Raw genomic sequence first — 52977 nt, 5'->3', positions numbered from 1 at the left:
AGCTGACTGGCGCAAGCGGTTCTCCGCCGAACCAACAGGCGTTCAATCCTCGTCGTGAGCCGATGCGATCGGCTTGCCGCTAAGGTTCAGGCGGATTTTCTCGAGAGTTTCGAACAACTGGGCCTGTTCGGCATCCGAAACACCGGCGAGGGCCAGGTCGGAAATTTCAACCGAAAGCGGTTCAAGCTGCCCGACAAGTCCCTGCCCGCGTTCCGTCAGGAACAGGCGCCAGGCCCGGCGATCGGTGGGATCGGCGCGGCGCTCAACCAGCCCTGCATCCTGCATGCGGTCAATCATGCGACCGGCAGTAATCGGCTCAACTTCGAGGATCTCGGCCAGTTCGCCCTGCTTGATGCCTTCATGGCGTCGCAAGACGTAGATGACCTGCCACTGGGGGCGCGTGATGCCGATTTCCCGCGCGCGCTGGTCGAATCTGCGACGCATCAGCCGCGCGACCTGCCCCAGAAGTGTGCCGAGCCTTCGTTCCATGGCCGAAAACTTAGTAGGCTTGCTTATTATTGACCAGTGCAAATATTGCGTCGGTCAGTGCACGATGCAAATGCCTTGCGGGGATCCAGCTGCAATGCCGGATCACCGCAAGCACCTGAATCAAAGGAAGGCTTTCACTTCGCGCAGGACCATCTCGGCATGTTCCTTACGGCAGATCAGCAGGTCGGGCATGTAGACGTCCTGCTGGTTATAGACGAGCGGGTTGCCGTCGATGCGCGACACATGCAGGCCCCAGCCAAGCGCGACCGCAGCAGGCGCGCAGCTGTCCCACTCGTACTGACCGCCCGAGTGCAGATAGATATCCGCTTCGCCGCGCAGGATCGCCATGGCCTTGGCACCGGCAGAGCCCATGGGCACGAGTTCGCCGCCAATTGCCTCGCACACGCCGGTGGCCTCCTTGGCCGGACGGGTGCGGCTTACCACCATGCGCAGCTTTTCCGGTGCAGCGGGAAGTTCACCCGGCTGATCCGACCGCAGGACCTCGCCAAGCCCGGGCAGCGCAACCGCGCCCAAGACCGGCACGCCATTTACCGCCAAGCCGACGTGGACGGCCCAGTCGGCACGCTCCTCGCCATATTCGCGGGTACCGTCGACCGGATCGACGATCCAGACGCGCTCCTTCGAGAGGCGTTCGGCGTTGTCCTTTTCCTCCTCCGAAAGCAGTCCGTCATCCACGCGCTGCTGGCGCAGCGCGTGGACGAGGAACTGGTTCGCCGTCTGGTCCCCCGCCTTGCCGAGCGACTTGCCCTCGAACATGCCGGATTCGCGCACCTCGATGAGGATCTTGCCGGCGACCCCGGCAAGATGTGCGGCAAGATCGCCGTCGGTCATCATCATCATGCGTCTCCCAGGAGCGTGTCGACGATCAGGTTCGCCGCCTCTTCAGGCGACATCTTCGTCGTGTCGATCCGGATTTCCGGGCTGCGCGGGGCTTCGTAGGGGCTGTCGATGCCGGTGAAGTTCTTCAGCTCACCGGAACGCGCCTTCTTGTAGAGGCCCTTGACGTCGCGGGCTTCGGCTACCTTGAGCGGCGTGTCGATGAAGACCTCGAAGAATTCGCCGTCGGGCAGCATCGAACGCACCATTTCGCGATCCGCCTGGAAGGGCGAGATGAACGCGGTGATGACGATCAGGCCGGCGTCCGCCATCAGCTTCGAGACTTCGCCGACACGGCGGATGTTCTCGATGCGGTCGCTTTCGGTAAAGCCAAGGTCCTTGTTCAAGCCGTGGCGCACGTTGTCGCCATCGAGCAGGAAGGTGTGCCGGTTCATCCGGTGCAGCTTCTTCTCGACCATGTTGGCGATGGTCGACTTGCCCGAACCGGAAAGACCGGTAAACCAGAGCACTGCCGGCGTCTGGTTCTTGAGCGCGGCATGCTGCTTGCGACCGATGTCGAGCGCCTGCCAGTGCACGTTCTGCGAACGGCGCAACGAGAAGTTGATCATGCCCGCCGCAACCGTGGCGTTGGTCATCTTGTCGACGAGGATGAACCCGCCCAGCGCCCGGTTGTCCGCATAGGGCTCGAACACGACCTGCTTGTCGGTCGTGATTTCGGCCACGCCGATCTCGTTCAGTTCAAGCGTCTTGGCCGCCATGTGCTCCATGGTGTTGACGTTGACCGTGTACTTGGGCTCCTGAACCGTGACCGATACGGTCTGCGTGGCAAGCTTGAGCCAGTAGGCCCGGCCCGGCACAAGTGCCTCGTCTGCCATCCACACGATGGTGGATTCGAACTGGTCGGCCGTCTGCGGCGGATTGTCGGCGACCGAGATCACCGAACCGCGCGAACAGTCGATCTCGTCCTCGAAGCAGACGGTGACGGACTCGCCGGCCACTGCCTCTTCGATGTCGCCGTCGAAAGTGACGACCTTGCTGACGGTGCTGGTCTTGCCCGAAGGCAGGACACGGATCTTGTCGCCCGGCTTGACCGCACCGGTGGCGATGAGACCGGAGAACCCGCGGAAGTCGAGGTTCGGGCGGTTGACCCACTGCACCGGCATGCGGAACGGCTTGTCAGCGTCGACCGAGCTGATGACCTCGACGGTCTCGAGATGCTCGACGAGCGTCGGGCCCTTGTACCAGGGCGTGTTCGCCGAAAGCGTCGTGATGTTGTCGCCCTTGAAGCCCGAAATCGGCATGGCCGTGAAGCTCTCTATGCCGATCGAGTTGGCGAACCCAGTGTAGTCGGCGACGATCTTGTCGAAGACTTCCTGGCTATAATCGACGAGGTCCATCTTGTTGACGGCCAGGACGATGTTCTTGATGCCGATCAGGTGGCACAGGTACGAGTGACGGCGCGTCTGCACCAGCACGCCCTTACGCGCGTCGATCAGGATCACCGCGAGGTCGGCGGTCGAGGCGCCGGTCACCATGTTGCGGGTGTACTGTTCGTGGCCCGGGCAGTCAGCGACGATGAACTTGCGCTTCTCGGTGTTGAAGAAGCGATAGGCGACGTCGATGGTGATGCCCTGTTCGCGCTCGGCGGCGAGACCGTCGACCAGCAGCGCGAAGTCGATTTCCTGCCCCTGCGTACCGACCTTCTTCGAATCCGAAGTCAGCGCGTCGAGCTGGTCCTCGAAGATCATCTTCGAATCGTAGAGCAGACGCCCGATCAGCGTGGACTTGCCGTCATCGACGCTGCCGCAGGTGATGAAACGCAGCATCGTCTTGTGCTCATGCTGCTCGAGGTAGGCGTCGATGTCCTGCGCGATCAGCTCGTCAACGACGTACACCGGCTCGTTCCGGGTCTTGGTGTCGGTCATCAGAAGTACCCCTGCTGCTTCTTGACTTCCATGCCGGCACCGCCGGCATCCTTGTCGATGGCGCGGCCCTGCCGCTCGGACGTGGTGGTGAGCAGCGTTTCCTGGATCACCTCGGGGAGCGTCTTCGCCTCGCTCTCGACAGCACCGGTCAGCGGGTAGCAGCCCAGCGTGCGGAAGCGGATCGAGCGCATGACCGGCTCTTCGCCGGGCTTCAGCGGGAAGCGTTCATCGTCGACCATCAGCAGCATGCCGTCGCGCTCAACGGTCGGGCGCTTTTCGGCGAAGTAGAGCGGAACGATCGGAATGTCGTTCAGGTGGATGTACTGCCACACGTCGAGCTCGGTCCAGTTCGAGATCGGGAAGACACGGATCGATTCCCCGCGCGCCTTCTTGGCATTGTAGAGGTTCCACAGCTCGGGCCGCTGGTTCTTCGGGTCCCAGCCATGCGAGGATGTGCGGAACGAGAAGATGCGCTCCTTGGCGCGGCTCTTTTCCTCGTCCCGGCGCGCACCGCCGAATGCGGCGTCGAAACCGTACTTGTCGAGCGCCTGCTTGAGCCCCTCGGTCTTCCACATGTCGGTATGGAGCGAACCGTGATCGAAGGGGTTGATGCCCTTCTCCTGCGCTTCGGGGTTCTGGTAGACGAGCAGATCCATGCCCGAGAGTTCGGCCATCTTGTCGCGCAGCTCGTACATCGCCCTGAACTTCCAGGTCGTGTCGACGTGGAGTAGCGGGAACGGCGGCGGCGAGGGATAGAAAGCCTTGCGCGCAAGGTGCAGCATGACGGCGCTGTCCTTGCCGACCGAGTAGAGCATCACCGGCCTTTCGGCTTCGGCAACGACTTCCCGGATGATGTGGATGCTCTCGGCCTCCAGCCTCTCGAGGTGGGTCAGTGTCTTCATCTCAATCCCTTCGCGTGGGCTTCGGCGGGGATCGGCACGGCCGTCGCCCGTCTGTCGCGCATGTCATTGCAGGGATGACATTTGCGCGAACCTCCCATATGGGAGGGTATGGCTCTGACCAGCACCGACGAAACCGATCTGATCCTCCCCCTGTTCACGGGAATGCGCGAGAATCCGCGCTTCGCGACGTTCCTCGAGCGCCTGCGCCGCAGGACGGATGCAAACCATATCGGACTCATCCATCGCACTCACGATTGGGCCGGGAAGCGTGAGGCCACCTATTTCGCCGGGGAGGACCTGCGCCGCCGCGCAGTCGAGACCGGCAGTCCCGATCCATTCGAGACCGACCACGCGCTGTTCGAACAACTGCGGCCAAACCGGGTGTACAGCCTCTCCGAACTCGTCGAACACGACCCTGTCGCCCGAGCCGCCCGGGCACGCAGAATGGCGAACCTGGGCCTTGCCGACGAGCGCATCGTGCGCATCACAGATGGCGAGACCTTCACAGCGTGGCTCATGCTGGCCCGGAGCAAACCCTGCTCCGCCGCCGACAGCGCCCTGCTCTCCAACCTCGCTCCTTATGTCGCAATCGCGCTGGGCAATCTGGTGGCCGCCGAACGCGACCGCCTGCTTGCCCGGATCAATTCCCTGAGCCTCACCCGCGCCGGTCGGGGCTGGATGACCTTCGACCGCGAGCAACGCCTGACTGCCATCGATCCCGAGACCGCGTCCTACTGGGAAAGGCATTGCGGCGGCGAACCGCGCATCGGCGAACGGCTGCGCGCACTGGACAAGGGCGCGGAACGCGAGCTGGCGATGGCTATCACCGATCTGTCAGACAATCCGCAGCATCCGGCGCACCCCGTCCTGCTGCGCCGGGGCCCCCGGATGGAAGCGCTGTTGATGGCCATGGACGGAGGGAGCGAGCAGCCCGGAGATATTCTGGCGCTCGTCCCTCTCCCGCACGATTCGCCGACACAGGGCGCGACGCGGCTTTCACAGGTTCACGATCTGCCCCCGCGCGAAGCCGAGCTTGCCATGGCACTGGCCGGTGGACACTCCATCGCCGAAAGCGCCGAGCGCATGGGCCTTACGCTGGAGACCGCGCGGAACTATTCGAAGCGGCTCTACGCCAAGCTGGGCGTGCGCGGTCAGGCCGAACTGGTACGCCTCGTCTACGAGAGTACCGCGGTCCTCGCCTGACCGCGAGGTATCACGGCATCGCGGCGGCAATCGCCTCGTTGAAAGCCTTTACCGCGGCCACCTCGTCGCCGTTCCAGACCGCCCCCGACACGGCAAGGAAATCCGCCCCTGCCGCAACGAGCGATCCGCAATTTTCAGGCGTGATGCCGCCGATAGCAACACAGGGGATCTCGAAGATACGCTGCCACCATTCGAGCAGGTCGAGGCCCGCCTTGTGCTTCACGTCCTTGGTGGTGGTGGGAAAATAGGCGCCGAAGGCCACGTAGTCGGCCCCGGCATCGCCCGCTTCCATGGCGAGGTGGCGACTGTCGTGACAGGTCACGCCGATCTGCGCATCGCGGCCCAACGCCTTGCGGGCCTCCTCGACGGTACCGTCTTCCTGTCCGAGATGCACGCCGTCCGCGCCCAGGCGCTTGGCGAGGCTGATCGAATCGTTGACGATGAAGGCGACATCCCGCTCGGCGCAGATTGCCTGGAGCGGCTCGGCAAGCCGCGCGGCCTCGTGCTGGTCAATGTCCTTCACGCGAAACTGGAAGGCCGCGACCGGCCCCGCGTCGAGCGCGCGGGCAAGGCGCTCGGGAAAGTCCCCGTCCACCTTGAGCGGAGAGATCAGGTAGAGCAGCGTCGGCTCGCGCGCGATTTCGTCCTGGTCGGCTTGGTCGGTGTCGATTTGATCGGTCATGGCAGCCCTCTAGCCCTGCACGCGCCTTGCGCCAAGCATTCCGGAGCGGTTCATCTGCCGCATGTTGTGATCGCACCCATGATCGCAAGACAATCCTATCTTCTGCTCACCAGTCTGGCGGCAGGCTTCGCCCTTGCCGGGTGCACCATCATTCCTCCGGCAGAGCCACAGTCCGCCCCGCTGCCACCACAGGAACAGACGAACGACGCCCCCACGGGCGAACAGGCTCCCCTCACGTACGCAGCCCTTGGCCAGAGCGTCGATGTCGACGGTCCGCGCGTCATGCCGCTGGAGGTCCTCGAAGACAGCCGCTGCCCGATGAACGCCCGCTGCGTCTGGGCCGGACAAGTCCGCCTGCGCATCCGGATCGATCTGGGCTCCGGCAGCACCACCCGCGAGATCGCCTCCGGCAAGCCGCTTCAGGTGGCCGACGGCAGCCTGGAACTCGTCGAAGTACGACCAGACCGGGTGGCCGGAGGCGAAAGCGGCGGCGTGATCGATCCGGGCACCTATCGCTTCGGCTTCCGCTTCATGGGCGGGCTCTAGGCGGCAGCGTCGATCGCGCACTCTGTGCAGCCATGCCAGCCCAGCCCGCGACAGGTCTCGTAGCCGGGAGTCAGGCCATAGGCGACGATCCTGCCGTCCTTGCTGTCACAGCCCCACTCTGCCTCGGGCTTGAGCGGATAGGTCTTGCCGAATGCACCCGGCTCGGTCGATGCGATGACCCGGTAGCGGGAATCGGGCAGCATGACCCTGGAATGCTTGCGCACTTCCAGCGAAAGAGAAATGCCCCCTACGATAGACCGTGCCGGAACCAGTCCTCGCGCGACACATCGGCACCGATGACGCCGCGGTAGCGCTCGGGCCGGCCATTGGCGATGACATTGCCGGAACGATCGGCAATCGAGAGATCGAGATAGACGGTGCAGGACCACAGGATCGTGGCGAGCCGGGATGTGGCATGGGCAACGGCTTCGTCACTGGGCTGCTCGGCCACACTGACCAAGGCACTGTCGGTCGCCCACCAGCGTACATCGCAGGAGCGTTCGTAGAAGTTACGGTCCATGATCTCCACGGCATTGCGCGCCATGTCGGCATAGCGGCTGGGAGCACGAAAAAAGGCGGCGCCCGCTCGGGCACCGCCTTTCCGCAAGCCGGTAAGATCAGACCGGTCAGGCCGCCGCAGCGGCGCCAGCCTTCTGGGTCGAACCCTTGTAGATCTCGTCTATCGCAGCGCCGAGCGAGGCGTCGAATTCCTCGTCGCTCATCTGCGCACGCAGGTCCTGCAGCAGCGCGCGGCTGAAGCTGGCGATGATGCCCTTGTTCTTGGCAAGCTCGACGCAGGCCTCGGGACGCTCGTAGCCGCCCGAAAGCGCAACAACGCGCAGCACCTTGGGATGTTCGACGAGAGCGTCGAACGTGCCCGGGACGACCGGCAGCGAAAGCTTGAGCATGACCTGCTGGCCTTCCGGCAGCGCGTCGAGGTTCTTGAGGATCTCGGCGAGCAGGAGCTTGTCGCACTCGGCGCGCGTCTCGCTCTTGATGTTCACCTCGGGCTCGATGATCGGCATCATGCCGTGCGAGAGGACCTGCTGGCCGATTTCGAACTGCTGCTTGACCACGGCGGCGATGCCTTCGGCGTTCGCCGAATTGATCACCGAACGCTCCTTGGTGCCGAACACGCCCAGCGCCCTGGAACGTTCCAGCAGCGCGTCGAGCGTCGGCATCGGCTTCATCAGCTGCACGCCGTTGGCTTCGTCCTCGAGACCCTTGTCGATCTTGATGAAGGGCACGATGCCCTTGTTGATCAGCGCGGTCGGAGTGGGAACGCCGTCAACCTGGCCGTCCATGGTGCGCTCGAACAGGATCGCGCCGATGACCTTGTCGCCGGTGAAGGCAGGAGAAGAGATGATGCGGCTGCGCATTTGATGGATCAGACCGAACATTTCCTCTTCGGTCGACCAGGCGCCTTCCTCGATGCCGTAGCCCTTGAGGGCCTTCGGCGTGGAGCCGCCGCTCTGGTCGAGCGCGGCTATGAAACCGTCTCCATCGGCCATCTTGGCCGTCATCTGTGAAACTTGCATGGTTCTCCTCCTGGTTGTCTCACGTGTTGATAATCGGGGCTATCTGCGGGGGTGCTGGCGCGCAACCTCGGCAAAGGGCTTAATCCGCTCAAGCGCCTTTGCCTCGCGAGGTGCGGTTCGCGCTCAGGCCTCCAGCACGGCGACGCCGGGCAGTTCCTTGCCTTCCATCCATTCGAGGAAAGCGCCGCCGGCCGTCGAGATATACGAGAAGTCCTGCGCCACGCCCGCGTGGTTGAGCGCAGCAACGGTATCGCCGCCACCGGCCACCGAGATCAGCGAACCCTCCACGGTCAGGGCCGCGGCCGTGCGTGCGAGGGCGACCGTCGCCGCATCGAAAGGCACAGTTTCGAAGGCACCCATGGGACCGTTCCAGACGAGCGTGCGGCAGGTCTTGAGGACATCGCCAAGCGCCTCGACTGCAAGCGGGCCGACGTCGAGGATCATCTCGTCGGCAGCAACCTCGTGGACGTTGCAGGTGCGCAGCGACGGCGGGTTGGCCGCGAATTCCTTCGACACGACCACCTCGTAGGGCAGATGCACGGTGCAGCCGGATTTGTCAGCGGCTTCGAGGATCTCGTTGGCGGTGCCGGTCAGGTCATGCTCGCAAAGCGACTTGCCAACATCGACGCCCTTGGCGGCGAGAAAGGTGTTGGCCATGCCGCCGCCGATGATCAGGTGATCGACCTGGCTCACAAGGTGCTTGAGCACATCGAGCTTGGACGAGACCTTGGCGCCGCCGACAACGGCCGCCACCGGCTTTTCCGGTGCCCCGAGCGCCTTGTCGAGCGCTTCAAGCTCGGCCTGCATCGATCGGCCCGCATAAGCCGGCAGGACGCGGGCCAGGCCCTCGGTCGTCGCATGCGCACGGTGCGCGGCAGAGAATGCGTCGTTGACGTAGAAGTCGCCGTTCTCGGCAATCGCCTTGACGAAATCTGGGTCGTTCTTTTCCTCGCCCTTCCAGAAGCGCGTATTCTCGAGGATCGCAATGTCGCCGGGACGCAGGATGTCGACCGACTGCGCAACTACAGGACCGGTGACTTCGGGCACGAACATGACTTCCGTGCCCAGAACCTTCTCGACCGCGCCGACCACCATCGAGAGCGACAGGGTAGAGGAGCGTTCCCCCTTCGGACGGCCGAAATGGGCCAGCAGCAGGACCTTGGCCCCCTTCCCGGCCAGTTCCAGAATCGTCGGAGCAGCCGCGCGAATGCGGGTCTCGTCGGTTACCGCGCCGCCCTGCATCGGCAGGTTGAGGTCGACGCGCACCAGCGCCACCTTGCCGTTCACGTCGCCCAGGTCATCAAGGGTCTTGAAAGCGCTCATTGCTCGATCCTTACTTCGTTTCCGACGGCGATTTCGCCATCGTCCAGCACCCGGCCCAGCACGCCGCCACGCCAGTCCGGCGCCAGCGCGGCCATCAGCCCGGGCTTGATTTCATCCATGCGGCTGCATGGATCGCATTCCATGGTTATCTCGATGCGGCAGTTCGGCCCGATCACGATCACCGCACCCGCTTCTCGCGGCAGGCGAAGGCCCGAGACGCACAGGTTCCCCCGCCGGGCATGCCACGGCAGGAGCGCATCTTCGGAAATGTGCAGATCGTGCAGCGCTGCGTGCCAGCTCTCAAGCTCGATCAACGAGACCTGCCGGCGCGGCTGCCGCTTGCGCCCGTCCGGGCCCTGACGCACGACGCCGCGAAAGTCCCCTTGGACTCCCGCGGCGGCAGTGACGGCGACGGACGGTAATTCCTCCATGGCACCACGCGATCGCGAACGCCGCGCTATGCCAAGGAGTGTGCCCGTCGCCGGATTCACTTTCAGAGGAACTTCGCCATCGCACCCGCAGTGTCGAGCATGCGGTTCGAGAAGCCCCACTCGTTGTCGTACCAGGATACGACGCGCACGAACTTGCCTTCCATGACGGCCGTTTCGAGGCTGTCGACGGTCGAGCTCGCCGGGTAGTGGTTGAAGTCCGAGGAGACCAGCGGCTGATCGGTGTAGGCCAGAACGCCCTTCATCGCGCCTTCCGACGCAGCCTTGAGCGCGGCGTTGATCTCTTCCTTGGTGGTTTCGCGCTTCGGCACGAAGCACAGATCGACCAGGCTGACGTTCGGGGTCGGCACGCGGACCGAAGAACCGTCCAGCTTGCCCTTGAGTTCCGGCAGCACGAGGCCGACCGCACGGGCAGCGCCGGTGGTGGTCGGGATCATGTTGGCGGCACCGGCGCGGGCGCGGCGCAGATCGCTGTGGATCTGGTCGAGCATGCGCTGGTCGTTGGTGTAGCTGTGGATCGTGGTCATGAAGCCATGCTCGATGCCGACGGTGTCGTTGAGCACCTTGGCAACCGGGGCGAGGCAGTTCGTGGTGCACGAAGCGTTCGACACGATGATGTGATCAGCGGTCAGCGTCTCGTGGTTCACGCCGAAGACGACGGTGTTGTCGACGCCGGTGGCCGGAGCCGAGATCAGAACGCGCTTGGCGCCCGCGTCGAGGTGCGGCTGCGAAGCTTCCTTAGACTGGAAGAAGCCAGTGCACTCGAGAACGATATCGATGCCCAGTGCCTTGTGCGGCAGCTTGCCCGGCTCACGCTCGGCAGTGACGACGATGTCCTTGCCGTTGACGGTGATCTTGCCTTCGCCGGCCTCCACGGTGCCGGGGAAGCGGCCGTGGGTGCTGTCATAGGCAAAGAGGAGAGCGTTCGACTTGGTGTCGGCCAGGTCGTTGATCGAAACGAGGTCGAGACCGCAGTCCGGGCGCTCGAGAATAGCCCGGGCGACAAGGCGTCCGATACGTCCGAAACCGTTGATAGCAACCTTGGTCGCCATAAAATTCTCCTCCTTTAGGCGCTTAGCTTATCAAGAATCTTGGGCACGATGGATTCGGCGGTGAAGCCGAAGCGTGCAAACAGGTCCTTTGCCGGCGCGGACGCGCCGAACCGGTCGATGCCGATGTTGAGACCGCCGTTGCGGCTTGCAGCGGTATAGCGCTCCCAGCCCAGGGTCGAACCGGCCTCGATCGAGACACGCAGGATCGACGGATCGTGCGGAAGCACTTCGTGCTTGTACGCTTCATCCTGCGCTTCGAACAGCTCCATGCAGGGCATCGAGACGACATCGGCGCCGATATCCTGCGTTTCCAGCTGCTCTGCGACCTTTACCGCCAGTTCCACTTCGGAACCGCTGGCGACCAGGATCACCTTGCGATCGGCCGAAGCATGCCGAAGCGTGTAGGCGCCGCGCGCGGAGAGCATGTCACCGCTCTTGCGAAGCTGCGGCAGGTTCTGGCGGGTCAGCGCGAGAACCGAAGGCGTGTCCTTGGACTGCAGCGCGATGTTCCAGCACTCGGCCGTCTCGATCACGTCCGCAGGGCGGAACACATAGAGGTTCGGGATCAGGCGCAGGCTCATGACCTGCTCGATCGGCTGGTGGGTCGGGCCGTCCTCGCCCAGACCGATGGAATCGTGGGTCAGGACGTAGATCGCGCGGGTCTGCTGCAGCGCCGAGAGGCGGATCGCATTGCGGCAGTAGTCCGAGAAGATCAGGAAGGTGCCGCCGTAGGGAATGACGCCGCCGTGCAGCGCCATGCCGTTCATCGCCGCGGCCATGCCGAATTCACGGATGCCGTAATAGACGTAGCGACCGGCGTAGTTGTCCGGTGTGAACGGCTCCTGGCACTTGGCCTTGGTGTTGTTCGAGCCGGTAAGGTCGGCCGAACCGCCGACCATCTCCGGCACTACCGGCGCCAGTACGTTGAGGCAGTTTTCCGAAGCCTTGCGGGTGGCAACGGTGGTGTCTCCGTCGAGCCAGCCAGCGAAAGTCTTCGCGGCCTCGTCGCCTTCCGGCAGGTCGCCGGCCATGCGGCGGCTGAATTCGGCAGCGTCGGCACTGGCAGCCAGACGGCCTTCCCACTCAGCACGGGCCTTGGCGCCGGCTTCGCCCAGCGAACGCCAGTCGGCAAGGATTTCGGCCGGGATCTCGAAGGGAGCTGCCGTCCAGCCCAGGTATTCGCGCGCAGCGGCGACTTCATCGGGGCCGAGCGCGGCGCCGTGGACGTCGTGGCTACCCTGCTTGTTGGGCGCTCCCTTGCCGATCACCGTCTTACAGGCCACGAGCGAAGGCTTGTCCGAGGCAGCGGCTTGGGCCAGCGCACGCTCGATGTCGGCGAAATCGTGACCGTCGCACGAGAAGACGTCCCAGCCGGTGGCGCGGAAGCGCGCGGGGATGTCCTCACTCGTCGACAGCGAGGTATCGCCGTCGATGGTGATGTTGTTGTCGTCCCACAGAACCTTGAGGCGGCCCAGCTTGAGGTTGCCGGCAAGGCCGATCGCCTCGTGGTTGATGCCTTCCATGAGGCAGCCGTCGCCAGCGATGACCCAGGTCTTGTGGTCGACGAGGCCGTCACCGAAAGTGCCGTTGAGCTGACGCTCGGCCATCGCCATGCCAACCGCCATCGCAAGGCCCTGGCCCAGCGGACCGGTGGTGCACTCGACGCCCGGGATCAGGAAGTTTTCCGGGTGGCCGGCGCAGACCGAGCCGAGCTGGCGGAAGTTGCGGATGTCGTCCATCGTCGGGCTGGCGTAGCCGGTCAGGTGGAGTAGCGAGTAGATCAGCATCGAGCCGTGACCGGCCGACAGCACGAAGCGGTCGCGGTCGGGCCACTTGGGCGCGGCAGGATCGAACTTCAGGAACTTGGAGAACAGCACCGTGGCGACATCGGCCATGCCCATCGGCATGCCGGGGTGACCGCTGTTGGCAGCCTGGACCGCATCCATCGAGAGCGCCCTGATGGCGTTGGCCATCGGCGCGAGGCGGTTGGGGGCAAGGGTCATCTGGTGGCTCCCGAAAACGGAAATTACTGGGCGATTCGAAATTCCGGACCCCCTTTAGGGAGAGGCGGCTCCCCGTCAAGTTCGCCAGTCAGTTTCGCGCGACCGACCAGTTGAGCAGCACGTCGAAATGATTGTGAACAACAAGGGCCAATTGCTTGCGTTTTATCTGCTTTCCGGTAGCCAAAGAACGATGGAACAGGCGGCGATCTGTGAAGCACTGCAAAGGATCGAGGCAGCGCTTGCGCGTGTCGAGGGAGCAACTCGGCAGGCCGTCGACCTGCGCGGTCGCCACGAGGCCCTGATCGAGCAGCACGAAGCCCTCGCCACCCGGCACGTGACGCTCAAGTCCAGCGTCGAGCAATCGCTGTCCCGGATCGACGGACTGATCGGACAGGCCGATAAATGATCCGGCGGATCCCGAACGATTTTTCGAAGCCCCTGAAGTCATGAGCAACGTCACCCTTTCCATCGGCTCACGCCGCTTCACCGTCGCCTGCGCCGACGGCGAGGAAGCCCACGTCGCCGAACTGGGAGACCTGATCGACGCGAAGGTCAGCCAGGCTGGCGCCCAGGGCCAGACCGAAACGCGCATGCTCCTCTTTGCAGCACTCCTGCTGGCAGACGAGGTCCACGAGCTGCGCCGCTCGGGCACGAACGCCCCTGCCCCGGCAGCAGAACTGCCCGAGGATCTGGCCGAACGCCTTGCCCAAGTGGCCGACCGGATAGAAAATATCGCAAACCTCCTTGAGGCTGGCGCCGGCAACGCCTAACTAGGGCTCGACGGGATCTGCCCGGCACGAGCCGTTCGAACATCCCTGAGGCTATAAGCAATCCAAGGGGGCTGTCCCTGCCCGGACCCTGGTCCGACGCACATGGCTCCCACCTGACGTTGAGGCGTCAGAGGATTTCTAGGAAAACGACCCACGGTGGACCCGTCACCCCCATTTCCCGCGAATGAAGCGAAGGCCCGGTTGCGCAGGGCCTTCCGGACCGCACGGCGCGAGCATGTCGCCGCGCTGCCGCAGGGCATGCGCGCGCTCATGCTCAACCGGCCGCCGTCGCCCATTGCGCAGATGATGCCTGAAGGGGCCGTGATCGGCCTCTATTACCCGGTCGGCGACGAAGCACCTTCTCTGGGCTGGGCGCGCTGGCTGGTCGAAAACGGCCGCCGCATTGCCCTGCCCGCTTTCGAATCGCGCGAAAGTCCGATGGAGTTTCGTGCCTGGACCGATCCCTTCGTCGACGACGAACTGGCAATCTCACCATGGGGCGGGTTGCAGCCCGACCGCCCTCTTGAGCCGCTGATCCCCGATCTCGTCGTCGTGCCGCTGATTGCCTTTACAGAGCGCGGTGAACGTCTCGGTCAGGGCGGCGGACACTACGACCGCTGGCTCGCCGCCAATCCGCATGTACGTGCCATCGGGCTTGCATGGGATTGCCAGATCGCCGATGCGCTTCCGATCGAGGATCACGACAGGCTTCTCGAAGCCGTCGTGACGCCGACCCGGATCTATCAAGGAAGCGAATGAGATGCGCGAGACACCGACATGGCGAATCCCGACCGGGGTCCTGGGCCTGTGCGTCGCGCTTGCGGTCTACGGCATTCTCATTGCGACTTACGTGCCGCCGCTGATCGGCAACTGGCATACCCTGGCGCAGACGCCGGTCTACGTCGTGCTCGGCGTCGTGTGGATCATGCCCCTGCGACGCTTCCTGATCTGGATGGAGACCGGTCGCTGGGGCTGAGCCTTTTGCAGCCGCGGACAGTTCCCGAATTTCGTCACGGACGGCCGCCTGCGCGGCCATCCAGTGCAACCCTGAACCAATGCGGATGATGCAAGCCTAAGGGCGATCGAGTCGCTGCCTCGGCACCCTCGCCGGGTCTGCCAGACATCGCCTGCAGGATGCTGATCGCAAAAAGAAAAAGGCCGGGACAAGCCCGGCCTTTTCTTCTGATGATCCACCTCAGGACGTTCCTGAAATGGCGCGAGTGACGGGGCTCGAACCCGCGACCTCCGGCGTGACAGGCCGGCACTCTAACCAACTGAGCTACACCCGCTCATCAGTGAAAAGAACTGCACCTGAGTTCTTTCTATATCCCCTGTTTTCACAGGTTTTTCCCAAGTGGCGCGAGTGACGGGGCTCGAACCCGCGACCTCCGGCGTGACAGGCCGGCACTCTAACCAACTGAGCTACACCCGCGTTCTCGTGCGGTGCGTCCGCTTGGGAGCCGCGCCACTAAGACAGGCTCACCGGGCTGTCAACTGCCTTGAGAGGGTAAGTGGATTTTTTGCACGCCCTGCCCTGACAGGCTCGCGCAAGGCCGTCGCGATCAAGTCCGTGTTAACCATATTTTGGCGAATTGGCCGTCAATCTCCCCTGCATCGCCAACAGGCCAGCGGGGCTGTCCATATCCTATGAAAAGCCAGTTTATCCCTCTCGCCGCCATGACGCAGGCGCTGTGTGCGCCGGCCCTGGCCCAACCGGCAGCGCCGGTCTCCGTCGCCACCGACAGCGCCGTCTTCGTCGAGAAAGTCATGGCAGATTCGAGCAGCCGCCTCGAGCCGGCCGCGCGCCTATCGCGCGGCGACAAGGTCGTGACCGTCGTCACCTGGTACCGCATGGGCGGCAACGGAGGCTTCGTCATCACCAACCCGATGCCCGCGAAACTCGCATACGAAGCGAGCGCGAACGAAGGACAGGAAGTGTCGGTGGACGGCGGCCGCACCTGGGGCCACCTCGGCGCACTGCGCAAGGGCGGGCGAATGGCGACCGCTGAGGACGTCACCCATGTGCGCTGGCGCATTCCGGCAGGCCGCGCTGCGCACGGCCGCGGCCAGCTCGCCTACAGCGCCATCGTGCGCTGACGCCCGATTTTCGGTGAAAGCGGGACGGCGGCCCGCACTCTGGTGCAAGCCGCCCTTCCCGTCCGTTCCTAGCCGGCGAGGATCAGCGCCGGTGCCTCGATCAGCTTCTTGAGATCCTGCGCGAAGCTGGCGGCATCCCAGCCGTCGACCACGCGGTGGTCGCAGCTCATCGAAATATTCATCGTCTTGCGCTTCTCGATCCGCTCCACACCGCCGGCATCGCGCACGAACATCGGGCGCTCGACGATGCGGTTGGGGCCAATGATCGCCACTTCGGGACGATTGATGACCGGCGTCGTCGCCACCCCACCCATCGGGCCGAGCGAAGTGATGGTGATCGTCGAGCCGGACAGCTCAGAAGACTTGGCCGAACCGTCGCGCGCAGCCTGTGCGAGGCGCGAAATCTCGCTCGCCAGCTGCCACAGGTTGCGGTCCTGCGCATCGCGGATCACCGGGACCATCAGGCCCGCCGGGGTCTGCGCCGCCATGCCCAGATGGACCGAACCGTAACGCGTCACCACGCCCGCCTCGTCGTCGTAATGGGCGTTGAGCATCGGGTACTTGGGGATCAGCTTGCAGATCGCTGCGATCAGGAACGGCAGCATCGTCAGCTTCGGACGATCCCCACGCCCTTCGTTGAGCTGCGCGCGGGTTTCCTCCAGCGCCGTCACGTCGAATTCCTCGACATAGGCGAAATGCGGAATCTGGCGCTTGGATGCCGCCATGTTCTCGGCAATGCGGCGCCTCAGGCCGATGACGCGGACCTGCTCGTCCCTGCCCTTGAGACCGGCTGGCTGGAAGCCACCTGCAGCGTTGTACGAGAGGAAGGCATCAAGGTCGGAATGGCGGATGCGGCCATCCTCGGCCGGGCGAACCTCTCCCAAATCGATGCCGAGGTCTGCGGCACGCTTGCGCACCGCAGGGCTCGCCATGACGCGTGCGTGGCTGTGCGTGCGTGCCGCCACGGGGACCGGTGTCGGAGTTGGCGCAGGTGCAGGCTCGCGCGCCGGACTCTTTTCGGCAATGGGAGCGGGAGCCGGTTCTGGTGCAGGCGTGGGCGCGGAAGCCGGTTCGGGAACCGGCGGCGGGGACGCTTCCTCCGCCACTTGCGCGGGTGCAGCGGCGGGGCGCCCACCCTTGCCGTCGCGTTCATTGCCCTCGCCTTCGACTTCGATCACCACCAGCGGCGAGCCGATGGCGATGACGTCACCCTCTGCCCCGGCGACTTCGATCACCTTGCCCGAAACCGGGCTCTCCATCTCGACCGTCGCCTTGTCGGTCATCATGTCCGCAACGCGGCCGTCTTCTTCGACCATGTCGCCGACTTTCACGTGCCAGGCGACGATCTCGGCTTCGGCAATTCCTTCCCCGATGTCGGGCAGGCGGAATGTATAGCGACCCATCGGATCAATCCTTCATGAGCCGGTCGACCGCCTCGCCGATGCGGACGGGACCCGGGAAATAGGCCCACTCGAGGCTGTGCGGATACGGCGTATCGAACCCTGTCACACGCTCGATCGGCGCCTCGAGATGGTAGAAGCAGCGTTCCTGGACGAGCGCGGAAAGCTCGGCACCGAAACCCGAGGTGCGCGTCGCCTCGTGAACGATCAGACATTTGCCGGTCTTTTCCACCGACTTTTGCACAGTCTCGATGTCTAGCGGAACGAGCGTGCGCAGGTCGATGATCTCGGCATCGACGCCCTTTTCGGCGAGGACCGCCTCGACCACGTGGATCATCGTGCCATAGGCCAGCACAGTCATCGCCGCGCCTTCGCGAACCACCCGGGCCTTGCCAAGCGGGATGGAATAGTAGCCTTCCGGCACCTTGCCGCCGGCGTGGTTCTTCCAGCTCTTCGACGGATTGTCGTAATAGCCATCGAAGGGGCCGTTATAGATCCGCTTGGGCTCGAAGAAGATGACCGGGTCGTTGTCCTCGATCGCGGCGATCAGCAGGCCCTTGGCATCGTGCGGGGTCGACGGGATCACCGTCTTGAGTCCTGCAACGTGGGTGAACAGGGCTTCCGGACTCTGGCTGTGGGTCTGGCCGCCGAAGATGCCGCCACCGAAAGGAGAACGCACGGTGATCGGCGCCACGAACTCCCCTGCCGAGCGGTAGCGCAGACGCGCCGCTTCGGACACGAGCTGATCGAGACCGGGATAGATGTAGTCGGCGAACTGGATCTCGGGCACCGGGCGCAGGCCATAGGCGGCCATGCCCACTGCGGCACCGATGATGCCGCATTCGTTAATCGGCGAATCGAACACGCGGTTCTTGCCGTACTTGCCCTGCAGGCCCGCAGTGGCGCGAAACACGCCGCCGAAATAGCCCACGTCCTCGCCCAAGATCACGACGTCGGGGTCGCGCGCCATCATGACGTCGAGCGCCTCGTTGATCGCCTCGATCATGTTGAGCGAGCGCGTCGGGGCATCGTGGAGGCTTACTGCATCTTCTTCGAGCATCGCCCTTACTCCTTCCACTCGGGCCACTTCGTCTGGCGTTCGCGAATGGCCTGCTCGGCCTGTTCCTCCAGATGCCAGGGAAGTTCCTCGAAGACATCTTCGAACATGGTGTGAAACGGGTGGTGCAGTCCATGGCCGAGGATGCCGTTCTTTTCGGCCTCCTTGGTCGCCGCCTTCACGTCTTCCGCCAGTTCGCGGTCCATGTCGGCGTGCTGCTCTTCCGACCATTCACCGATTGCGATCAGGTGATTCCTGAGCCGCATGATCGGATCGCCCAGCGGCCATTCCTCGCGTTCGTGCGCCGAACGGTAGGCACTGGGATCGTCCGAGGTCGAATGCCCCTCGGCGCGATAGGTGAAATGCTCGATAAGCGTCGGGCCCATGTTGGCGCGGGCGCGGTTTGCCGCCCATTCCATCGCCGCATAGACTGCCAGCGCGTCATTGCCATCGACCCGCAAACCGGCAATGCCGTAGCCCGCGGCGCGAGCGGCAAAGGTCGTACGCTCCGCCCCGGCAAAACCGGAGAAGCTGGAGATCGCCCACTGGTTGTTGACTACGTTGAGGACGACCGGCGCGTTGTAAACGGCAGCGAAAGTCATGGCCGCGTGGAAATCGCCCTCGGCGCTGGAACCCTCACCGATGAAGCTGGTCGCGATGCGCGTATCGCCCTTGATCGCGCTCGCCATCGCCCAGCCCACCGCCTGCGGGAACTGCGTGGCGAGATTGCCCGAGATCGTAAAGAAGCCATAGTCGCGCGCCGAGTACATGATCGGCAACTGGCGCCCCTTCAGCCGGTCCGCGCGATTCGAGTAGATCTGGTTGATCATGTCGACCAGCGGGTAGCCGCGCGAAATCAGGATGCCCTGCTGGCGATAGCTGGGGAAGACCATGTCATCGCCCGCAAGCGCCAGGGCGCACGCGACCGAGATCGCCTCCTCGCCGGTGCACTTCATGTAGAAGCTGGTCTTGCCCTGCCGCTGGCCACGATACATGCGATCGTCGAAGGCGCGGGTCAGCGCCATGTTGCGCAACATGCGGCGCAACGATTCCGGATCGAGATTGGGGTTCCAGGGACCGACTGCCTTGTCGTCGTCGCCCAGGACGCGGATCATGTCGGTGGTGAGAGGCCAGGTCTCGCTGGCCTCGCAAGCCTCGTCGGGCCGCGCCAGCTTGCCTGCCTCGGGAATTTCGAGGTGCGAGTAATCGACCTTGTCGCCCGGCCGGTACTTCGGCTCGGGCACATAGAGTTCAAGCGGCGGCAAGTTGCCGCGCGGCTTTCCAGACCTGACCGGACTTTCGCCCATCTTCGTTCTCTCCCGCCAGTTTCGGCCCGTGAGAACTCCACACACCGGGAGAATCGGCGTGCATCAAAATTCTACGGTTAAGTCATAATATTTCAAACCTCAGCAATGTCAATCAGACCGCAACCGGTGCGGAGATATGCGACTGGGGTGCATATCCGCGCACTTCGAAGTCCTCGATACGATAGTCGAAGACACTGTCCGGACGCCTCAGGATCTCTAGCGTCGCCTGCCCTTCGGGCTCGCGGGAAATCTGCTCTTCCACCAGCGCACCGTGGTTGAGGTAAAGATGGACATCACCCCCTGTCCAAACGACTTCACCCGGCTCCAGGTTGCATTGCTGCGCGAACATGCGGGTCAACAGCGCAAGCGACCACATGTTGAAGGCGAAACCCAGCCCCAGGTCGCAGCTGCGTTGGTACAGCAAGCACGATAGGCGGCCATCCGCGATGTGGAACTGGTAGGTCTTGTGGCACGGCGGCAGCGCCATTGCGTCAAGCTCGGCGACGTTCCAGCCTTCGATGATGTGGCGACGGCTACCCGGATTCGTCTGCAGGGATTCGATCACCTGCGCGACCTGGTTCACGCCCTGCTCGCGCAGACGGAACAGACCGTTCCCGGCATCTTCATAGACCGGCCAGTCCACCCACTGCTTGCCGTAGACCGGTCCAAGATCGCCCCACTGCTCGGCAAAGGCAGCATCGGCGACGATCCGGTCTGAAAAGTCCACGCGCGAAATGTCGTGGCCGGTCTCGCGCCGATAGCGATCGAGCGGCCAGTCGGTCCAGATCTGCACGCCCTGCGCGCACAGCGAGCGGATATTGGTGTCGCCGGTCAGGAACCAGAGCAATTCGCGCGTCGCCGTCTTCCAGTAGACCCGTTTGGTCGTCAGCAGCGGCATGGCCCCGCCTGAAAGATCGAAGCGAATCGTTGCGCCGAAGATCGAGCGGGTTCCGACACCGGTGCGATCCACCCTCTCATCGCCATGTTCCCAGATCCGGCGCATGAGATCGAGATATTGCCACTCCCAGTGAGGCGCGCGGCCTGTGGCGGACGATTCGGATTGAAGCAGTGTCGATGGCGCGTTCATGCGCGCAGCCTAGACCTGCCTGCACGCAGCGAAAAGAGCCGTTCCGCGCGATTTCCCCGCCCACGCGAGTCAGTACGGGCGCGACCCATGCATTACCGTGATGAAGCCCCTTTCCTCCGGGCTTGCCCGTAGGCTCGGCTTTCCGTCACCGCAGGACCATCGGGTGCAAAACGATTGCATGGCTCAATCGCTCAGATCGCTGCTTTCACGGTGCCTGCCCGGTCCGCTTGCCCTGCAAGGGATCGTCGCCGGCCTCGTGTTGATCGTCGCGCTGTCTCCTTCCGAAGGCGGCGCTGCGATCTATCTTCCGTTCGACGGAAGCGGAGCAGCCCGTACCGTCGCCTGGTCGCGCGAACGCGGCGCAGAAGTGGTTGCAAGAGGCCCATACGAGGGCGCTTTCATTCTGCGCATCCCGCAAGGCCATCATGCCATGGAAGCCTTGCGGCAAGGCGCCCTGCTGATCTCGGTTCCGGAATTCCTGTGCGGTTCGCCCGATCCATCAAAGAAGACATAACCGGTCATGAACGAACTCGACGAAATGCGCCGCAAGGGCGCCCAGATTCTCCTTGCCATTTCCTGGCTCTGCGTTGCCATCATCGCAGGCTGCGCCTGGGCCTCGGGCTCGGGTCCGGCCCCAGCCCTGCTGGCGTCTGCGGTCACCATCGTGCCCACGCTCCAGGTCCTGGGCCGCAACAGCGGACTGCAGGCCCGGCTTGCCCTTGGCCTGGCCATTCCGCTCTACCCGGCCATCATGTTGTGGCAATGGAGCGGTGAGAGCTGGATGCTCGACATCCACATGACCTTCTTCGCCGCCATCGCCATGCTCACCCTGCTCGCCGACTGGCGCCCGGTGCTGCTCGCTGCCGGCGTGACCGCGGTCCATCACCTCACCACCAATTTCGCGGCTCCTTCGCTCGTCTTCCCCGACGGCGCGGACTTTGCCCGCGTGCTGCTCCATGCCGTCATCGTCGTTCTGGAAACCGGCGTTCTCGTCGTGCTCTCCGGCGGGTTCGAGCGGCTGGTCATCGATCAGGCGGCAGCGCACGAAGCGCGCGCGAATGCCGAGAAGACCGCCCAGATCGAACGCACCCGGGCGGCAGAGGACCAGAAACAGGTGATCGACCAGATCGGCCGGGGTCTGCGCGGCCTTGCCTCGGGCGACCTCTCGCTGCGCCTTTCCGACGCCTTCCCCGAAGGCTATGAGGAACTGCGCGGATACTTCAATTCGGCCGCCAGCGATCTCGACGACATCGTGCGCGACGTCACCCGCTCGGCCGGGCAGATCGAATCGGGTTCGCGCGAAATTCGCAGCGCCAGCGACGACCTTGCGCTGCGCACCGAGCAGCAGGCAGCGACGCTGGAAGACATTGCCAATACCCTGCGCCAGCTCAGCACGACCGTGCAGGCCAATGCCAAGAGCGCACAGAATCTGCAGGCCAATGTCGCGCGGGCGCGCAGCGATGCGCTCTCCGGTAACTCCGTCGTCGCAAGCGCCGTGGGCGCCATGGGCGAGATCGAACGATCCGCGGACGAGATCCACCAGATCATCACCCTGATCGACGGCATCGCCTTCCAGACCAACCTGCTCGCCCTCAATGCCGGCGTCGAAGCGGCGCGTGCGGGCGAGGCGGGCAAGGGCTTTGCGGTGGTCGCCAACGAAGTGCGCGCCCTGGCGCAGCGCTCCGCGGAAGCCGCCAACCAGATCAAGGACCTGATCGGCACGTCCTCGGTGCAGGTCTCCGAGGGCGTGAAACTCGTCGGCCAGTCGGGCGAATCGCTGATGACGATCGTCTCTGGCATTGCCGAGATCGACGAGGCGATTGCCCGCATAGCCAGTGTATCGCAGGAACAGGCGGTGGAAATCGGCCGCATCAACGAACGCATCGCCCGCCTCGATTCAGCGACGCAGGAAAATGCGGCCATGGTCGAGGAAGGCACGGCAGCCGCCCGCCACCTTTCGAGCGAAGCCGAAGGCATGACCCGCACCGTCGCCCATTTCCGAGTTTCCGGCCAAAAGAATGCCGGGAAGCAGGACGGTTCCTGTGCAAAACTCCTTCAAGCCGCATAAAGTCACTTTGGCCCCTTGCCAGCCCCGGAATCGCTCTCTATAGGCGCGCTCCTGCCTCGGGCCGCTTTCAAAGTGGCTCGATCGGTCGGGGAGTAGCTCAGCCTGGTAGAGCACTGTCTTCGGGAGGCAGGGGCCGGAGGTTCGAATCCTCTCTCCCCGACCATTTCATCCTAAAATCAGGATATTGACGCAGCCATTTCACATGGAATGGCTGCGGCATGTCTGTTCGTCGGATGCGGCGGCAGACGTATGCTTTCCGCTGCCTGTCCCGTGGGCGAAGCACGATCTCGCGCTCGCCTGCTGACGCGGCCGCTGCATGGCGCTATGGGGCTCGGCCATGGACACACACTGCCATGACATCGACGCGCCGCTGCGCGTAGCTGCGCTCTATCGCTTCGCCCGCTTCGAGGACTTCGCCAGCCTGCGCGAGCCGCTCGATCGGCTTTGCCGGGAACAGGGTATCCGCGGCACGCTGCTGCTGGCCGCCGAGGGCATCAACGGGACCATCGCGGGAACGCCGGAAGGTATCGACACCGTGCTGGCGCACATTCGCGCCCTGCCCGACTGCGCGGATCTCGACGTGAAGCTGTCGAGCGCTTCGGTCATGCCCTTCCACCGCATGAAAGTGCGCCTCAAGCGCGAGATCGTGACGATGGGCCAGCCGGACATCGATCCGCGCGCCAGCGTCGGCACTTATGTCGAAGCGCAAGACTGGAACGCACTGATTTCCGATCCCGACACCATCGTGATCGATACCCGCAACGACTACGAAGTGGCCGTGGGCACCTTCGAAGGCGCGATCGATCCCCGGACGCCAAGCTTCCGCGACTTTCCCGAGTGGTTCCGACAGGAACGCGAACGCCTGCTGGGCGCCGGCAAGCCGCCCAAGGTCGCGATGTTCTGCACCGGCGGCATTCGCTGCGAGAAGTCGACGGCTTTCCTGAAACAGGAAGGCATCGAGGACGTCTTCCACCTCAAGGGCGGCATCCTGAAATACCTCGAGACGGTACCCGAAGAGGAAAGCCTCTGGCGTGGCGAATGCTTTGTGTTCGACCAGCGGGTTACGATCGGCCACGGGCTGGTCGAGGGCTCTTACTCGCTATGCCATGCCTGCCGCCGTCCGGTGAGCAGGGAAGATGCTGCTTCGCCACTCTACGAGGCGGGCGTGAGTTGCCCGGCGTGCCATGGCGAGCGCACCGAGGAGCAGCGCGAATCCTATCGCGAACGGCACCGCCAGGAGGCCCTGGCCGCGGCCCGGGGCGAGGCCCATGTCGGCGCCCATTTCGATCCCGTCCGGCCCGAACAGCGCGATGACCGCAACGCCTGATCCAGTCCTCTACAGCTTTCGCCGCTGCCCTTACGCAATGCGCGCAAGGCTGGCGCTGATGATGAGCGGCACCGCGTGCGAGCTGCGCGAGGTGAAGCTGTCGGCCAAGCCCGAGGCGATGCTGGCCGCTTCCCCGAAGGGAACGGTGCCCGTGCTCGTCACCGCCGAAGGCGAAGTCATCGACGAGAGCATCGACATCATGCGTCGTTCGTTGCAGCGCAACGATCCCGAAGGCTGGCTGGAGCGTGACGACGCAGACCTGATCGCCCGCAACGACGGACCGTTCAAGCACGACCTCGACCGCTTCAAGTATCCCGAGCGCCATGGCTCCGATGCCCTTGCCCACCGCGAGGCCGGCCTTGCGGTACTGCGCGATCTGGACGCGCGCCTGGCGGGGCAAGGTCAGTTGTGCGGAGTGCAGCGTGGACTGACCGACATGGCGATCATGCCGTTCGTACGCCAGTTTGCCGCGGTCGACCGGGCATGGTTCGACAGCCAGCCGCTGCCACACCTCAAGTCATGGCTCGAGAGCCATCTCGAGAGCCATCTGTTCAAGGCGATCATGCTGCGGCCCAAGCCCTGGTCGCCGGGCGATCCGATAGTCCGTTTCGCGGCACCGGAAGGTCCCTCGCCATGAAAACGTGGCCTCCCGGCAATGCCGAGAGGCCATACAGGCGCTAATCTTGTATTTTGTCCGCATTATGCGGTTGGTGCGACCCGAAAGGCTCTTTGCTTGCGAAAACCCTTTTCGGTTTGAGCGGGGCCGGACACCCCCCAGCGCCGGCCCCCGCTCAGATGTCCCCCCGATGCTTGCGCCTCAGGGGATGCGCTCGAAGTGGGCGGCGAGAATGCCGGGCACCGCTTCGAAATCGCGCGACTTGTGAAGGTACTGATCGGCCCCCGCAGCCAGGCAGCGCTGCCTGACCGAAGCATCCGACTGGTTCGTCAGCACGATGATGAAACAGGTGCTGCTGACCTTGCGGATCGCCTGTACCACTTCCAACCCCGAAAGAAGCGGCATGGCGAAATCGAGGATGACCGCGTCCGGCCGCTTCGCTTCGAAGCTCCTCTTTGCCTCCAACCCATCGTAAACCGGACCGACGATCTCGAACTGTCCCGTTTCCCCCACGAGATCCGCCAGCCGGACAGCGACGCTGCGTGCATCGTCTGCAATCAGCACGCAGCGTCGCTTCCCCATGCGGGCCCCCCCCATGCTGGCCCGCGCCTGTGCCTTGCCAACGCCCCCCTGGCTTTTGACAAGGCCTCCACACTGCCCCCCGTAAATTGCCTCGGTGACCATGGGCCCAGAATAGCGATTTGCGCCAAGGGGTCTTGTCGGAACGTTCGGCAGCCGGTGTCAGAAAATTGACTACACGGGCATCGGCATATTCAGGGCGACCGGGAAGCGAACCGCGTCGTCGGCGCGCTCACCGCGCTAGTTCACCAGGTCGTGCTGCATGGCGTAGCGCGCCATTTCCACGGCATTGGCAAGGCCCGTCTTTTGCCGGATCCGGGCGATGTAGGTGGCGACCGTCTTGTCGCTGATTGCAAGGTCTGCCGCGACTTCCTTCACGGCGCGGCCCATTGCCAGCCCCTTCAGGATTTCCAGTTCACGTTCGGAGAGTCTTTCGTGCGGCAGTGGCTCGCTGTCTTCGCGGATGCCACGGGCTATGGCGGCAGCAACGTCTGCGTGCAGGTACGTGCCGCCTTGCGCCACCATCTCGATCGCCCGGACAAGTTCATCGGGCGGCAAGTGCTTGTTGATCAGGCCGTTCGCGCCGGCCTTGATCGAACGCACCGCGAAGGAAACCTCTCCCTCGGCGGTGATAACGAGGATCGGAACCCCGGCGTTGACGTCCCGGATGCGGCCGAGCACTTCAAGGATGTCCATGCCGCCCGGCATCATCATGTCGAGCAGGATGAGCCCCCAGTCGCCTTGCGAGACATTTTCGACGACAGCCTGCGAATCCCCTGCTTCGGCCACTTCCACTTCGCCGAAAATCTCGCGCACCATGGACAGCAACCCGCGCCGCGTAATGGCGTGATCGTCCGCAACGAGGATCTTGCCGATCGCCATGTCCGTCATTTGGGCACCCTGGCGCTGACTTGCGCCCCGCTCGGAGCATTCGGGACGATCCGTATGGAGCCGCCGAACAGCTCAACCCTCTCGCGCATGCCCAGAAGGCCGAGCGAAGTTCCTTCCCTGGGGATCTCGGCGAAGCCCTTGCCGTCGTCCGTCACCGTCAATCGCCATTCGTCGTCGGTCGCCTCGAATTCGATGCGGACATGGCTCGCCTGCGCGTGCCGGATGATATTGGTGAGCATTTCCTGCAGGACCCGGAAGAAGGCCGTGGCGATTTCCGGCGGCGGCAGGTCGCTCTCGTCGATCCGACATTCGGCGGTCAGGCCATTGCGCAATTCGAAACGGCGCGCCTCATCCTCCATGGCCGCAGCAAGGCCCAGGACGTCCAGCGCGCTGGGCCGCAATTCCGCGGCGATGCGCCGGACCGTCTCGATCGTGGCGTCGATCAACTCACTGGCATCGTTGAGCTTGGGGACCAGGATGTCCGCCAGCGGCGAGTCCGCGTCGAGCTTGCGGTTCATCCACCAGACGTCCATCTTCAGCGCCGTGAGCAATTGCCCCAGTTCATCGTGAACCTCTCGGGCAATGCGTTTCTGCTCTTCCTCGCGCACGGTGTTGAGGCGCGCCGTAAGCTGCCGCATCTGCCGGTCGCGGATCTTGAGCATTTCGAACTGGGCGCGCATCTGCGCTTCCTGCTTGCGCTTCTCGGTCACGTCCCGGCAGATCGCGCCGAACTGCTGGATGGTCCCCTGCGCATCCGGGAGGCCGAAGGCGACCACTGAAAGCGTCATCTGCCGACCGTCTCGTGCCAGCAGGGTAATCTCGTGCTCGCCCGCACTGGCGCCCTGTAGGGCACCGGCCAGAATGCCGCGTTGCTCGACCGCGCTCTCGACATCGACGGCGCGCAGCAGATCGTGCGCCCGCGTGCCGACGGCCTCTGCCGAGGCATATCCGAAGATGCGTTCCGCGGCGGGGTTCCAGCTCGTGATCGTCCCGTCCGGCCCGCCGCTGAACACCGCATCGCCGGATGCTTCGACGATACCCGCCAGCAGCGCGTGCAACTGCTCTGCCCGCTGGCGCTCCGAAGCTTCACGCGTTCGGGCCACGGCATAGCGAATGGCCCGCGCCAATGCCGTGCCCTTGAGATCGGACTTGGGAATGTAGTCCTGCGCACCGGCCTCCAGGCATTGGAGCGCCAGGCTTTCCTCGTCCAGGCCGGTCAGAACGACAATCGGCGCATCGCTGGCGACACTGCGGATGGCGTGGACGCATTCAACGCCGTTGCCATCGGGCAGGCCAAGGTCGAGCAGGACGGCAGTGACTGCCGCATCGCGCAGGGCCTCGGTCGCCCTGGCGATCGAAGTCGCGTGGATCAACTGCGATCGCTGGTCGGAGAGAATTTCTTCGATGTAATCGGCATCGCCGGGGTTGTCTTCCACCAGCAGGATCGGACCGAGGTCCTCGACATGGTGGCCGCCGGGGCCGTTATCCCGATCTCCTGCCACCAAGGCCATCACGGCAACTGGGCGACCGATAGCCAGAAGTTTTCGATCTCCTTCACCCGGGACTGGAATTCCTGCAGCCCCACCGGCTTGGTGACGTAGCAATTGGCGCCCAGATCGTAGCTTTCCTCAACGTCGGGCCGGGCATCCGATGAGGACAGCACCACGACCGGGATACGTTTCAACCGTTCGTCCCGGCGGATTTCCCGCAGCACGCCATGGCCATTGAGGCGGGGCAGGTTCATGTCGAGCAGGATGAGGTCGGGCTGCGCGGCATCCTGATAGGGCGCGCGCGCATGGAGATAGTCGCAGGCCTCGACGCCGTCCTTCACGACCACCGGATCGCAGGCAAGCGGACCGGGCTGCAGCGTTTCGGTGATCAGGAAGGCATCGGCTTCGTTGTCCTCAACGATCAGTAATCGCACCTGACTGCCCATGCCCTGGCCTCTTCAATCTGAGATTTGCGCCTGAACCGTTCCGCATCGACAGGCTCAATCGGCACGATATGACTTGCCAGCCGGAAATCAAGCTAAAGCAAACGGATAGGTACAATCAAGTATAGCACCGCTGCCCGGAACCAAGGTAACAAGGATTTAACCATCCCACCCCTTACGCAACGGGTCATTCCCGCGCTGGATAGGGCCGGATTACGCAATCGTTTGCCCTAAAGATCGGCGGGAAGCGTGAAGAAGAACGTGGTACCCCTGCCCGGCTCCGATTCGACCCGGATCGATCCGCCGTGGCGCTCGACGATTCGCTTGGAAATGGCGAGGCCGATCCCGCTACCCTCAAAGGCCGACCGCTCATGCAGGCGCTGGAACATCTGGAAGATGCGGTCCGCAAAGCGCATCTCCATGCCGATGCCGTTGTCGCTTACGGCAAATCGAACCATCCTGCCCTCCACCTCGGATAGAACGCGAACCCTTGGCGGTTCATCCCCGCGGAACTTGAGCGCGTTGCCGATCAGGTTCTGGAACAGCTGGGCAAGCTGCACCTCATCGCCCCGCACGCGGGGAAGGTCGTCCCACTCGACCATGCCGCCGCATTCTTCGAGCCGACGCTGGAGTGTGTGGACCACGCGGTCCACGACGCCATTGGTCTCTACCGGAACCGGAGGCTTGCCCTGCGATCCCACGCGCGAATAGGCCAGCAGGTCGGAGACGAGCTGCTGCATCCGCCTTGCACCGTCCGACGCATAATGGATGAACTTGTCCGCCCGCTCGTCAAGCTGACCGGTATAGCGCTGGCTCAGCAGTTCAACGTAGTTCGCGACCATGCGCAGCGGTTCCTGCAGATCGTGTGACGCGACGTAGGCGAACTGCTCCAGCTCGGCATTGCTGCGCTGGAGTTCGAGATCCTTGAGCTTGCGCGCACTGATGTCACGGATGATCGAGGAGGCGCCGATAACCGTACCGGATGCGAGCAGGATCGGCGAGACCGTGATCGATACGTCGAGCATGCTGCCATCCTTGCGTCTGCGCACGGTCTCGAAGTGATCGATATGTTCCTTGCGATGGATCCTTGCGAGTATCTCGGTTTCTTCTTCGGCCCTATCCGCGGGGATCAGCATCTGCATCGGGCGACCAATCGCCTCGCGCGCGCCATAACCGAAGAGACGTTCACCGCCCCTGTTCCAGCTGGTGATGATACCATTCAGATCCTTGCCGATGATGGCATCGTCCGAGGATTCGACAATGGCGACGAGGCGCGCCTCGGTGCGGTTGATACGGCCGATCTGGGCACTGGTGACGACCACCATGGCGCCAAGGGTTATGATCATGATCACGGCAACGGCAGCAAAGCCGAACGAGGTTCCGACAAGACCAACGCCGACCAGCCAGTTCGCCGCGCCGCCGATCACGAAAGGCGCGATCACCGCAACCGGCATCATCAGCTGGAAAGCGCTGCGCGCCTGCGGGCCGGTCGCGACATGCCTCAGCCAGCCCCGTTTCGGATCGAGCATCAGGATCGCCATGGCGAGCAGCGTCACGACCAGCGCCGTGGGAAAGGCCATGGCCGAAAAGCCAAGGACCTGGGTCAGCGCAGCAACGTCATAGGCATAGCCGACGATCGCGCTGCCCGAGATCATCAGGGCACCGATCGCCAGGCCGGCGCCAAGGTAATAGCGCTGTGCGCCGATAGCGGCGATGGCGCCGGACAGAAGCAGGAAGCTTACCGCCGTCGCGGGAGAAAAGCGCCCCATGCCTGGTCCCATGAGGTACCCGGCATCGCCCAGGTCCAGGGCATACTGCCCCAGGGCCACCAACGATATGGCCGCGACCAGCGCGCAGGCGACCATCCAGACGATCCGCCACCCTGTCCGCTCATCCCGATCCTTTGCAATGACGGCGATCACCACAAGGATCGCGCAGGCTGCGGTCGCAAGCGAAGTCTTCGCCGCCCCTACCCCGAAACTGGTGAGCGCCGGCAAGCCGAGCATCCAGCCCGCGGCAGCCACGCCGGAATAGAGTGCGACCACTGCGGCCAAACCGCGGCGCGTCAGAGCGAGCATGGCATCCAAGACCTGAGCAGCACCGGCGTCCTCCCGAATTTCATCGCCCTGACAATGTCTTGCGACTAACGCTTCAGGTCAATCTCTCTTTCCGGTCGTGCCAATCCAACCGGACTTTGGCGCCTGCCGTGACGTTCATCTGTCCGTCCCGCCCCGGCATTGATTTACTCGAAAGTAACTATCTCCCAATAGTTCGTATCCTGCGCCACCGAGTGGAGACCGTGACAAAATCCCGGAATTTTCTGAATACGGTCAATGACCTGTACTCGCGCGTCGGGCTTTTCATCGCTTCAACGGTGCTGCTCGGATCGCTCCTCATTGGCTCAAGCTTCATCGCCTGGCGGGCCAATGTCCAGCAGCAGGAACTGGCGCGGCTCAATTCCGAAACGATTGCCCTGTTGCGCGATGCCCACCGGATCAGGCTGGCTGCGCTCGAAGCGCTGCGCGGGCAGCGCGGCTACCTGCTGACAGGCGACCCGCGCTATCTCGAACCCATGCTCGAAAGCGAGAGCGAGCTTCCCGGCCTCATGGCAGCCCTGCGCAGTCACATAGACGGTAACGAGGAAAACACCCGGGAGCTCCAGCGGCTAGGGAACGAGGTGCAGAGCTATTTCATGGACCTTCGCACCGTGATCGTCTTCGAAAACGCCGGGTTGAAGAAGGAGATGCTCGATGTCGTGCGAACCGGGCACGCCCGTCGCTCAATCAACCGGATCAATGCGGACGTGCAGCGGATCGTCACGCGCGAACGCGCGCGGCTCGGCTCGGCTCGGTCAACGCCAAGACCCGGTCGGTCAACAATATCCTGCTGATGTACCTTCTGGTCATGACCACCGCCGGTGTCTGCCTGCTGTTCACGACATCGCTGACGGTAATCGCGCTTCGCCGGTCCATCGCGCGCGAACGCACCTACCAGCAGGAGCTGCGCTATATCGCCCAGACCGACGAACTGACCGGCATTGCCAACCGGCGCGAATTCCTCGCCGCTCTCAATCGGTCGATCGCCTTCGCGCGCCGCAACCAGTCAGAATTTTCGCTCGCCATCTTCGACATCGACCATTTCAAGGGCATCAACGACAGCTACGGCCATGCTGCCGGCGACGACGTGATCCGCCGCGTTGCGAAGCTGGCCGTCGGCGCCGTGCGCGCCTGCGACCTTGTCGGGCGGATCGGCGGGGAGGAATTCGGCATACTTCTGCCCAATGCCGATGGACAGGAAGCTGGGGCCGTCTGCGAAAGATTGCGCGTGGCGATCCATTCGCAGGCGATGGAAGTGCCACCGGACTCAGCGGTGCCGGTCACGATCAGTTCCGGCGTCGCGCAGCTCGATCCGATAGAGAATGCCAACAAGCTGATGGAGCGGGCCGATCGGGCGCTCTACGAAGCCAAGCACGGCGGGCGCGACCAGGTTCGCCTCGCTGCGTGATTCTCGGTCGCTCGGGATTTAACCGCCGCGCAACAGTTGCACGCCCCAATCGCGCTCGAACAGGTAGAGCAGCAGTCGCGCCGCTTCGCCGCGCGCACCCGACAGGCCGCCGTCGCGCTCGATCAGCAGCCTGGCATCGTCATGCGCCAGCGGCAGCAATTTCTGGATCTGCTCCAGCGTGGCAAGACGGAACGGCGTGTCGCCGGACTGACGCGTGCCGAGCAACTCACCGCCACCGCGCAGTTCCAGGTCCTCCTCGGCCAGCCGAAAGCCGTCCTGTGTCTCGCGCATCAGGGCCAGGCGCTGGCGTGCGGTTTCGCTGAGCTGTTGCCCGCGCAGCAGCAGGCAGGTCGATTTCTCGCTGCCACGCCCGACACGGCCGCGAAGCTGGTGGAGCTGCGCCAGCCCGAAACGCTCGGCCTGCTCGATCACCATCAGCGTGGCATTGGGCACGTCGACGCCGACTTCGATCACCGTCGTCGCCACCAGCACTTTGGCCTCGCCGCTCGCGAAGCGCTCCATCGCCGCGTCCTTGGCCTCGGGCTTGAGTTGGCCGTGGACAAGGACGACGTCCTCCCCGAACCGCTCCTTTAGCGAGGCATAGCGCGCCTCGGCGGCGGCAAGGTCGTCGCTCTCGCTTTCGCGCACCATCGGGCAGACCCAATAGGCCTGTTGCCCGGTCTCCAGATGGCGGACAATGGCACCGACGACATCGTCAATTCGCTCGACCGAAACCACGCGCGTGTCGATCGCCTGACGTCCGGGCGGCAGTTCGTCCAGCCGCGAAACTTCCATCTCGCCATACTGCGCCAGCGTCAGCGTGCGCGGGATCGGCGTGGCGGTCATCGCCAGGGTATGCGGCGTGCGCCGCCCCTTGCGCGCCAGCATCAGGCGCTGCCCGACGCCGAAGCGGTGCTGCTCGTCGATCACCACCAGCGCGAGGTTCTTGTAGGAAACGGTATCCTGGAAGATCGCGTGGGTGCCTACGACGATATCGATGGAGCCGTCGATCAACCCCATCAGGATCGATTCGCGCGCCTTGCCCTTGTCGCGTCCGGTGAGCAGGGCAATCTCGACGCCGGTGCCCTGCGCCATGCGCGACAAGGTTTCATGGTGCTGGCGAGCCAGAATTTCAGTGGGGGCCAGCAGCGCCGCCTGTGCCCCCGCTTCGACCGCGATCAGCATCGACGAGAGGGCAACCACGGTCTTGCCCGAGCCCACGTCGCCCTGCAGCAGGCGCAGCATCGGCGACTTCTGTGCAACATCGCCCTCGATCTCGCCGATCGAGCGCTTCTGCGCCCCGGTCAGCTCGAAAGGCAGCCGCAACTTCGCGCGCAGCGAACCGTCCCCCGCCAGCGGCGAACCGGACTGCGCGCGGTTGCTTTCGCGCACAAGCATCAGCGCCAGCGCATTGGCGAGCAGTTCGTCATAGGCCAGACGGTCGCGCGCAGGGCCATTCACCCCCTTGTGCGCTGCCAGCAGGGCCTCGCGCCAGACGGGCCACTTCATCTTCCCGAGCAGTCCCGGCTCGATCCATTCAGGCATTTCCGGCAGGACTTTGAGCGCCTGCTGCACCAGCCCGGATACGCGCCCCTGCGTCAGCCCCTCGGACAGCGGATAGACCGCCTCGCACAGTTGGCCGTGCAGCGCCTGCCCGCTTTGCGCGACATGTTCGGGATGCACGATCTGCAGCATCTGCCCATACTGGTCGAGGCGGCCTGCGATCCAGCGCGTCTCTCCCACCGGCAGCAGCTTGCGCGCAGTGTACGAGGCGCGCCCGAAGTAGGTGAGCGTGCAGATATTGCCCGCCACGTCCTCGGCGATGACCCGGAACGGCCCCCTGCCGGCAGATGCCCGGTGCTCGCGCACGTTCAGGGCGACGATGATGTTTTCGCCCACCCCCGCATCGTCGAGATTCTCGACCGCGCGACGCTCGACGAACCGGTCGGGCAAGTGGTATGCAAGGTCCCTGATCCGCGTGAGTCCGAGCTTTTCAAGCGGACGACGCAGTTTCGGACCGACACCGTCGAGAGCATCGACTTCGACGAACAGGGAATTGAGCGCTTCAGGCCTCATGAGGAGCCTCTTAGCGCGAGACTGAAGCGTTTCGCCAGACGCCAGGGAACAGGGATGGGGACAGCGTTGTTGGCCTTACAGGCATGACCGGAAAAGGAGAATCGGATGCTTTTGCCCAACGGAACCGTGTTCGCTATCGTCGACGGCGAGAAGTTCGAGCTTTATCGCAACTCCGGAATCGAAGCCGAGCCACGGCTCACGGCGTTGACGGTTCCCGAACTGGAACCCACCAATTTCAGCGCAGGCGCGCGTGAACACGATGCCGGATCGCGCCACAAGGCCCGAACCGGAGACCCCAGCAACGACTCGCTCGACGAGCGCGCCCACGTCGCGGCAGTGACCGACTGGCTCAACCGTCAGGTGCTTGAGCGGGAGATCGACCAGCTGATCGTCGTCGCCGATCCGCGCTCGCTGGGCGAAATGCGCCGCCACTATCACAAGGAACTCAAGCAGGTGCTGGTCGGCGAAGTGGCCAAGACGATGACCGGACGCCCGCCAGCAGAGATCGTGCGCGCCCTGCACGACTGAGCCCCGGGGCCCCGGCCCCACTTGCTCATGACAGCGCCGTCGCGTAACGGCGCTGTCATGGCCGACGAAAACGCTTCCGAACTCTCGCCCCGTCTCGCGCGCATGAAGTTTCGCGCCTGGCATCGCGGAACGCGCGAAGCCGATTACATGATCGGCTGCTTCTTCGACCGTTTCCACCATACCTGGTCCGAAGCCGAGCTCGACCTTTTCGAGAAGATCATCGAGGAAGAGGACGTCGACATCATGGCCTGGGCGCTTGGCACCCAGACTATCCCCATGGAATACCGCGGGCCCATGCTCGAGCGCATGATGAAGCTCGACTACGTTGAGATCCCGCGCTGACCTGACCTGACCTGACCTGAACTGAACTGCCTGCCGTGCGGCTACAGGGACGAAACGACGTGCCCGCCGTCGACCGGAATGACGACGCCGGTCATGTAGCGTGAGGCATCGGAGCAAATCAGCAACAACGGGCCATCGAGGTCCTCGAACTCCCCGAAGCGACGTTGCGGGATGCGTTTGGCAAGGGCCTCTCCCGCCGGGCTGGCGAGGAAATCGCTGTTCATCGCGGTAGCGAAATACCCCGGCGCCAGCGCATTCACGCGAATGCCGTAGCGCGCCAGTTCCAGCCCCATCTGCCGCGTCATCTGCACGATGCCGGCCTTCGACATCGCATAGGCCGCCAGTTGTCCGCCCTGCCTCAGGCCGAGGATGGATGCGACGTTGACGATGGCGCCGCCCTTCCCGCGGTCGCGCATTCCGCGTGCTGTCGCAGTCGCGACGAGGAACGCGCCGCGCAGGTTGGCATCCATGATGAAGTCGAAGTCGGCTTCTTCGCAGTCGAGTATCCCCACTGCCTTCGAAACGCCGGCATTGTTGACCAGGATATCGATGTCCCCGGCCTGCTCGACTGCGCTGCGTACGCTTTCGCCGTCGGTCACGTCGAGCGCCACAGGCACGGCCGCGACACCGAAGTCCCGGACAATCTCGCCGGCAAGCTGCTCGAGCGCATCCTGACGCCGCGCGGCGAGCACGACTTGCGCACCGGCCCCCGCCAACACGCGGGCGAAATGCCGCCCCAGCCCGCTCGATGCTCCCGTAACCAGCGCGCGCCGGCCGACCAATTGCCTGTCGATCATCGTTCTCTCCTGCCTAGTCCCGTCGCGATGCGGCACCAAGTTCGGCCCAGCAACTATCAACAAGATTGAAATTCCCTGCCGACCCCTTATCAGCCGCGCTTCCCGCCATGCCCGATTTCCAGCGACTACTCTCGGCCACGACGCCCCTCACCCTCGCCGCGGTAACGCGCGGCGCGCAGCCGCTCGTGATGGCCGACCTCGCCCGCGCGGCAAAAGGACGCGCCGTCTTCATCGCCGACAACGAAGCGGCGATGAGCGCGATTGCCGAGGCAGCGAAGTTCTTCGCGCCCGAACTCGACGTCGTCGAATTCCCGGCATGGGACTGCCTGCCCTACGACCGCGCCAGTCCGGCCCTGTCGGTGAGCGCACGACGGCTTGCGGCGCTCTACCGGCTACAGGCGAAGCGCAGCGGACCGCAACTGCTGGTCACTACCGCCAATGCCGTGCTCCAGCGCGTCCTCACCCCGTTCCGCATCCGGGAATCGGTCCGCCTGATCAAGCCGGGCATGGAAATCGGCCACGAAAGCCTGATCGGCCTGCTGCGCCGCCAGGGCTACCAGCGCACCGATACCGCGATCGACGCGGGCGAATTCGCCGTGCGCGGGTCGATCTTCGACATAGTGCCTTCGGGCCTGGACGGCGGTCTGCGCCTCGACTTCTTCGGGGACGAGCTTGAAACGCTGCGCCTCTTCGATACGGGCACCCAGCGCTCCACCGGCACCATCCCCGAGCACCTGCTCGTGCCTGCCAGCGAAGCCCTGCTGGACGACGATACGGTCAAGCGCTTCCGCAGCCGTTACCGAGAAATGTTCGGCGCCCATGCCACAGCCGACCCGCTCTACCAGGCGGTCAGTGACGGACGCCGCCTCGCGGGCATGGAGCACTGGCTTCCGCTGTTCGAGGAACGCCTCGTCAGCCTGTTCGACCACTTGTCGGACGACGACCTGATCGTTGCCGACACTTCCGCCATTGGCGCGACCGAAGAGCGGCTCGGCGATATCGCCGACTATCACAAGGCGCGCCTCGATACTTCGGGACAGAAGGCGGGAAGCTATCGCCCGCTGTCGATCGATTCGCTTTACCTCGGCGGCGAGGAACTGGAGCAGGCGCTGTCCGGCTTCCCGGTCCACCGTGCCGATCCCTTCGCCAAGCCCGAAGGCAGCAAGATCATCGACTTCGGCTTTGCCAATGCCCGCGACTTCACGCCCGAACGCGCGCGCGGCGACAATGCCTACGAAGCGGCGGCAAAGCATCTCCACGCCGTCGGCAAGTCCGGACGCAAGCCGATCCTCGCCGCCTATTCGACCGGCAGCCGCGCGCGGCTCGTCTCGATCCTCGGCGAAGCGAGCCAGACCAACAAGTGGGGTCCGGAACCGCGTCTCGCCGATACCTGGCAGGAAGCGCTGGGCCTGGCCGTACAGGGCCGCTCGGCCGCGCTGGTGCTTCCGCTCGAAACCGGCTTTGCGAACGACACCCTGGAGGTCATCACCGAGCAGGACATCCTCGGCGACCGCCTCGTGCGCCGCAAGAAGCGCAAGAAGGACTCCGACGCCTTCCTGGCCGAACTGGCTGCGCTGACGCCCGGCGACCTGATCGTCCACATGGATCACGGCATCGGCCGCTACGAGGGCCTGCAGTCGATCCCGGTCGGCCAGTCCCCGCACGACTGCGTGATGCTGACCTATGCCGGCGGCGACAAGCTCTACATCCCGGTCGAGAACCTAGACGTCCTCTCGCGCTACGGCAGCGAGAGCGAGGGCGTCATGCTCGACAAGCTGGGCGGCGAAGCCTGGCAGAAGCGCCGTGCCCGCCTCAAGGAACGCATCCAGGAGATCGCCGGCGAGCTGATGAAAACCGCCGCCGCGCGCGCCTTGCGACAAGCCCCGGCGATGATTCCGGAGGGATCCGCCTACGACCAGTTCGTCGACCGCTTCCCCTGGCAGGAGACCGAAGACCAGGACAACGCGATTTCCGACGTCCTGGAAGACCTTGCCGCGGGCAAGCCGATGGACCGCCTCGTCTGCGGCGACGTGGGCTTCGGAAAGACCGAGGTCGCGTTGCGTGCCGCTTTCGTTGCCGCCATGGCCGGGCAGCAGGTTGCCGTCGTCGCACCGACCACGCTGCTCGCGCGCCAGCACTTTTCCGGTTTCGCCGAGCGTTTCGCGGGCTTCCCGCTCAACGTCGGTCGCCTCTCGCGTCTCGTTCCCGAAAAGGAAGCGCGCACCACGCGTGAGGGCCTCGCCTCAGGCACCGTGGACATCGTCTGCGGCACCCACGCGATCCTGTCGAAGTCGGTCCAGTTCAAGCGCCTCGGCCTCGTCATCGTCGACGAGGAACAGCGCTTCGGCGTCAATCACAAGGAGAAGCTCAAGCAGCTTCGTACCGACGTCCACGTCCTGACGCTCACCGCAACGCCGATCCCGCGCACGCTGCAGATGGCCATGTCGGGTCTGCGTGAGCTTTCCACCATCCAGACCCCGCCGGTCGACCGCCTTGCGGTGCGCACTTACGTGATGGAATGGGACGACATGGTGATGCGCGAGGCGCTGCTGCGCGAGCACCATCGCGGCGGGCAGAGCTTCATCGTCGTCCCTCGAATTTCGGACATGGCCGAAGTCGAGGACTGGCTGCACAAGCACGTTCCCGAAGTGAAGTGCATCACTGCGCACGGCCAGATGAGCGCTGGCGAAGTGGAAGAGCGCATGAGCGCCTTCTACGAGGGCAAGTACGAAGTCCTGCTTTCGACGACGATCGTCGAATCCGGGCTCGACATTCCGCGCGCCAACACGATCATCATCCACCGCGCCGACCGCTTCGGCCTCGCCCAGCTCTACCAGCTTCGCGGCCGCGTCGGGCGCTCTAAACTGCGCGCCTATGCCTACCTGACCACGCCTGCGAACACCGCGCTGTCGGAAGTCGCCGAAAAGCGTCTCAAGGTGCTGGGCGATCTCGACAGCCTGGGCGCAGGCTTCCAGCTCGCCAGCCACGATCTCGACATTCGCGGGGCGGGCAACCTCTTGGGCGACGAGCAGTCCGGGCACATCCGCGAAGTCGGTTTCGAACTCTACCAGTCGATGCTGGAAGACGCGATCATGGCCGCGCGCGCGGGCGGCGTCGGGCTGGAGAAGGACACCTCGGGCCTCAGCCCGCAGATCACCGTCGATGCGCCGATCATGATCCCGGACGACTACGTCCCCGATCTCGCGGTGCGCATGGCGCTCTATCGCCGCCTCAACGATGCCGAGAGCCAGCAGGAGATCGAATCGCTCTCCGCCGAAATGATCGACCGCTTCGGCGCCCTGCCGCAGCCGACGATCAACCTCATCAAGCTCATCGAGATCAAGCGACAGGCCATCGAGGCGCATATCGCCAAGATCGACGTCGGCGCGCGCGGCACGCTGGTCAGCTTCCACAACGACAGCTTCCCCAATCCTGCCGGTCTTATTGCCTATGCCGAAAGGCTGCAGGGCACGGTCAAGCTGCGCCCGGACAACAAGCTTGTCCTCACGCGTGCCTGGGGCGATCCCAATTCGCGCCTCAACGGCCTGTTCCAGCTGACCAAGGGCCTCAGCGCCGTCGCCCGGAAGGGCTGACGGCTTTGCAGCGGGCGATCAGCCCGCCGCGCGCGCCAGTTTCTCGAACATCGCTGCGCTCATCGGCTGTGCGCGCAGGAAGCCCTGATAGTAGGCGCAGCCTTCCTTCGCCGCGACTTCGCGCTGGGCTTCCTCCTCGATCCCCTCGGCGATCACTTTGAGGTCGAGCGCCTCGGCCATGGCCACGATCGCGCGTAGCACGGCTACGTCACGCTTGTCGCTGGCGACGCCTTCGATCATCGAACGGTCGAGCTTGAGGTAGTGGATCGGCAGGACCTTGAGGTAGCGGAAGTTGCAGAATCCCGCCCCGAAGTCATCGAGCGCAATGCGGATTCCCTGCGAAGAGAACTCGGCCATCGTCTGCGCGGCCAGGGTTACGTCACTGATCATCGCCTGCTCGGTCACCTCCAGCGTCAGGCGGCGCAAGGGAAAGCCGCTCTCACGGACAAGGTCGAGCATCTGGCGCACGTAACTGCCAAAAGCGAGATCGGCCGGCGTGACGTTGATCGAAAGGCGCAGGTCGCCGGACCAGTTGCGGGCAGCAGCGAGTGCCTTGTGGGCGATATGGCGCGAAAGCGGTGCCACGTGGTCGGCGCGCTCGGCAATGGAAAACAGCGCCCCGGCGCCGATACGGCCGAGTTCGCGATGGTTCCAGCGCGCCAGCGCCTCGGCACCGGTCAGACGGTCGTCTTTCAGGCTGAACTGGGGCTGGAACAGGATTTCGATTTCATCGCGGTCGATGGCACCGAGCAGGTCGGCCTCGAGCTGCGCGCCCGAGCGGCCCGGTGGCGTGACTTCTCCGTCGGCCCAGGCGAGGCGACCACTCTGCTGTTCGTGCACGCCCTGCAGCGCATGGCCGAGCCGGTCGAGCATCGAATCCACGCTCTCGTCATCGAGAGCCCGAATCAGCGCGATCCGGGGAGACAGGCGCAGCACGCCCGACGGCACCGCAATCGGGCGCGCGATGGCTTCGGCAAGCTGGTCTGCGAAAAGCTGCCAGCGCTCGCGGCTGCACGCCTCGTTGGCGATCAGCAGGAACGTGCCGCCCCCGGCCCGTGCCACCATCCAGGCGCCGTCCAGTTCGTCTTCCGCAAAGTGGCTGATTCGCGAAGCAACTTCCTCCAACGCGCCGTCTCCGGCCGCTGCGCCATAGGCGATATTGATCGCGTCGAGCCGCCGCAGCCCCAGCAACAGGGCGTGGACATGGGCGTGCTGCGGACCGCATGCTCCATCGGCACGCCAAAGTTCAATTCGCTCGCGCACGACTTCCAGACCGGGAATCCCGGTCAGACGCGCCTCGATACCTCGTGCCCCGCTCAATGCCAGCCCTTGCTGTATGCCACCCATGACGTGCAGCCTTAGCGCAAAGCCCTTGCCAAACCGTTCAAAATTTTTCAGCCCCAGCAACTCGGGCAACACCCGCCCCGATCCCGGGCAGATGGAATATGGGGGAACATTCCTTGAGTAGCGAACCGAAGCTTGCCCTCGTGGTCTCGAACAGCGCCAAGGCGCAGGCCGGGGCCGACACCTTGCGCAACTCGCACAACTGGGTTTCGCCGGAGGAGGCGGACATCCTCGTGGTCCTGGGCGGAGATGGCTTCCTGCTTCATGTCCTGCACGAAATGCTGGACAGGGACTGGCTGAAGCCCTGCTACGGATTAAATCTTGGCACCGTGGGTTTCCTGATGAACCACCCGCACGGGCAACAGCAGATCGCCAAGCGGGTCGCAGAAGCGCACCCCGTCCCCGTCAGCCCGCTGCGCATGGACGCGGTGGACCGTTCGGGCAAGGAATTCAGCTACTACGCCATCAACGAAGTCTCGATGCTGCGCGAAACGCGCCAGACCGCGAAGCTGGAAGTGCGCATCAACGGTCGGGTGCGCATGGACGAACTGGCAGGCGACGGCATCCTGGTGGCAACGCCTGTGGGATCCACGGCCTACAACCTCTCGGCCAACGGACCGATTCTGCCGCTCGGCTCGCGCATGATGGCACTGACGCCGATCAGCCCCTTCCGCCCGCGCCGGTGGAAAGGCGCAATCCTGCCCGAAAGCGCCGAGGTCGAGTTCCGGATTCGCGAACCGGAAAAGCGCCCCGTCGCCGCCGTCGCCGACCAGAAGGAAGTGCGCGAGGTCCAGTCGGTACGAATCCGTGCAGCGACCGAGAAGGAACTGACGATCCTGTTCGACCCCGGCTACACGCTGGAAGAGCGGATCTTCGCCGAACAGTTCCAGGTCTGACCCGCAGGAAAACAAGGGCGCGAAAATTTTGTCAAAATTTCCTGCGCCCCGGGCTTGCCAACCCAATCAGTGCCGCTTATAGGCGCACCCCTGCCCCGCGGTGGAGACACTGCAGGGCTGCTCCCCGATAGCTCAGCGGTAGAGCATTCGACTGTTAATCGAATGGCCGTAGGTTCGAATCCTACTCGGGGAGCCACTACCTTCTGAAAGTGGCGCATTTCCGCCGTTCTCCTACTTGCTAGACACTTTGCGCGAGGCGGCGCTAGACACTTCTGCCTGGCTGATGCGTGAAATCGCGTCCTTCGAAAGCCGCTTCTGATCGGCTGCAGCAACGTAGAGCGAAACCTCCTCATCGCGGCTGTGCAGCGTGATCGATTTGATGCCGGCGTTGCCAATTCCTTCCTCGGCAGCACGTCTACTGATCGCCTTTCTGAGACCATGGAACGAGCAATGCTCAAGACCGGCCTCGTCGCACCAGACGCGAAACATGTTGCCGAATGAAGCGGCGCTGTAGGGGCGGCCACGGTCACTTGGCACGAAGCAGAGATGATGTCCCTTCGGCATGGCATCGATCGCCGCCTGCAATTGCGGAGCGATCGGCAAGACCCATGACTTGCCGGTCTTGGTATCACGGCCGATCAGTTCGCCGCCTTCGATGTGCTGCGGCCCCATCCGAATCGCATCGTTACGACGCTTTCCAGTCCACAGTCCGATCTCCATGGCGAGTCGCTGTTTCGTGCCAAGCGGCCAACGATCTCGATATTGCTCGATCTCGGACTCGGTCCAGCTATGGAAGCCAGGCGTCTTCTTGGGCCGATAGTTGACATGATCCATGGGATTATCAGGCCGCATGGATATCTTGACCGCGAACTTGAAAAGGCCTCGGAGCTGCTTTCGCGCCGTCTCAGCGGCAAATGCGCCGCCATGTGCCCGGCCCTTTTCGTCGGTCCAGCCCTTAGCGATCTTGGCAATGTACTTGTCGAGATTGATAAATGACGCGCCCTTGACCGTCCGGTGGCCGTGCTCGGCGCGGAAAGCTTCGATCACTGCTCGGCGCTTAGCCAGGCTCGTTTCCGCAGCGTTTCCGCGAAAATCCGTTGATGGGTAGTACAGGCTGATCAAATGATCGATCGAACCTGTGACCATTGGCTTTCGCTCGACGGCAGACGCCACTTCCGATGCTAGGAATGCATCATACTCGGCGCGGCCCTTCACGCTGTTGGGATGGTCCTCGAAATAGCCGTTCTTGCATCCAGCTTTGCGGAATCGATAACGTCGCTTTCCGCGGTTATCGACGAAGCTACTGACGTATTTCGGAAGCTTCTCAGTCTTAGCCATCAAGCATCATCCCATGAAGAATCGCGCTCGTCGTCATTCTCCGCCGGGCGCTGGATGGCCAAAGAAAGCGTTCCATCGGGCGAGACTGTCAACCGAATCATCTCCTCCTTGCAGCCAGCCTTAAGCGCCCCACGAATGAGGCGGGCTACGTCGGCTTGCTTGAAGGAGGCAGGAGCGGTCATGACACCTAGCCCTCGTTATGGGGGCGACACGAAACATCGCGCCGCCCCTCTTCGGAATGGTTACGGGGAGCGCGCTCCGCGCTGCGGTCTACATCGTGGCCTCCTCTGTTGGATGCCGATGCGGCATCTCTGGGAACCTCGGAAACTTGGAGGGCTGTCCCCACGCTGCCCTCGGCGCGTCCTGAAGCCGCACCATTGCGGTCGGGGAGGAATGCCGGGGAACCTGTAGTCTCCTTTCGCTCAAGCATTCCTGTGTGATCCTTGCCCGGCTGGTAGTATGTCGGCTCGAAATCGATCGCGTTGCCGCTCGAGCACCGGAATGCACCGTCGAGCCAGCGTGCCAGGGTGAAGGCGCCGCCGGGCCTGAGAACGAGCTGATAGCGGCCGTTGCGGGCCTCATTGTCGAGCGGGATGGGGTTGGGCGGGTTCATGGCTTCCAGCCTTCGAGCATCCGGCGGGCTCGGACCATGATGTAGCCGGCCATGTCCCTGTTGACGTAAGAGGAGACCTCGGCCCACCAGACGCGAGCATCGCGCATTTCCGATTGCGTCGGCGCCAGGTCGGTTGCCGATGTCAGGAAGAATGCTTTCACTGCAGCGTCGCAGGAATCGCAGAGGTCGATCCAATTGAAATTTGGTCCTGGACCTTCCCGCCAATTGAAACAGGCGTTGACCAGAGATTGCTGATTGCGGCGCGGCTGCTCATCACCGAGATCGGCCTTGCAGCGGTCGCATGAGAAGGTCGTGTGGGTGTGCTTAGCCATTGAGCGCCTCCATCGCGGCCACCGCCTTACGGAAACAATCGATCTGTCGATCAGCGGCTACACGCATTTCGATCCAGTCCGTCCACGCACCGTTGCATTCGATCGCGTAGTTGGGCTGTCCGTTGAAATCCGGGTTCGGGCACAGGACGTTGACTGTATCGCCCTCCCCGTCGGTCAGACGTTCGATCAGACGCCAGATCTCAATCGCCTCCTCGGCCGAGACGCGCGGGCGTCCGTCATGAAGGACCGATATTGAAGGCTGGTCCGGCACGTAGCGGTAACCATTGACCGTCACCGGCTGCTTCGGATCGAACAGCGGGTCCGGCGTCGAGATGGCGAAGGGCTTGGTCATGCTGCCTTCTCCGCATCGATGTTTCTGTGATGCACGTCGAAACTGACGGCGACGATCCACGGATTGTCATCCCAGCGCTCGCCCTCGGTGGTATGGAGGCTGTTCCAAAGTTCTTCGAAACTGCGCCGGGCAAGGCGATTAGGCACGGTTGCGTGAGGATGCGGCGAGCCGTCAGGATACGTCTCGTAGGACTTCCACCCACGGTCGCCCTGATAATCGACAGGCTCGATCCCTTCCGCGATCGCATCGTCCTCGCTGATTTCCTGCAACCGCTGCACGCGAACATCGGTGACTGCGAGGAACATGCGCGAGGCCCAGCGGGGCATGTGGATCGAGGGACGCCACCGCGCCTCGTTCTGGATTTCGCAATCGTCTTCCGTTGCACAGTAGCAAATGTACTCGTCTGTGAGGTCGGCAGGCCGCTCCTTCGGAGCCCGCCTGTCTGCGTACTCATAGTGGTTGAAGTAGTGCGCTTCCCGGACATAGAGCCGGTCGCCAGGGGCGTAGGGAACACGGAACTGAACCTCCCCCTCTTCGTCACCGAACCAACCCGGCTCATCGCACGCGACGATGTAGCTTAACGCGGGGCTGTTGGGGTTGTTCGCCCAAGCACAGAGCCGCCGCGTCTGCGTCTTCCGGCCGTCCAGGAGAGCGCGGATCATAGGCGCGCTGAAGATGATTCCCTTATCGGCCATGAGCCAACTCCACTGCTTGAACCGACGCGACAACGGTGCGGGTATGGATCTCGAATTCCCATGTCGTGTCGGGACACGAGACGCCCCTGAACTCAAGCGCCTGTCCGCAGCGGTCGCAGTCCAGATCCTGCCAGTGGTCGCGAAGACACTCGAACGGCATGTCGTTGACGTACTTGCAGGCAGGGCACTGAGCGCCTGAGGTGGTCTCGGTTTGGCCAGACATCAGAACGGCACCTCCGTGTTCGCCCGTTCCCGCTGCTCGGCCTGGAACCTTCGGTAGATCGCCATGCTCTTCTCGCGTGCCTCAGCCATCTCTTCGGCGGTTCCGCGAAGGCCATCCATGATGACCTCGAACTCATGCTCGGTCAGGACGATTGCATGCTCCCGCTCATTGAGCCCGAGGAAGCGGCTTTCACCGCGCGCCAGGCCGGAAAGCCAGTCGCGAGCATTGCGTAGCTTTGTGCCGAGGTCGCGCGTCGGATCACACATGGCGTCGCTGGCCTGCGCCGCGGCCTTGAAGCCGTGAAACCACCAGATGGCGTCAGCGAGCGCGCTGTCGGTCGTTTCGTGGGTCATCGTCAAAACCCCACGCAATCGACGCAAGAGCAGTCAGGATCGTGATCCACCCCCGGCGTACTTTCGACATCCGCCAAAAACGAAGGCATCTCCTCGTTCGAAGGCAGCGCAATCGGCGGCACCGTCGCGGCGACACTGGCCGGGAGCTGGTACATGTGCTTCGGCCGACGCGCGTAGGCCGTGGCCGCATCGCAAGGCGTGAACTGGTAGATCGAGCCCCCACCGAGGAGGACCGGGCCCAGCATGACCTGTCCGAACAGGGCCTCGACCTGCAGCATCTTGGTGCCGAAGCGCTCGATTTCGTCGACGCGGCCGACAAGGGTGCGATGGCCCAGCGCTTCGACGATGGCATAGTCACCTTCGGGAAGGTCGGCGACAGTGTTGATCAGGGTGGTGTCAGACATCAGCCTTCTCCCGCACGGCCTCGGCGGGCCCTTCGACAAATGTCTCCTTGAAGACGCTGAAGGGGCGCTCGAACTTGAGCCAAGGCATCGCGCAGAGCACGAACACCGCCGTCTTCTCGTTCGTGTCCTCGGACCAAACCGGGAAGAGAAGCTGGAAGTCGTCGCCCGACTTGTAGTGATGGAAAACCTTGCCGTAGAGGTGCCGGTCCTGATCGTACTCGGCCTTCATCTGCTGCAGCGACTTGCGAACCTGTTCGGTCATCAGTCCCACTCCGATTTGATTTTCTCGCCCTTGGAGTTCCAGACGATCGTGTCGCCGCCGGAATGCTTGAGGACGGTGGATGCATCGCGGAGATCGGCCCACGGCATCGGCAACGGCTTCTCACCGATCAGGGTCATCTCGACCTTCGCGATGGACTTCCGGATGCCGAAGCATTGGTTGGCATGCTGCATGAAGAAGCGCTCGACGCTGGACGCATCGAAGTCGCCCCAGATCTGCGCCGTGCCGTAGCCGTAATCGATCTCCGCATACATGGCTCAGGCCTTCCCCATCCACTCAGGGGTAGTTGCCAAGAACTTCTCCCGAGTGAGTTGATGCGGCTGGCCGTGTTCGAACGGGACCGCCGACAGCCAGACTTCGAGGTTCGGAAACTGCGCGCGGAAGTGCTCGCCGTACTCGTCTTCGAGCTGAGACATGGTCTCGAACTTCGCGGTGTGGAGGGCGCGCCAGGTCTCCGGCGTATATGTGACCCAGACGTACTGCGCCTTGTCCGGAAGCGCCCCCATGTAGCTGGGGACGTAGTCGCCCATGGCATGGCGGTACATCTTGCCATCGATCACGGTACCGAACGGGGTGACGCCGTCGCGGCTGTTCCAGAACCATGCCTCTTCACCGTCGTCAGAACGGTAGAGCATGACCTGGAAGGCTTCGGCATGGGCGGTCAGGACGGTGCGCGTCGAACGCAGGAAGGTTTCAGGGCTCTGCTGCATGCTCAGCACTCCCCCATAGGAAGCGGGTTCAGCGTGAAAGTCGTCATCGACGCATCACCCTTGTTGAGCATGGTGCTTTCCATGACCTGGTATGCACCTTCACAGCGCATCGCCATCAACTGACAGGCCAAGGGCAGGACATTGAGACCGATGTCGTCGCCGGCGCTGTCGGCGACCCGCGAGATGGCGTCGATTGCCTGGTCAACCGCGTGCGAAGCCAGATCGATGATCTGATCTGCCTCGACCGCACTGGCACCAATCCCCAGGTACTGTTCCTTGATCTGAGCCCGCCATTCCGGAGGAAGAGTGCTCATGCCCCTGCCCTCCCTGCCTGGCGCAGGCGGCGCGCGATTTCGCGCTTGTGTTCGTGCGGCCTCCCGGTCCAACGATTGATGTTGGCGGGGATCCAGCCCCGGTGGCGCCGGGTCTCGTAGCGACGAACGCCAGATCCATAGCTCGCCGGGATCATGATCGGGCCGGAGTCCGCCATGCTGGCGGCAATCGCGGCAGCAAGCTGCCCAGCGGACTGTCCAAGGATAATGGAGCGCATACCGTCAGCCCTCCGCCTTGGCCTTGAAGGCCTTCTTCTTCGCCGTGATCTGCTGCTCGACCTCACGGATCGCGGCCTGATCCGGCACACCGGGGCGAACCTTGTTCAGCCAGTCGCGCTCGATCGCATCGATCGCCTGCACGGTCTTGGCCGACGCGATACTGCCGCGGGTGCCGCGCACCACCTTGACCCAAGCCGGTTCTTCTTCCTCGGCGGGTTCCGCGCGGCGCTGCTCCTGCGTCGGGCCTTCCTCGGCGGTGGGGTTCTCTTCCTCGTCGAAGGTCCCGTCGTTGGCGTCATCGCCGGCGTCGAGCTGGCGCGCTGTATCCTCATCGACTTCGGTCATGCCGCGGCTGTCGTGATCGAGGACCTCGCCGGTTTCCTCGTCGACATGTTCGCCGCGCTTGTCGAAGTCAGGGATGCCGTCGTCGAGTTCTTCGGCCAGCGACTTAGCGCTTGGGAGCGTCTTCGGCGTCGCATCGAGAACCGTGACATTCTGAAAATCGCTGTCCTCGATGTCGGCGTTGATCCCGGAAAAGCCGAAGGCGATACGGGCGCCCTGGATCAGCGCTCGGTGGCGCAGCATGCGCAGCGGCGACTTGTTCCAAGGTCCGGTGTTGCCCTTGCACTCGTCGAGATACTCGATCGTCTTGACCGGGTGCGCTCGGTCCTTGCGGAAGATGATGGACTCGATGGCTTCGATCTCGCCGTTCGCATCGGCATGATAATCGAACTCGATGCCGTCGAATTCCGGATGCTCGTTCATCATCCGGATCCAGCCATCGACCGAGACCATGGGAGTGATGCCGCCGCCCTTAGCCGGGAAGGCATAGATTTCCTTGAGGAGCGGGTTCAGCTTGTACTCGTTTGCGACCAGGCAAAGCGCAACGAACTCCTCGTCATTGCGGCATTCCTTGAAGACGGTCGAAAGGAGCGTGTTCTTGAGCGAGCCGGCGCTGACATTCAGGCGCCCAGCCATCGCCTCAAGGGCATTGCGCGGCTTGCGCTGCTCTGCTTCGCGGGCGGCGATGGCGCGGTCACGACTTTCGTCGATCTGGCGGTTTTCGTTGGCGATGGCGCGCTGGCGCGCGGTGGTGGCGACCATGTTAAGATACTCCGGTTGAAATGAGGGTCACTGCTCGGCGATGCCGTCAGGAAACAGCGGGTTTGGGCCGTCAGGAAGATCGATCTTCCCGAGGATGGGCTTAGTGTCGAAGGGCGGAGCATCGTCGTTGACATCGCAGACGTAGACGCGCTTCCAGCCATCGCTGCGATTGTCTTCGACCTTCACTTCGTCACCGGGGACGAGGGTGTCGTCGCCGTCATAGTGATAGGTGTAGGACCTGGTATCGCTGGCCCGGAACTTGCAAGCGACATACTGGCGAGGCATCGGCTCTCTCCTGATTTTGGGGTGGATCAGCGGAAGTTGGCCTTAGAGACAGGCCAGATGCGCACGCCGGGCATCTCCATCTGGCCCTTCGTCGACTTCACGAGTTTCGCGATGGCCTTGTCGATGGCTTCACGGACTTTGGCGTCGCCCTTCACGATCTTGAACGCCTTCGGGTAATCCTCGACTTCGGACATCCACTCCTTGCTGCCGGAGATGGTGGCGCCCTCATCGCTACGGACCGGCTCGGCCTTTGCAGGCGCGGCAGGTGCAAGGGCCGCAGCGGCCATAGCCTCCTCGGCTTCGCGAGCGGCTTGTGCGGCCCGCTCAGCGGCGGCCTGACGTTCCTCTTCGCTTGCAGCCTCGCGCGCTGCCCGGGCAGCTTCCTCTTCAGCTTCACGCCGAGCCCGTTCCGCTTGGGCTGCTGCTTCTGCGGCTGCTCGCTGTTCGGCTGCGAGGCGTTCGCGCTCGGCGCGCTCCTCGGCATCCTTCTTGGCAACGTAGGCATCACCGATGCCCTCAACCTTCTTCTTGGCCGCTTCGACCCGGGAAATGAGGCTGTTCTTCTCGCTGTCGACGAGACGACCGCCATCAAGGTACGGCTGCTTCACGATCTTGTGGGTTTCGTTGATGCGCGCGATCAGCGCCCGGTACGATTTAACCAAGTTGCCGCAGCGCTTGAGTTCATCATCATCGGTCGCCCGAGCCCGGTTGGACGCATCGACGAGTTCGTCGAACTTGCGGAGAAAATCGGGATTGTCGCGCAGCAACTCTTCGCGGAATTCAGCCGGGATCAGTTCTTCGAGCGGAGGTCGGTTATGGCCGACGCCCGCGGGCGCGCTGACGGGGTTTTCACCCGGAAGCAGATCGAATTCGTCGGCTGGCTTGGTTGCTTGCTTAATCGGCATCTGGGTGGATCCTTTCGCGTCAAAACGGGAGCGGCGTGTCGCGGCTCAGTGGGTCGTATTTTCGGGAGTTGTCGGCGTAGGCGCTCTTCGGAGCATGCTCGCGAGCCCACTTGTGACGGCCGATCAGGTGGTCATATTCCTGCTTGGTCAGGACATCCTTGGCGCATGCCGGCCATACCCTGTCGAAATCGACAGGCTCACCGTTCGCAGTTGCTTGCCAGCGATAGGAGCGGTCCAGAATCTCGCCAGTGACGGGGTCGTGGGGCGGACCGAACCAGATGCGGATTGCCGCCTTCACCGCCCCAGAACGGAGACGGATCCGGTAGAAACCAGCCACCGGCATCGAGACGTCGACACCGGGCTGATAAGCCCCGCCCTGCCCGCCGCGGCCGTAGATGATCTCGGAGCGGCTCACCGTTGCACCTTGCGAACTTCATCGTCTGCAAGGACGTCGATGAATTCCCGATATTCCTGCGGGCTCAACCGTTCGATCTTGGCGAAGACGCGCGCATCGAAGAAACCGGGCCAACGCGCGAACTTCAGGTAAGTCACGCCGCCATGGACCTGAACCTTCACGACCTGGTCGACGCAGCCGCAAAGCGGACCGGCTTTGCGCGCCTTGGTGTCGATGTCGATCCAGGGCTCGTCGCATCGCAGACAGATTGCGATGTCTTCAGGTTCCCAACGCCACTTGTTCATCACCACGGCACTCCGCTGACGAAGCCTGTGAACAGGACGATGCTGAGAAGGATCAGCGGCAGCGCGCCGTCGCCGGACCGGGGGTTATGCGAGCCGGGGGCCATCATTGACCTCCCGGCTCGCCGCGACCCGCAGGACCGCCCACGGAACAGATGAATGCTGCAAAGGCGACGACCGCGATGGATGCGACCATGATGCCGCCAGCCAAGGCGAGCACCGTGAATGCCGGACTGAGGACGAGATCGCGCAGCGCGGAATCCGTCTCCATCAGCCATGCCGCGAAGCGATCGAGACCGATCAGGAAGGCGAGGCCAAGCAGTGTCGAGCCTGCGATGAGGACGCGGTGCATCACAGCACCCCCATGAACATGAGTGCGGCGCCGACCGTTATGATCGCGGCGACAACCAGTTCGGGGAGCTGGGGGTGAAGGTCAGGAACCTTCATGCCGCCAGCCCCGCGCGCTCCATCGAGATCCTGAGCTCGATGTCGGTGTCATCCCAGGGCCCGAACTTCGGGCGCCGCGGGAAGCCGTGCTTCACCAGCCAGGCGAAGCGATCCTGAGAGGGAGTGAAGCGATTACGGCTGACGTCGAGATGGACGTCACGTTCCGGACCACGAGCGATGTACTCGTCCTTCCAGAAGCCGTCGCTGTCTTCGAGTTCTGCGCTGTAGAGGGTCCAGCCATCTACCGGGTCGATGCCCGGGACCGGGCCGATGTTTGAAGCGGTGAAGCGGTCGCCGGACTGAACCGGCGGCGGTGCGATACGCATAGCCATCTCCGAAGCAGGCTGGGTGCCTGTCGGAAGTTGAGTATGCGATTATCGGAACTCTCGCAACACAAAAGTTGCGATTATCGGAATATCAGTCGTCCGGCCACTCTTCGTCGGGATACCAATCTGGCTCCTGATCTACGGTTTCTTGGGGTTCTGGCAGCTTCGGATAGTCGGAATCGAAGGCGACGCGAATCGCTGCGCCGTACCTTGTCGCCTCCTGAAAGACCGCGGTGACGATGCGACCCTCTCGAATCATTTTCCCGATCCGGCCGCACCGTTCGGCATTGACGTATCCGAGCTGGATGCCGCGCGTGCTATAAATTGCCACAGCCCTCGGGTCGGCGGGATTGTCAGGCTCAAGCCTGAGCTCGATGGGCTCTCCTGGCTTACACATCGAAATCTCGAAGCGGCGCGTCGGGCCACGCTTGTTCTCATAATCGGCACCGACAACGGCGAGGGAAAGTTGAGGCAATGACATAGCCGACCTTTAAGGGGCGATGCTGACCACGCGATAGCGCAGGCCCAGCCCGGTAACCGCCATCACTTCGATCTGCATATTCTTGATACGAACCATCGCGGGGAACTGCTCCCGCGGAACCGTCAACTCTTCTGTGAACGCGGGACGAGCGAGATCGAAATGGAATTCACGATAGGAGAACCTGAGGCTGTCCGATGTTGCACCCTGATAGAGTATCACCCGGCGCAGGCTGTCTTCGCGCTCGACTTCCAGATCCGTTGAAGAATAGGGCAGCGGCGCCTTGAGTTTGGTCGCAAGCTTTTGCGGGTCCAGTGTTGTGCGATCGAAGTTGCCGTCCCCATCATCATCAAGGAAGCAAGGCCCCTTCGGCTCGAAGGTTCCGTCGTAAGGCACGCATGCTTTGAATTGCGCGCTGGTTTGCACCGGCACCAGCTTCGTACCTGCGGGGATGTCCTGTGCACCAAGACCGAACCATCCAGCCGGCTTACTAGCGGCATCGGTCCTAGCCCCTGAAATCGCGTATATTTTCGCGTAAGAATAGACTTGCTCACCTGGCGCAACAGTTGCCTCAACACCAGGTTGGGGACTGACTTCAACCCTCATGGTTTGAGCACCAGCACTTGCACTCAACAAGGTTGCAGAGGCGACACCCATCACAAGTCCAAGTCGCATCAGACCTCCCGTCCAACCCAAATTACGCGCCCGAGGATCTGTAGGTCCTGAGCATCGACCACCCTATTTTCCCGCATCGGATTATCTGAAATCACCTCAACGCGCCCCTGCCCCACCGGCTGCAATCTCTTGATCCCGCCGGCCCCGAAGAGCGAGATCGCCCATATGCGATCTTGCAAGTTGAGTATGCGCTGCAGAGGGTCGATCAACACCATGTCTCCGTTGACCAGTGTCGGGAACATGCTGTCGCCGGAACCGCGGGCAACGAACAACCGATCAGCGGGAGTGCGAGTCAGCCTGCGCAAGACACCGGCATCGAAATCCATCGTGCCCTCTTCCGCATAGTCGTCGATGTTTGAGCCATCGCCCATGGCAAGATCAAGATCCAGCACCCGGAGTTGAACCGGCCCGTCACCGTGGGTCACATCAACCGTTGGCAGAGTATCCGATCGCACACGTACCGATGTGCGACTTTCGATTTCATCGAACCACTTATGCGCGTCGAGAACCTCGGCCGCCTTGATGGCTCGTTCGCCGCTTTTGATCTTCGAAATCTTGTTCTCGTCGATACCAATCGCGGCAGCAAGATCTCGCTGTTTCAGGCCAAGCTCGTCCAGTCGGCGAAAGACGTTGGCGGCCTCAGGACGGAGTTTGGGCTTTTCTGTCATGACATCATTGGACACGTCATTCCGATTATCGCAATTGCGAAGATCGGAAGTTTTAGGTTGCGATAAACTTCCGATTATCGCATACCCCGCGTCATGGACACCATCGCTAATGCTGTGATCGATCATCTCGGCGGGACCACTGCGACTGCCAAACTGATCGAGGCCCCGATTTCAACCGTCCATAGCTGGCGGTTGAATGGCATCCCCCAATCCCGGCTTGCGCACATGCGGCTCGCGGCACGGATGGAGGGCAAGCCCCTGCCCGAAGACCTCGCCGAGCTTGCTCGCCCAGAGCACGACGACGCGCGTCCGCCCGAAGCGGCATGACGTCCGGCCAACCCACACCGGCCGTAACGGCCG

General features: G+C 63.5%; 67 protein-coding genes and 4 tRNA genes (1 of these 71 only partly in view). 21 read left to right on the top strand and 50 right to left on the bottom strand.

The genetic code is table 11. The annotated features are described in order from the left end of the window. A protein-coding gene (locus tag SPHV1_RS17880) for a class I adenylate-forming enzyme family protein (RefSeq protein WP_054947389.1) crosses the window boundary here: on the top strand, positions 1 to 6 show its end. It extends 987 nt beyond the left edge of the window; 6 of the gene's 993 nt are visible here — the last part of the coding sequence; the start codon falls outside the window, past its left edge; the stop codon is at positions 4 to 6. A 36-nt stretch (positions 7 to 42) separates the two neighbouring features. Here the strand turns inward: SPHV1_RS17880 and SPHV1_RS17875 are convergent, their stop codons facing one another. The 4 genes from SPHV1_RS17875 to cysD all read right to left on the bottom strand — a co-directional run bounded on the left by SPHV1_RS17875 (position 43) and on the right by cysD (position 4174). Continuing rightward, positions 43 to 489: a MarR family winged helix-turn-helix transcriptional regulator gene (locus SPHV1_RS17875; protein ID WP_054947388.1), complete on the bottom strand. Its 447-nt coding sequence runs from the start codon at positions 487 to 489 to the stop codon at positions 43 to 45. 120 nt (positions 490 to 609) lie between these two features. Then, positions 610 to 1347, bottom strand: coding sequence for a 3'(2'),5'-bisphosphate nucleotidase CysQ (locus SPHV1_RS17870; protein ID WP_054947395.1), 738 nt, complete (start codon positions 1345 to 1347; stop codon positions 610 to 612). Further along, a complete protein-coding gene (gene cysN / locus SPHV1_RS17865; protein WP_054947387.1) occupies positions 1347 to 3272 on the bottom strand; it encodes a sulfate adenylyltransferase subunit CysN in 1926 nt (641 codons plus the stop codon). The genes SPHV1_RS17870 and cysN overlap by 1 nt, the downstream gene beginning before the upstream one ends. Continuing rightward, entirely contained in the window at positions 3272 to 4174 is a 903-nt protein-coding gene (gene cysD, locus SPHV1_RS17860; protein ID WP_054947386.1) for a sulfate adenylyltransferase subunit CysD, read from the bottom strand. Before cysD ends, cysN begins: the two co-directional genes overlap by 1 nt. Positions 4175 to 4282: 108 nt before the next feature. Between cysD and SPHV1_RS17855 the strand changes: the two genes are divergently transcribed. Beyond that, positions 4283 to 5377 (top strand): helix-turn-helix transcriptional regulator, encoded by a 1095-nt coding sequence (locus tag SPHV1_RS17855; RefSeq protein ID WP_054947385.1) that lies wholly within the window; start codon positions 4283 to 4285, stop codon positions 5375 to 5377. Positions 5378 to 5387: 10 nt separating this feature from the next. On the opposite strand, the gene thiE is transcribed toward SPHV1_RS17855, so the two are convergent. Next, complete coding sequence (gene thiE, locus SPHV1_RS17850) at positions 5388 to 6059, bottom strand: thiamine phosphate synthase (RefSeq protein WP_054947384.1); 672 nt, start codon at positions 6057 to 6059, stop codon at positions 5388 to 5390. Positions 6060 to 6137: 78 nt separating this feature from the next. Here thiE and SPHV1_RS17845 point away from each other — a divergent pair, with 78 nt between their 5' ends. Beyond that, the gene (locus tag SPHV1_RS17845; protein ID WP_054947383.1) at positions 6138 to 6605 is read left to right on the top strand and encodes a hypothetical protein; all 468 of its coding nucleotides are present in this window, start codon (positions 6138 to 6140) and stop codon (positions 6603 to 6605) included. On the opposite strand, the gene SPHV1_RS25845 is transcribed toward SPHV1_RS17845, so the two are convergent. The 7 genes from SPHV1_RS25845 to tkt form a co-directional block, all read right to left on the bottom strand. Next, a complete protein-coding gene (locus SPHV1_RS25845; RefSeq protein ID WP_054947382.1) occupies positions 6602 to 6808 on the bottom strand; it encodes a hypothetical protein in 207 nt (68 codons plus the stop codon). The two genes, SPHV1_RS17845 and SPHV1_RS25845, sit on opposite strands and share 4 nt — an antisense overlap. 44 nt (positions 6809 to 6852) lie before the next feature. Further along, entirely contained in the window at positions 6853 to 7149 is a 297-nt protein-coding gene (locus SPHV1_RS25840) for a hypothetical protein (protein WP_054947381.1), read from the bottom strand. An 82-nt stretch (positions 7150 to 7231) separates the two neighbouring features. Further along, positions 7232 to 8143, bottom strand: a complete 912-nt coding sequence (locus tag SPHV1_RS17830) for a fructose bisphosphate aldolase (RefSeq protein WP_054947380.1) — start codon at positions 8141 to 8143, stop codon at positions 7232 to 7234. A 123-nt stretch (positions 8144 to 8266) separates the two neighbouring features. Further along, the gene (gene pgk / locus SPHV1_RS17825) at positions 8267 to 9466 is read right to left on the bottom strand and encodes a phosphoglycerate kinase (protein WP_054947379.1); all 1200 of its coding nucleotides are present in this window, start codon (positions 9464 to 9466) and stop codon (positions 8267 to 8269) included. Continuing rightward, the gene (locus SPHV1_RS17820; RefSeq protein WP_054947378.1) at positions 9463 to 9897 is read right to left on the bottom strand and encodes an MOSC domain-containing protein; all 435 of its coding nucleotides are present in this window, start codon (positions 9895 to 9897) and stop codon (positions 9463 to 9465) included. Before SPHV1_RS17820 ends, pgk begins: the two co-directional genes overlap by 4 nt. 62 nt (positions 9898 to 9959) lie before the next feature. Continuing rightward, positions 9960 to 10967, bottom strand: coding sequence for a type I glyceraldehyde-3-phosphate dehydrogenase (gene gap / locus SPHV1_RS17815; protein ID WP_054947377.1), 1008 nt, complete (start codon positions 10965 to 10967; stop codon positions 9960 to 9962). A 14-nt stretch (positions 10968 to 10981) separates the two neighbouring features. Next, a complete protein-coding gene (tkt, locus tag SPHV1_RS17810; RefSeq protein ID WP_054947376.1) occupies positions 10982 to 12970 on the bottom strand; it encodes a transketolase in 1989 nt (662 codons plus the stop codon). Positions 12971 to 13103: 133 nt separating this feature from the next. Here tkt and SPHV1_RS25835 point away from each other — a divergent pair, with 133 nt between their 5' ends. The 4 genes from SPHV1_RS25835 (at position 13104) to SPHV1_RS17790 (ending at position 14716) form a co-directional block, all read left to right on the top strand. Then, the gene (locus SPHV1_RS25835; RefSeq protein WP_156367382.1) at positions 13104 to 13376 is read left to right on the top strand and encodes a hypothetical protein; all 273 of its coding nucleotides are present in this window, start codon (positions 13104 to 13106) and stop codon (positions 13374 to 13376) included. 40 nt (positions 13377 to 13416) lie between these two features. After that, positions 13417 to 13740 carry a cell division protein ZapA gene (locus tag SPHV1_RS17800; protein ID WP_054947374.1) on the top strand — a complete coding sequence of 108 codons (324 nt, stop codon included), beginning with the start codon at positions 13417 to 13419 and terminating at the stop codon, positions 13738 to 13740. A gap of 156 nt (positions 13741 to 13896) precedes the next feature. Continuing rightward, positions 13897 to 14499, top strand: a complete 603-nt coding sequence (locus tag SPHV1_RS17795) for a 5-formyltetrahydrofolate cyclo-ligase (RefSeq protein WP_054947373.1) — start codon at positions 13897 to 13899, stop codon at positions 14497 to 14499. Between the two features lies 1 nt (position 14500). Further along, positions 14501 to 14716 carry a DUF2842 domain-containing protein gene (locus SPHV1_RS17790; RefSeq protein WP_054947372.1) on the top strand — a complete coding sequence of 72 codons (216 nt, stop codon included), beginning with the start codon at positions 14501 to 14503 and terminating at the stop codon, positions 14714 to 14716. Positions 14717 to 14952: 236 nt separating this feature from the next. Here SPHV1_RS17790 and SPHV1_RS17785 read toward each other — a convergent pair. Further along, a tRNA-Asp gene (locus SPHV1_RS17785) sits at positions 14953 to 15029 on the bottom strand. Between the two features lie 66 nt (positions 15030 to 15095). Continuing rightward, positions 15096 to 15172 (bottom strand) — tRNA-Asp (locus tag SPHV1_RS17780). Between the two features lie 215 nt (positions 15173 to 15387). Between SPHV1_RS17780 and SPHV1_RS17775 the strand changes: the two genes are divergently transcribed. Then, the gene (locus SPHV1_RS17775) at positions 15388 to 15837 is read left to right on the top strand and encodes a hypothetical protein (RefSeq protein WP_054947371.1); all 450 of its coding nucleotides are present in this window, start codon (positions 15388 to 15390) and stop codon (positions 15835 to 15837) included. Positions 15838 to 15905: 68 nt separating this feature from the next. Here the strand turns inward: SPHV1_RS17775 and SPHV1_RS17770 are convergent, their stop codons facing one another. The 4 genes from SPHV1_RS17770 to thyA all read right to left on the bottom strand — a co-directional run bounded on the left by SPHV1_RS17770 (position 15906) and on the right by thyA (position 20688). Next, entirely contained in the window at positions 15906 to 17240 is a 1335-nt protein-coding gene (locus SPHV1_RS17770; RefSeq protein ID WP_054947370.1) for a dihydrolipoamide acetyltransferase family protein, read from the bottom strand. Between the two features lie 4 nt (positions 17241 to 17244). After that, complete coding sequence (locus tag SPHV1_RS17765) at positions 17245 to 18297, bottom strand: alpha-ketoacid dehydrogenase subunit beta (protein WP_054947369.1); 1053 nt, start codon at positions 18295 to 18297, stop codon at positions 17245 to 17247. 5 nt (positions 18298 to 18302) lie between these two features. After that, the gene (locus tag SPHV1_RS17760; protein WP_054947368.1) at positions 18303 to 19601 is read right to left on the bottom strand and encodes a 3-methyl-2-oxobutanoate dehydrogenase (2-methylpropanoyl-transferring) subunit alpha; all 1299 of its coding nucleotides are present in this window, start codon (positions 19599 to 19601) and stop codon (positions 18303 to 18305) included. A gap of 112 nt (positions 19602 to 19713) precedes the next feature. Next, entirely contained in the window at positions 19714 to 20688 is a 975-nt protein-coding gene (gene thyA / locus SPHV1_RS17755) for a thymidylate synthase (RefSeq protein ID WP_054947367.1), read from the bottom strand. A 178-nt stretch (positions 20689 to 20866) separates the two neighbouring features. On the opposite strand from thyA, the gene SPHV1_RS17750 reads away from it, so the two are divergent. From SPHV1_RS17750 to SPHV1_RS17730, 5 genes are all read left to right on the top strand, one after another. Next, the gene (locus SPHV1_RS17750) at positions 20867 to 21202 is read left to right on the top strand and encodes a hypothetical protein (protein WP_054947366.1); all 336 of its coding nucleotides are present in this window, start codon (positions 20867 to 20869) and stop codon (positions 21200 to 21202) included. A gap of 6 nt (positions 21203 to 21208) precedes the next feature. Then, the gene (locus SPHV1_RS17745; RefSeq protein ID WP_054947365.1) at positions 21209 to 22756 is read left to right on the top strand and encodes a methyl-accepting chemotaxis protein; all 1548 of its coding nucleotides are present in this window, start codon (positions 21209 to 21211) and stop codon (positions 22754 to 22756) included. Between the two features lie 86 nt (positions 22757 to 22842). Beyond that, positions 22843 to 22919, top strand: a tRNA-Pro gene (locus SPHV1_RS17740). A 174-nt stretch (positions 22920 to 23093) separates the two neighbouring features. Next, positions 23094 to 24083, top strand: coding sequence for a rhodanese-related sulfurtransferase (locus SPHV1_RS17735; RefSeq protein WP_054947394.1), 990 nt, complete (start codon positions 23094 to 23096; stop codon positions 24081 to 24083). Continuing rightward, complete coding sequence (locus tag SPHV1_RS17730) at positions 24067 to 24720, top strand: glutathione S-transferase (protein WP_054947364.1); 654 nt, start codon at positions 24067 to 24069, stop codon at positions 24718 to 24720. The genes SPHV1_RS17735 and SPHV1_RS17730 overlap by 17 nt, the downstream gene beginning before the upstream one ends. A gap of 180 nt (positions 24721 to 24900) precedes the next feature. On the opposite strand, the gene SPHV1_RS17725 is transcribed toward SPHV1_RS17730, so the two are convergent. The 5 genes from SPHV1_RS17725 to SPHV1_RS17705 all read right to left on the bottom strand — a co-directional run bounded on the left by SPHV1_RS17725 (position 24901) and on the right by SPHV1_RS17705 (position 30180). Further along, positions 24901 to 25263 (bottom strand): response regulator transcription factor, encoded by a 363-nt coding sequence (locus tag SPHV1_RS17725; protein ID WP_231634728.1) that lies wholly within the window; start codon positions 25261 to 25263, stop codon positions 24901 to 24903. 255 nt (positions 25264 to 25518) lie between these two features. Beyond that, positions 25519 to 26169 carry a response regulator transcription factor gene (locus SPHV1_RS17720; protein ID WP_231634727.1) on the bottom strand — a complete coding sequence of 217 codons (651 nt, stop codon included), beginning with the start codon at positions 26167 to 26169 and terminating at the stop codon, positions 25519 to 25521. Then, positions 26166 to 27680, bottom strand: a complete 1515-nt coding sequence (locus SPHV1_RS17715; RefSeq protein ID WP_054947362.1) for a response regulator — start codon at positions 27678 to 27680, stop codon at positions 26166 to 26168. Before SPHV1_RS17715 ends, SPHV1_RS17720 begins: the two co-directional genes overlap by 4 nt. Then, the gene (locus tag SPHV1_RS17710; RefSeq protein WP_054947361.1) at positions 27680 to 28105 is read right to left on the bottom strand and encodes a response regulator; all 426 of its coding nucleotides are present in this window, start codon (positions 28103 to 28105) and stop codon (positions 27680 to 27682) included. The genes SPHV1_RS17715 and SPHV1_RS17710 overlap by 1 nt, the downstream gene beginning before the upstream one ends. Before the next feature lie 227 nt (positions 28106 to 28332). Beyond that, the gene (locus tag SPHV1_RS17705) at positions 28333 to 30180 is read right to left on the bottom strand and encodes a PAS domain-containing sensor histidine kinase (RefSeq protein WP_156367381.1); all 1848 of its coding nucleotides are present in this window, start codon (positions 30178 to 30180) and stop codon (positions 28333 to 28335) included. A 221-nt stretch (positions 30181 to 30401) separates the two neighbouring features. Here SPHV1_RS17705 and SPHV1_RS17700 point away from each other — a divergent pair, with 221 nt between their 5' ends. Both SPHV1_RS17700 and SPHV1_RS17695 read left to right on the top strand, forming a co-directional pair. Beyond that, positions 30402 to 30992, top strand: a complete 591-nt coding sequence (locus SPHV1_RS17700) for a CHASE3 domain-containing protein (protein WP_197277743.1) — start codon at positions 30402 to 30404, stop codon at positions 30990 to 30992. Continuing rightward, positions 30992 to 31606, top strand: coding sequence for a GGDEF domain-containing protein (locus SPHV1_RS17695; RefSeq protein ID WP_054947358.1), 615 nt, complete (start codon positions 30992 to 30994; stop codon positions 31604 to 31606). The genes SPHV1_RS17700 and SPHV1_RS17695 overlap by 1 nt, the downstream gene beginning before the upstream one ends. 18 nt (positions 31607 to 31624) lie before the next feature. On the opposite strand, the gene recG is transcribed toward SPHV1_RS17695, so the two are convergent. Then, on the bottom strand, positions 31625 to 33682 hold the full coding sequence (gene recG / locus SPHV1_RS17690; RefSeq protein WP_054947357.1) for an ATP-dependent DNA helicase RecG: 2058 nt from the start codon (positions 33680 to 33682) through the stop codon (positions 31625 to 31627). Positions 33683 to 33787: 105 nt separating this feature from the next. Here recG and SPHV1_RS17685 point away from each other — a divergent pair, with 105 nt between their 5' ends. Next, positions 33788 to 34210 (top strand): host attachment protein, encoded by a 423-nt coding sequence (locus SPHV1_RS17685; protein WP_054947356.1) that lies wholly within the window; start codon positions 33788 to 33790, stop codon positions 34208 to 34210. Between the two features lie 57 nt (positions 34211 to 34267). Next, positions 34268 to 34552, top strand: coding sequence for a succinate dehydrogenase assembly factor 2 (locus SPHV1_RS17680; RefSeq protein WP_054947355.1), 285 nt, complete (start codon positions 34268 to 34270; stop codon positions 34550 to 34552). Positions 34553 to 34593: 41 nt separating this feature from the next. Here SPHV1_RS17680 and SPHV1_RS17675 read toward each other — a convergent pair whose 3' ends face one another. After that, positions 34594 to 35349 (bottom strand): SDR family NAD(P)-dependent oxidoreductase, encoded by a 756-nt coding sequence (locus SPHV1_RS17675; RefSeq protein ID WP_054947354.1) that lies wholly within the window; start codon positions 35347 to 35349, stop codon positions 34594 to 34596. Positions 35350 to 35456: 107 nt separating this feature from the next. On the opposite strand from SPHV1_RS17675, the gene mfd reads away from it, so the two are divergent. Then, positions 35457 to 38942, top strand: a complete 3486-nt coding sequence (gene mfd, locus SPHV1_RS17670; RefSeq protein ID WP_054947353.1) for a transcription-repair coupling factor — start codon at positions 35457 to 35459, stop codon at positions 38940 to 38942. Positions 38943 to 38960: 18 nt separating this feature from the next. Here mfd and SPHV1_RS17665 read toward each other — a convergent pair whose 3' ends face one another. Next, positions 38961 to 40289, bottom strand: a complete 1329-nt coding sequence (locus SPHV1_RS17665; RefSeq protein ID WP_054947352.1) for an EAL domain-containing protein — start codon at positions 40287 to 40289, stop codon at positions 38961 to 38963. Positions 40290 to 40387: 98 nt separating this feature from the next. On the opposite strand from SPHV1_RS17665, the gene SPHV1_RS17660 reads away from it, so the two are divergent. Together SPHV1_RS17660 and SPHV1_RS17655 are read left to right on the top strand one after the other, a co-directional pair. Then, positions 40388 to 41182, top strand: coding sequence for an NAD kinase (locus SPHV1_RS17660; protein ID WP_054947351.1), 795 nt, complete (start codon positions 40388 to 40390; stop codon positions 41180 to 41182). 121 nt (positions 41183 to 41303) lie between these two features. Beyond that, positions 41304 to 41378: transfer RNA gene (locus SPHV1_RS17655), tRNA-Asn, on the top strand. Between the two features lie 35 nt (positions 41379 to 41413). On the opposite strand, the gene SPHV1_RS17650 is transcribed toward SPHV1_RS17655, so the two are convergent. The 24 genes from SPHV1_RS17650 to SPHV1_RS17540 form a co-directional block, all read right to left on the bottom strand. Continuing rightward, positions 41414 to 42520, bottom strand: coding sequence for a tyrosine-type recombinase/integrase (locus tag SPHV1_RS17650; RefSeq protein WP_054947350.1), 1107 nt, complete (start codon positions 42518 to 42520; stop codon positions 41414 to 41416). Then, a complete protein-coding gene (locus SPHV1_RS17645; RefSeq protein ID WP_054947349.1) occupies positions 42520 to 42702 on the bottom strand; it encodes a hypothetical protein in 183 nt (60 codons plus the stop codon). The genes SPHV1_RS17650 and SPHV1_RS17645 overlap by 1 nt, the downstream gene beginning before the upstream one ends. Positions 42703 to 42707: 5 nt before the next feature. Then, entirely contained in the window at positions 42708 to 43133 is a 426-nt protein-coding gene (locus SPHV1_RS17640) for a hypothetical protein (protein ID WP_054947348.1), read from the bottom strand. After that, a complete protein-coding gene (locus SPHV1_RS17635; RefSeq protein WP_054947347.1) occupies positions 43130 to 43465 on the bottom strand; it encodes a hypothetical protein in 336 nt (111 codons plus the stop codon). Before SPHV1_RS17635 ends, SPHV1_RS17640 begins: the two co-directional genes overlap by 4 nt. Continuing rightward, entirely contained in the window at positions 43458 to 43817 is a 360-nt protein-coding gene (locus SPHV1_RS17630; protein WP_054947346.1) for a hypothetical protein, read from the bottom strand. The genes SPHV1_RS17635 and SPHV1_RS17630 overlap by 8 nt, the downstream gene beginning before the upstream one ends. Beyond that, a complete protein-coding gene (locus SPHV1_RS17625; RefSeq protein ID WP_156367380.1) occupies positions 43814 to 44512 on the bottom strand; it encodes a hypothetical protein in 699 nt (232 codons plus the stop codon). Before SPHV1_RS17625 ends, SPHV1_RS17630 begins: the two co-directional genes overlap by 4 nt. After that, entirely contained in the window at positions 44502 to 44735 is a 234-nt protein-coding gene (locus SPHV1_RS25080) for a hypothetical protein (RefSeq protein WP_156367379.1), read from the bottom strand. Before SPHV1_RS25080 ends, SPHV1_RS17625 begins: the two co-directional genes overlap by 11 nt. Next, the gene (locus tag SPHV1_RS17620; protein ID WP_054947344.1) at positions 44735 to 45088 is read right to left on the bottom strand and encodes a hypothetical protein; all 354 of its coding nucleotides are present in this window, start codon (positions 45086 to 45088) and stop codon (positions 44735 to 44737) included. The genes SPHV1_RS25080 and SPHV1_RS17620 overlap by 1 nt, the downstream gene beginning before the upstream one ends. Before the next feature lie 2 nt (positions 45089 to 45090). Further along, positions 45091 to 45492, bottom strand: coding sequence for a hypothetical protein (locus tag SPHV1_RS17615; protein ID WP_054947343.1), 402 nt, complete (start codon positions 45490 to 45492; stop codon positions 45091 to 45093). Further along, a complete protein-coding gene (locus SPHV1_RS17610) occupies positions 45485 to 45754 on the bottom strand; it encodes a hypothetical protein (RefSeq protein ID WP_054947342.1) in 270 nt (89 codons plus the stop codon). The genes SPHV1_RS17615 and SPHV1_RS17610 overlap by 8 nt, the downstream gene beginning before the upstream one ends. Beyond that, positions 45754 to 46026, bottom strand: coding sequence for a hypothetical protein (locus SPHV1_RS17605; RefSeq protein WP_054947341.1), 273 nt, complete (start codon positions 46024 to 46026; stop codon positions 45754 to 45756). Before SPHV1_RS17605 ends, SPHV1_RS17610 begins: the two co-directional genes overlap by 1 nt. Positions 46027 to 46029: 3 nt before the next feature. Beyond that, a complete protein-coding gene (locus SPHV1_RS17600; RefSeq protein WP_156367378.1) occupies positions 46030 to 46482 on the bottom strand; it encodes a hypothetical protein in 453 nt (150 codons plus the stop codon). A gap of 2 nt (positions 46483 to 46484) precedes the next feature. Then, on the bottom strand, positions 46485 to 46796 hold the full coding sequence (locus SPHV1_RS17595; protein WP_054947339.1) for a hypothetical protein: 312 nt from the start codon (positions 46794 to 46796) through the stop codon (positions 46485 to 46487). After that, positions 46793 to 47032, bottom strand: coding sequence for a hypothetical protein (locus SPHV1_RS17590; RefSeq protein WP_054947338.1), 240 nt, complete (start codon positions 47030 to 47032; stop codon positions 46793 to 46795). The genes SPHV1_RS17595 and SPHV1_RS17590 overlap by 4 nt, the downstream gene beginning before the upstream one ends. A 4-nt stretch (positions 47033 to 47036) precedes the next feature. Further along, a complete protein-coding gene (locus tag SPHV1_RS17585) occupies positions 47037 to 48137 on the bottom strand; it encodes a RecT family recombinase (RefSeq protein ID WP_054947337.1) in 1101 nt (366 codons plus the stop codon). A gap of 27 nt (positions 48138 to 48164) precedes the next feature. After that, entirely contained in the window at positions 48165 to 48422 is a 258-nt protein-coding gene (locus tag SPHV1_RS17580; protein WP_054947336.1) for a hypothetical protein, read from the bottom strand. 26 nt (positions 48423 to 48448) lie between these two features. After that, a complete protein-coding gene (locus tag SPHV1_RS17575; RefSeq protein WP_054947335.1) occupies positions 48449 to 49327 on the bottom strand; it encodes a hypothetical protein in 879 nt (292 codons plus the stop codon). Between the two features lie 19 nt (positions 49328 to 49346). Continuing rightward, the gene (locus tag SPHV1_RS17570) at positions 49347 to 49742 is read right to left on the bottom strand and encodes a hypothetical protein (protein ID WP_054947334.1); all 396 of its coding nucleotides are present in this window, start codon (positions 49740 to 49742) and stop codon (positions 49347 to 49349) included. Next, complete coding sequence (locus tag SPHV1_RS17565; protein WP_054947333.1) at positions 49739 to 50026, bottom strand: hypothetical protein; 288 nt, start codon at positions 50024 to 50026, stop codon at positions 49739 to 49741. Before SPHV1_RS17565 ends, SPHV1_RS17570 begins: the two co-directional genes overlap by 4 nt. Before the next feature lie 103 nt (positions 50027 to 50129). Further along, positions 50130 to 50375, bottom strand: coding sequence for a hypothetical protein (locus tag SPHV1_RS17560; protein ID WP_054947332.1), 246 nt, complete (start codon positions 50373 to 50375; stop codon positions 50130 to 50132). Positions 50376 to 50466: 91 nt separating this feature from the next. After that, positions 50467 to 50796, bottom strand: a complete 330-nt coding sequence (locus SPHV1_RS17555) for a hypothetical protein (protein ID WP_054947331.1) — start codon at positions 50794 to 50796, stop codon at positions 50467 to 50469. 91 nt (positions 50797 to 50887) lie between these two features. Continuing rightward, the gene (locus SPHV1_RS17550) at positions 50888 to 51271 is read right to left on the bottom strand and encodes an HIRAN domain-containing protein (RefSeq protein ID WP_231634726.1); all 384 of its coding nucleotides are present in this window, start codon (positions 51269 to 51271) and stop codon (positions 50888 to 50890) included. Between the two features lie 15 nt (positions 51272 to 51286). Beyond that, the gene (locus SPHV1_RS25075; protein WP_156367377.1) at positions 51287 to 51949 is read right to left on the bottom strand and encodes a hypothetical protein; all 663 of its coding nucleotides are present in this window, start codon (positions 51947 to 51949) and stop codon (positions 51287 to 51289) included. Further along, positions 51949 to 52632 (bottom strand): LexA family transcriptional regulator, encoded by a 684-nt coding sequence (locus SPHV1_RS17540; RefSeq protein ID WP_197277742.1) that lies wholly within the window; start codon positions 52630 to 52632, stop codon positions 51949 to 51951. Before SPHV1_RS17540 ends, SPHV1_RS25075 begins: the two co-directional genes overlap by 1 nt. 78 nt (positions 52633 to 52710) lie before the next feature. Between SPHV1_RS17540 and SPHV1_RS25070 the strand changes: the two genes are divergently transcribed. Next, complete coding sequence (locus SPHV1_RS25070) at positions 52711 to 52944, top strand: carph-isopro domain-containing protein (RefSeq protein WP_054947327.1); 234 nt, start codon at positions 52711 to 52713, stop codon at positions 52942 to 52944. Positions 52945 to 52977 lie beyond the last annotated feature (33 nt).

The organism is Novosphingobium sp. KN65.2, assembly GCF_001368935.1.
GTDB classification, from domain to species: domain Bacteria; phylum Pseudomonadota; class Alphaproteobacteria; order Sphingomonadales; family Sphingomonadaceae; genus Novosphingobium; species Novosphingobium mathurense.
The sequence above is the reverse complement of the archived record's forward strand: the minus strand, read 5'-3'. Positions and strand labels throughout refer to the sequence as shown.

Bases quoted from the DNA above. Each gene is read 5' to 3' on its own strand.
- SPHV1_RS17650 (WP_054947350.1), bottom strand. From the start codon at position 42,520: ATGGCTAAGACTGAGAAGCTTCCGAAATACGTCAGTAGCTTCGTCGAT.
- SPHV1_RS17735 (WP_054947394.1), top strand. From the start codon at position 23,094: ATGGACACACACTGCCATGACATCGACGCGCCGCTGCGCGTAGCTGCG.
- SPHV1_RS17630 (WP_054947346.1), bottom strand. From the start codon at position 43,817: ATGACCAAGCCCTTCGCCATCTCGACGCCGGACCCGCTGTTCGATCCG.
- thiE (WP_054947384.1), bottom strand. From the start codon at position 6,059: ATGACCGATCAAATCGACACCGACCAAGCCGACCAGGACGAAATCGCG.
- SPHV1_RS25070 (WP_054947327.1), top strand. From the start codon at position 52,711: ATGGACACCATCGCTAATGCTGTGATCGATCATCTCGGCGGGACCACT.
- SPHV1_RS17575 (WP_054947335.1), bottom strand. From the start codon at position 49,327: ATGCCGATTAAGCAAGCAACCAAGCCAGCCGACGAATTCGATCTGCTT.
- SPHV1_RS17645 (WP_054947349.1), bottom strand. From the start codon at position 42,702: ATGACCGCTCCTGCCTCCTTCAAGCAAGCCGACGTAGCCCGCCTCATT.
- SPHV1_RS17770 (WP_054947370.1), bottom strand. From the start codon at position 17,240: ATGGGTCGCTATACATTCCGCCTGCCCGACATCGGGGAAGGAATTGCC.
- SPHV1_RS17565 (WP_054947333.1), bottom strand. From the start codon at position 50,026: ATGAACAAGTGGCGTTGGGAACCTGAAGACATCGCAATCTGTCTGCGA.
- pgk (WP_054947379.1), bottom strand. From the start codon at position 9,466: ATGAGCGCTTTCAAGACCCTTGATGACCTGGGCGACGTGAACGGCAAG.
- SPHV1_RS25845 (WP_054947382.1), bottom strand. From the start codon at position 6,808: ATGCTGCCCGATTCCCGCTACCGGGTCATCGCATCGACCGAGCCGGGT.
- SPHV1_RS17555 (WP_054947331.1), bottom strand. From the start codon at position 50,796: ATGCGTATCGCACCGCCGCCGGTTCAGTCCGGCGACCGCTTCACCGCT.
- SPHV1_RS17820 (WP_054947378.1), bottom strand. From the start codon at position 9,897: ATGGAGGAATTACCGTCCGTCGCCGTCACTGCCGCCGCGGGAGTCCAA.
- SPHV1_RS17600 (WP_156367378.1), bottom strand. From the start codon at position 46,482: ATGCAGCAGAGCCCTGAAACCTTCCTGCGTTCGACGCGCACCGTCCTG.
- SPHV1_RS25080 (WP_156367379.1), bottom strand. From the start codon at position 44,735: ATGTCTGGCCAAACCGAGACCACCTCAGGCGCTCAGTGCCCTGCCTGC.
- SPHV1_RS17680 (WP_054947355.1), top strand. From the start codon at position 34,268: ATGGCCGACGAAAACGCTTCCGAACTCTCGCCCCGTCTCGCGCGCATG.
- SPHV1_RS17845 (WP_054947383.1), top strand. From the start codon at position 6,138: ATGATCGCAAGACAATCCTATCTTCTGCTCACCAGTCTGGCGGCAGGC.
- SPHV1_RS17875 (WP_054947388.1), bottom strand. From the start codon at position 489: ATGGAACGAAGGCTCGGCACACTTCTGGGGCAGGTCGCGCGGCTGATG.
- SPHV1_RS17695 (WP_054947358.1), top strand. From the start codon at position 30,992: ATGTACCTTCTGGTCATGACCACCGCCGGTGTCTGCCTGCTGTTCACG.
- SPHV1_RS17580 (WP_054947336.1), bottom strand. From the start codon at position 48,422: ATGCCTCGCCAGTATGTCGCTTGCAAGTTCCGGGCCAGCGATACCAGG.
- gap (WP_054947377.1), bottom strand. From the start codon at position 10,967: ATGGCGACCAAGGTTGCTATCAACGGTTTCGGACGTATCGGACGCCTT.
- SPHV1_RS17710 (WP_054947361.1), bottom strand. From the start codon at position 28,105: ATGGGCAGTCAGGTGCGATTACTGATCGTTGAGGACAACGAAGCCGAT.
- SPHV1_RS17615 (WP_054947343.1), bottom strand. From the start codon at position 45,492: ATGTCTGACACCACCCTGATCAACACTGTCGCCGACCTTCCCGAAGGT.
- SPHV1_RS17685 (WP_054947356.1), top strand. From the start codon at position 33,788: ATGCTTTTGCCCAACGGAACCGTGTTCGCTATCGTCGACGGCGAGAAG.
- thyA (WP_054947367.1), bottom strand. From the start codon at position 20,688: ATGAACGCGCCATCGACACTGCTTCAATCCGAATCGTCCGCCACAGGC.
- SPHV1_RS17855 (WP_054947385.1), top strand. From the start codon at position 4,283: ATGGCTCTGACCAGCACCGACGAAACCGATCTGATCCTCCCCCTGTTC.
- SPHV1_RS17730 (WP_054947364.1), top strand. From the start codon at position 24,067: ATGACCGCAACGCCTGATCCAGTCCTCTACAGCTTTCGCCGCTGCCCT.
- SPHV1_RS25075 (WP_156367377.1), bottom strand. From the start codon at position 51,949: ATGCGACTTGGACTTGTGATGGGTGTCGCCTCTGCAACCTTGTTGAGT.
- SPHV1_RS17750 (WP_054947366.1), top strand. From the start codon at position 20,867: ATGGCTCAATCGCTCAGATCGCTGCTTTCACGGTGCCTGCCCGGTCCG.
- SPHV1_RS17705 (WP_156367381.1), bottom strand. From the start codon at position 30,180: ATGCTCGCTCTGACGCGCCGCGGTTTGGCCGCAGTGGTCGCACTCTAT.
- SPHV1_RS17775 (WP_054947371.1), top strand. From the start codon at position 15,388: ATGAAAAGCCAGTTTATCCCTCTCGCCGCCATGACGCAGGCGCTGTGT.
- SPHV1_RS17605 (WP_054947341.1), bottom strand. From the start codon at position 46,026: ATGTATGCGGAGATCGATTACGGCTACGGCACGGCGCAGATCTGGGGC.
- SPHV1_RS17585 (WP_054947337.1), bottom strand. From the start codon at position 48,137: ATGGTCGCCACCACCGCGCGCCAGCGCGCCATCGCCAACGAAAACCGC.
- SPHV1_RS25840 (WP_054947381.1), bottom strand. From the start codon at position 7,149: ATGGCGCGCAATGCCGTGGAGATCATGGACCGTAACTTCTACGAACGC.
- SPHV1_RS17640 (WP_054947348.1), bottom strand. From the start codon at position 43,133: ATGAACCCGCCCAACCCCATCCCGCTCGACAATGAGGCCCGCAACGGC.
- SPHV1_RS17765 (WP_054947369.1), bottom strand. From the start codon at position 18,297: ATGCTCGAAGAAGATGCAGTAAGCCTCCACGATGCCCCGACGCGCTCG.
- SPHV1_RS17590 (WP_054947338.1), bottom strand. From the start codon at position 47,032: ATGCGCTCCATTATCCTTGGACAGTCCGCTGGGCAGCTTGCTGCCGCG.
- SPHV1_RS17675 (WP_054947354.1), bottom strand. From the start codon at position 35,349: ATGATCGACAGGCAATTGGTCGGCCGGCGCGCGCTGGTTACGGGAGCA.
- SPHV1_RS17800 (WP_054947374.1), top strand. From the start codon at position 13,417: ATGAGCAACGTCACCCTTTCCATCGGCTCACGCCGCTTCACCGTCGCC.
- SPHV1_RS17560 (WP_054947332.1), bottom strand. From the start codon at position 50,375: ATGCACCGCGTCCTCATCGCAGGCTCGACACTGCTTGGCCTCGCCTTC.
- SPHV1_RS17625 (WP_156367380.1), bottom strand. From the start codon at position 44,512: ATGGCCGATAAGGGAATCATCTTCAGCGCGCCTATGATCCGCGCTCTC.
- SPHV1_RS17665 (WP_054947352.1), bottom strand. From the start codon at position 40,289: ATGGGTGGCATACAGCAAGGGCTGGCATTGAGCGGGGCACGAGGTATC.
- SPHV1_RS17660 (WP_054947351.1), top strand. From the start codon at position 40,388: ATGGGGGAACATTCCTTGAGTAGCGAACCGAAGCTTGCCCTCGTGGTC.
- SPHV1_RS17760 (WP_054947368.1), bottom strand. From the start codon at position 19,601: ATGGGCGAAAGTCCGGTCAGGTCTGGAAAGCCGCGCGGCAACTTGCCG.
- cysN (WP_054947387.1), bottom strand. From the start codon at position 3,272: ATGACCGACACCAAGACCCGGAACGAGCCGGTGTACGTCGTTGACGAG.
- SPHV1_RS17870 (WP_054947395.1), bottom strand. From the start codon at position 1,347: ATGATGATGACCGACGGCGATCTTGCCGCACATCTTGCCGGGGTCGCC.
- SPHV1_RS17715 (WP_054947362.1), bottom strand. From the start codon at position 27,680: ATGGCCTTGGTGGCAGGAGATCGGGATAACGGCCCCGGCGGCCACCAT.
- SPHV1_RS17635 (WP_054947347.1), bottom strand. From the start codon at position 43,465: ATGGCTAAGCACACCCACACGACCTTCTCATGCGACCGCTGCAAGGCC.
- recG (WP_054947357.1), bottom strand. From the start codon at position 33,682: ATGAGGCCTGAAGCGCTCAATTCCCTGTTCGTCGAAGTCGATGCTCTC.
- cysD (WP_054947386.1), bottom strand. From the start codon at position 4,174: ATGAAGACACTGACCCACCTCGAGAGGCTGGAGGCCGAGAGCATCCAC.
- SPHV1_RS17790 (WP_054947372.1), top strand. From the start codon at position 14,501: ATGCGCGAGACACCGACATGGCGAATCCCGACCGGGGTCCTGGGCCTG.
- SPHV1_RS17595 (WP_054947339.1), bottom strand. From the start codon at position 46,796: ATGAGCACTCTTCCTCCGGAATGGCGGGCTCAGATCAAGGAACAGTAC.
- mfd (WP_054947353.1), top strand. From the start codon at position 35,457: ATGCCCGATTTCCAGCGACTACTCTCGGCCACGACGCCCCTCACCCTC.
- SPHV1_RS17720 (WP_231634727.1), bottom strand. From the start codon at position 26,169: ATGACGGACATGGCGATCGGCAAGATCCTCGTTGCGGACGATCACGCC.
- SPHV1_RS17745 (WP_054947365.1), top strand. From the start codon at position 21,209: ATGAACGAACTCGACGAAATGCGCCGCAAGGGCGCCCAGATTCTCCTT.
- SPHV1_RS17620 (WP_054947344.1), bottom strand. From the start codon at position 45,088: ATGACCCACGAAACGACCGACAGCGCGCTCGCTGACGCCATCTGGTGG.
- SPHV1_RS17830 (WP_054947380.1), bottom strand. From the start codon at position 8,143: ATGCAAGTTTCACAGATGACGGCCAAGATGGCCGATGGAGACGGTTTC.
- tkt (WP_054947376.1), bottom strand. From the start codon at position 12,970: ATGACCCTTGCCCCCAACCGCCTCGCGCCGATGGCCAACGCCATCAGG.
- SPHV1_RS17610 (WP_054947342.1), bottom strand. From the start codon at position 45,754: ATGACCGAACAGGTTCGCAAGTCGCTGCAGCAGATGAAGGCCGAGTAC.